Annotated in this window: 48 protein-coding genes, 1 rRNA gene and 4 pseudogenes; 36 read left to right on the forward strand and 17 right to left on the reverse strand. The window is 38.3% G+C overall.

Annotation, left to right across the window (positions count from 1 at the left end):
* Positions 1–187: 187 nt before the first annotated feature.
* On the reverse strand, positions 188–2,509 hold the full coding sequence (locus AN486_RS11910; RefSeq protein WP_290600830.1) for a transglycosylase domain-containing protein: 2,322 nt from the start codon (positions 2,507–2,509) through the stop codon (positions 188–190).
* Between the two features lie 497 nt (positions 2,510–3,006).
* Between AN486_RS11910 and AN486_RS11915 the strand changes: the two genes are divergently transcribed.
* The 3 genes from AN486_RS11915 to AN486_RS11925 all read left to right on the forward strand — a co-directional run bounded on the left by AN486_RS11915 (position 3,007) and on the right by AN486_RS11925 (position 7,039).
* On the forward strand, positions 3,007–5,517 hold the full coding sequence (locus AN486_RS11915) for a tetratricopeptide repeat protein (protein WP_290600785.1): 2,511 nt from the start codon (positions 3,007–3,009) through the stop codon (positions 5,515–5,517).
* 225 nt (positions 5,518–5,742) lie between these two features.
* Positions 5,743–6,039: a DnaJ domain-containing protein gene (locus tag AN486_RS11920; RefSeq protein WP_053538025.1), complete on the forward strand. Its 297-nt coding sequence runs from the start codon at positions 5,743–5,745 to the stop codon at positions 6,037–6,039.
* Positions 6,040–6,154: 115 nt separating this feature from the next.
* Positions 6,155–7,039 carry a nucleotide exchange factor GrpE gene (locus AN486_RS11925; RefSeq protein ID WP_290600789.1) on the forward strand — a complete coding sequence of 295 codons (885 nt, stop codon included), beginning with the start codon at positions 6,155–6,157 and terminating at the stop codon, positions 7,037–7,039.
* A 234-nt stretch (positions 7,040–7,273) separates the two neighbouring features.
* Here AN486_RS11925 and cysE read toward each other — a convergent pair whose 3' ends face one another.
* Positions 7,274–8,026, reverse strand: a complete 753-nt coding sequence (gene cysE, locus AN486_RS11930; protein WP_027402645.1) for a serine O-acetyltransferase — start codon at positions 8,024–8,026, stop codon at positions 7,274–7,276.
* A 719-nt stretch (positions 8,027–8,745) separates the two neighbouring features.
* Positions 8,746–10,464: a DUF3352 domain-containing protein gene (locus AN486_RS11935; protein ID WP_081424135.1), complete on the reverse strand. Its 1,719-nt coding sequence runs from the start codon at positions 10,462–10,464 to the stop codon at positions 8,746–8,748.
* Between the two features lie 30 nt (positions 10,465–10,494).
* On the opposite strand from AN486_RS11935, the gene AN486_RS11940 reads away from it, so the two are divergent.
* The 3 genes from AN486_RS11940 to AN486_RS11950 all read left to right on the forward strand — a co-directional run bounded on the left by AN486_RS11940 (position 10,495) and on the right by AN486_RS11950 (position 13,066).
* Positions 10,495–10,854: a rhodanese-like domain-containing protein gene (locus AN486_RS11940; protein WP_053538027.1), complete on the forward strand. Its 360-nt coding sequence runs from the start codon at positions 10,495–10,497 to the stop codon at positions 10,852–10,854.
* Positions 10,855–11,310: 456 nt separating this feature from the next.
* Positions 11,311–12,387 carry a heat-inducible transcriptional repressor HrcA gene (gene hrcA, locus AN486_RS11945; RefSeq protein WP_027402642.1) on the forward strand — a complete coding sequence of 359 codons (1,077 nt, stop codon included), beginning with the start codon at positions 11,311–11,313 and terminating at the stop codon, positions 12,385–12,387.
* 13 nt (positions 12,388–12,400) lie between these two features.
* Positions 12,401–13,066: a hypothetical protein gene (locus tag AN486_RS11950; RefSeq protein WP_027402641.1), complete on the forward strand. Its 666-nt coding sequence runs from the start codon at positions 12,401–12,403 to the stop codon at positions 13,064–13,066.
* Between the two features lie 16 nt (positions 13,067–13,082).
* Here the strand turns inward: AN486_RS11950 and AN486_RS11955 are convergent, their stop codons facing one another.
* From AN486_RS11955 to AN486_RS11965, 3 genes and pseudogenes are all read right to left on the reverse strand, one after another.
* Positions 13,083–13,424, reverse strand: a complete 342-nt coding sequence (locus AN486_RS11955) for a hypothetical protein (RefSeq protein ID WP_039202515.1) — start codon at positions 13,422–13,424, stop codon at positions 13,083–13,085.
* Positions 13,425–14,103: 679 nt separating this feature from the next.
* A pseudogene (locus AN486_RS11960) lies at positions 14,104–14,282 on the reverse strand (ISAs1 family transposase); the annotation flags it as partial.
* Between the two features lie 551 nt (positions 14,283–14,833).
* Positions 14,834–15,244 (reverse strand): annotated as a pseudogene (locus tag AN486_RS11965) (transposase); the annotation flags it as partial.
* A 331-nt stretch (positions 15,245–15,575) separates the two neighbouring features.
* Between AN486_RS11965 and AN486_RS11970 the strand changes: the two are divergent.
* The 9 genes and pseudogenes from AN486_RS11970 to AN486_RS12010 all read left to right on the forward strand — a co-directional run bounded on the left by AN486_RS11970 (position 15,576) and on the right by AN486_RS12010 (position 25,231).
* Entirely contained in the window at positions 15,576–16,406 is an 831-nt protein-coding gene (locus AN486_RS11970; protein ID WP_053538030.1) for an inositol monophosphatase family protein, read from the forward strand.
* Positions 16,407–16,538: 132 nt separating this feature from the next.
* A complete protein-coding gene (locus AN486_RS11975) occupies positions 16,539–17,495 on the forward strand; it encodes an alcohol dehydrogenase catalytic domain-containing protein (RefSeq protein ID WP_168635072.1) in 957 nt (318 codons plus the stop codon).
* A gap of 245 nt (positions 17,496–17,740) precedes the next feature.
* A pseudogene (locus AN486_RS11980) lies at positions 17,741–17,989 on the forward strand (four helix bundle protein); the annotation flags it as partial.
* A gap of 329 nt (positions 17,990–18,318) precedes the next feature.
* Positions 18,319–20,007: a TrkA family potassium uptake protein gene (locus tag AN486_RS11985; protein WP_027404849.1), complete on the forward strand. Its 1,689-nt coding sequence runs from the start codon at positions 18,319–18,321 to the stop codon at positions 20,005–20,007.
* 728 nt (positions 20,008–20,735) lie between these two features.
* Positions 20,736–21,452, forward strand: a complete 717-nt coding sequence (gene pgl, locus AN486_RS11990) for a 6-phosphogluconolactonase (protein WP_039203584.1) — start codon at positions 20,736–20,738, stop codon at positions 21,450–21,452.
* A gap of 162 nt (positions 21,453–21,614) precedes the next feature.
* Positions 21,615–22,595 carry an FHA domain-containing protein gene (locus AN486_RS11995; RefSeq protein WP_053538033.1) on the forward strand — a complete coding sequence of 327 codons (981 nt, stop codon included), beginning with the start codon at positions 21,615–21,617 and terminating at the stop codon, positions 22,593–22,595.
* A gap of 144 nt (positions 22,596–22,739) precedes the next feature.
* A complete protein-coding gene (gene argB, locus AN486_RS12000) occupies positions 22,740–23,636 on the forward strand; it encodes an acetylglutamate kinase (RefSeq protein WP_053538034.1) in 897 nt (298 codons plus the stop codon).
* A gap of 236 nt (positions 23,637–23,872) precedes the next feature.
* Positions 23,873–24,394, forward strand: a complete 522-nt coding sequence (locus AN486_RS12005; RefSeq protein ID WP_053538035.1) for a tetratricopeptide repeat protein — start codon at positions 23,873–23,875, stop codon at positions 24,392–24,394.
* A 60-nt stretch (positions 24,395–24,454) separates the two neighbouring features.
* A complete protein-coding gene (locus AN486_RS12010) occupies positions 24,455–25,231 on the forward strand; it encodes a DUF3153 domain-containing protein (protein WP_234413291.1) in 777 nt (258 codons plus the stop codon).
* 113 nt (positions 25,232–25,344) lie between these two features.
* Here the strand turns inward: AN486_RS12010 and AN486_RS12015 are convergent, their stop codons facing one another.
* The 4 genes from AN486_RS12015 to AN486_RS12030 are packed head-to-tail and all read right to left on the reverse strand — an operon-like array spanning position 25,345 to position 27,023.
* Complete coding sequence (locus tag AN486_RS12015; RefSeq protein WP_039204460.1) at positions 25,345–25,716, reverse strand: hypothetical protein; 372 nt, start codon at positions 25,714–25,716, stop codon at positions 25,345–25,347.
* A complete protein-coding gene (locus AN486_RS12020; RefSeq protein ID WP_053538037.1) occupies positions 25,716–25,922 on the reverse strand; it encodes a hypothetical protein in 207 nt (68 codons plus the stop codon). The genes AN486_RS12015 and AN486_RS12020 overlap by 1 nt, the downstream gene beginning before the upstream one ends.
* A gap of 7 nt (positions 25,923–25,929) precedes the next feature.
* Positions 25,930–26,145: a hypothetical protein gene (locus tag AN486_RS12025; protein ID WP_053538038.1), complete on the reverse strand. Its 216-nt coding sequence runs from the start codon at positions 26,143–26,145 to the stop codon at positions 25,930–25,932.
* Positions 26,145–27,023 (reverse strand): ATP-binding protein, encoded by an 879-nt coding sequence (locus AN486_RS12030; RefSeq protein WP_053538039.1) that lies wholly within the window; start codon positions 27,021–27,023, stop codon positions 26,145–26,147. Before AN486_RS12030 ends, AN486_RS12025 begins: the two co-directional genes overlap by 1 nt.
* Before the next feature lie 197 nt (positions 27,024–27,220).
* On the opposite strand from AN486_RS12030, the gene acnB reads away from it, so the two are divergent.
* The 15 genes from acnB (at position 27,221) to AN486_RS12105 (ending at position 35,385) form a co-directional block, all read left to right on the forward strand.
* Positions 27,221–29,851, forward strand: coding sequence for a bifunctional aconitate hydratase 2/2-methylisocitrate dehydratase (gene acnB, locus AN486_RS12035; protein ID WP_053538040.1), 2,631 nt, complete (start codon positions 27,221–27,223; stop codon positions 29,849–29,851).
* A gap of 11 nt (positions 29,852–29,862) precedes the next feature.
* On the forward strand, positions 29,863–30,093 hold the full coding sequence (locus AN486_RS12040; protein WP_290600803.1) for a hypothetical protein: 231 nt from the start codon (positions 29,863–29,865) through the stop codon (positions 30,091–30,093).
* Positions 30,093–30,341, forward strand: coding sequence for a hypothetical protein (locus tag AN486_RS12045; RefSeq protein WP_053538041.1), 249 nt, complete (start codon positions 30,093–30,095; stop codon positions 30,339–30,341). The genes AN486_RS12040 and AN486_RS12045 overlap by 1 nt, the downstream gene beginning before the upstream one ends.
* 35 nt (positions 30,342–30,376) lie before the next feature.
* Complete coding sequence (locus AN486_RS12050; RefSeq protein ID WP_053538042.1) at positions 30,377–30,580, forward strand: hypothetical protein; 204 nt, start codon at positions 30,377–30,379, stop codon at positions 30,578–30,580.
* A 10-nt stretch (positions 30,581–30,590) separates the two neighbouring features.
* On the forward strand, positions 30,591–30,857 hold the full coding sequence (locus AN486_RS12055; RefSeq protein WP_015083084.1) for a type II toxin-antitoxin system HicB family antitoxin: 267 nt from the start codon (positions 30,591–30,593) through the stop codon (positions 30,855–30,857).
* A complete protein-coding gene (locus AN486_RS12060) occupies positions 30,850–31,089 on the forward strand; it encodes a type II toxin-antitoxin system HicA family toxin (RefSeq protein WP_290600807.1) in 240 nt (79 codons plus the stop codon). Before AN486_RS12055 ends, AN486_RS12060 begins: the two co-directional genes overlap by 8 nt.
* A 145-nt stretch (positions 31,090–31,234) precedes the next feature.
* Positions 31,235–31,648 (forward strand): element excision factor XisH family protein, encoded by a 414-nt coding sequence (locus AN486_RS12065; protein ID WP_290600809.1) that lies wholly within the window; start codon positions 31,235–31,237, stop codon positions 31,646–31,648.
* A complete protein-coding gene (locus AN486_RS12070; protein WP_168498341.1) occupies positions 31,636–31,977 on the forward strand; it encodes a XisI protein in 342 nt (113 codons plus the stop codon). The genes AN486_RS12065 and AN486_RS12070 overlap by 13 nt, the downstream gene beginning before the upstream one ends.
* A 226-nt stretch (positions 31,978–32,203) precedes the next feature.
* On the forward strand, positions 32,204–32,608 hold the full coding sequence (locus tag AN486_RS12075) for a hypothetical protein (RefSeq protein ID WP_290600813.1): 405 nt from the start codon (positions 32,204–32,206) through the stop codon (positions 32,606–32,608).
* Between the two features lie 16 nt (positions 32,609–32,624).
* Positions 32,625–32,996 carry a hypothetical protein gene (locus tag AN486_RS12080; RefSeq protein ID WP_290600815.1) on the forward strand — a complete coding sequence of 124 codons (372 nt, stop codon included), beginning with the start codon at positions 32,625–32,627 and terminating at the stop codon, positions 32,994–32,996.
* 159 nt (positions 32,997–33,155) lie between these two features.
* Complete coding sequence (locus AN486_RS12085; RefSeq protein WP_290600817.1) at positions 33,156–33,593, forward strand: hypothetical protein; 438 nt, start codon at positions 33,156–33,158, stop codon at positions 33,591–33,593.
* A gap of 116 nt (positions 33,594–33,709) precedes the next feature.
* Positions 33,710–34,144, forward strand: a complete 435-nt coding sequence (locus AN486_RS12090) for a hypothetical protein (protein WP_290600819.1) — start codon at positions 33,710–33,712, stop codon at positions 34,142–34,144.
* A gap of 184 nt (positions 34,145–34,328) precedes the next feature.
* Positions 34,329–34,733, forward strand: coding sequence for an endonuclease domain-containing protein (locus tag AN486_RS12095; protein ID WP_053538046.1), 405 nt, complete (start codon positions 34,329–34,331; stop codon positions 34,731–34,733).
* 6 nt (positions 34,734–34,739) lie between these two features.
* On the forward strand, positions 34,740–35,009 hold the full coding sequence (locus AN486_RS12100) for a hypothetical protein (RefSeq protein ID WP_053538047.1): 270 nt from the start codon (positions 34,740–34,742) through the stop codon (positions 35,007–35,009).
* Positions 35,010–35,184: 175 nt separating this feature from the next.
* Positions 35,185–35,385: a hypothetical protein gene (locus AN486_RS12105; protein WP_053538048.1), complete on the forward strand. Its 201-nt coding sequence runs from the start codon at positions 35,185–35,187 to the stop codon at positions 35,383–35,385.
* Between the two features lie 142 nt (positions 35,386–35,527).
* Here AN486_RS12105 and AN486_RS12110 read toward each other — a convergent pair whose 3' ends face one another.
* From AN486_RS12110 to AN486_RS12135, 6 genes and pseudogenes are all read right to left on the reverse strand, one after another.
* Positions 35,528–36,658, reverse strand: coding sequence for a transporter substrate-binding domain-containing protein (locus tag AN486_RS12110; protein WP_053538049.1), 1,131 nt, complete (start codon positions 36,656–36,658; stop codon positions 35,528–35,530).
* Between the two features lie 175 nt (positions 36,659–36,833).
* Entirely contained in the window at positions 36,834–37,616 is a 783-nt protein-coding gene (locus AN486_RS12115) for a hypothetical protein (protein ID WP_290600823.1), read from the reverse strand.
* 124 nt (positions 37,617–37,740) lie between these two features.
* Positions 37,741–37,908, reverse strand: a complete 168-nt coding sequence (locus AN486_RS12120; protein ID WP_367142435.1) for a four helix bundle protein — start codon at positions 37,906–37,908, stop codon at positions 37,741–37,743.
* 41 nt (positions 37,909–37,949) lie between these two features.
* Entirely contained in the window at positions 37,950–38,105 is a 156-nt protein-coding gene (locus tag AN486_RS12125) for a four helix bundle protein (protein ID WP_250636666.1), read from the reverse strand.
* A gap of 68 nt (positions 38,106–38,173) precedes the next feature.
* Positions 38,174–38,401 (reverse strand): annotated as a pseudogene (locus tag AN486_RS12130) (transposase); the annotation flags it as partial.
* 911 nt (positions 38,402–39,312) lie between these two features.
* Positions 39,313–39,879 carry a DUF4347 domain-containing protein gene (locus AN486_RS12135; RefSeq protein WP_081424136.1) on the reverse strand — a complete coding sequence of 189 codons (567 nt, stop codon included), beginning with the start codon at positions 39,877–39,879 and terminating at the stop codon, positions 39,313–39,315.
* A gap of 307 nt (positions 39,880–40,186) precedes the next feature.
* On the opposite strand from AN486_RS12135, the gene AN486_RS12140 reads away from it, so the two are divergent.
* A complete protein-coding gene (locus AN486_RS12140; protein ID WP_039202529.1) occupies positions 40,187–40,480 on the forward strand; it encodes a hypothetical protein in 294 nt (97 codons plus the stop codon).
* Positions 40,481–40,529: 49 nt separating this feature from the next.
* Here the strand turns inward: AN486_RS12140 and acs are convergent, their stop codons facing one another.
* On the reverse strand, positions 40,530–42,500 hold the full coding sequence (acs, locus tag AN486_RS12145; RefSeq protein WP_053538054.1) for an acetate--CoA ligase: 1,971 nt from the start codon (positions 42,498–42,500) through the stop codon (positions 40,530–40,532).
* Positions 42,501–42,770: 270 nt separating this feature from the next.
* Here acs and AN486_RS12150 point away from each other — a divergent pair, with 270 nt between their 5' ends.
* From AN486_RS12150 to AN486_RS12170, 5 genes are all read left to right on the forward strand, one after another.
* Complete coding sequence (locus AN486_RS12150; RefSeq protein WP_027402615.1) at positions 42,771–43,463, forward strand: hypothetical protein; 693 nt, start codon at positions 42,771–42,773, stop codon at positions 43,461–43,463.
* 66 nt (positions 43,464–43,529) lie between these two features.
* The gene (locus AN486_RS12155; protein ID WP_053538055.1) at positions 43,530–43,970 is read left to right on the forward strand and encodes a hypothetical protein; all 441 of its coding nucleotides are present in this window, start codon (positions 43,530–43,532) and stop codon (positions 43,968–43,970) included.
* Positions 43,971–44,520: 550 nt separating this feature from the next.
* Positions 44,521–44,715: a heavy-metal-associated domain-containing protein gene (locus tag AN486_RS12160; RefSeq protein ID WP_053538056.1), complete on the forward strand. Its 195-nt coding sequence runs from the start codon at positions 44,521–44,523 to the stop codon at positions 44,713–44,715.
* Positions 44,716–45,885: 1,170 nt separating this feature from the next.
* On the forward strand, positions 45,886–47,364 hold the full coding sequence (locus tag AN486_RS12165) for a S8 family peptidase (protein WP_290600829.1): 1,479 nt from the start codon (positions 45,886–45,888) through the stop codon (positions 47,362–47,364).
* Between the two features lie 445 nt (positions 47,365–47,809).
* A 16S ribosomal RNA gene (locus AN486_RS12170) occupies positions 47,810–48,104 on the forward strand; the annotation flags it as partial.

Consider the following 48,104-nt stretch of genomic DNA (forward strand, 5'->3'; position numbering starts at 1 on the left):
GAGTAGGGGGAGTAGGGGAGAAATTTCTTTCTTCTTTCTTCTTTCTTCTTTCTCCTGAACTCCTGAACTCCTGAACTCCTGAACTCCTGAACTCCTGAACTCCTGAACTCCTGAACTCCTGAACTCCTGAACTCCTGAACTCCTGACTGGGCGCAGGACCTGCGCCCCTACCTCCTGACTCCTGATTTTAATTATTTCCTGAAGAATCGGGTTTAAGTCTTTCTCTCCAGGAAGGTTGTGATGATGAAGATCCTCCAGGACTCTTGTTTTCTGAAGATGATCTAGACGGTGCTGATTCTTGACTGCGGCTGCGTCGGGAACGAGATGATTGAGAAGGGGAATCGCCATTGGATTCTTGACTGCGTCTGCGGCGGCGACGGGTAGAATAAGATGTATCATTATTCTCTTGACTATAGCGTCGTCTTCGTCTTGGCCGATTTTCTTCTGAATTTGATGAATCGTCTGATTGATTATATGTTCTTCTGCTTCTACGTCTGCGTCTAGTTGAGGAATCAGAATTATCGGTGTTGTCCTCATCTGATTTTTGATTATTATCATCAACCGACTTATAGATAAGTTTTCTCGGTTTAAGAGGTTGGGCTTTGATAGTACCTTTACGATTTTCTAAATTAGGTCGTGGGGGAAACTTTTCTACAGGCATTCCCTTGAGAGCTTCTGCCATAAATTCATGCCAAGCATAAGCTGCACTACCACTATTACCATAGGTAGGGGTGTTATCATCATTCCCTAACCACACCCCAGCCACTAACTGAGGAATATAACCAATAAACCATAAATCACGGGATTCATCAGTAGTACCTGTTTTGCCGGCAACTTGTCTATCATCTAATTGAGCCGCAGCACCAGTACCATCGGTGACAACATTTCTTAACATCCAGGTCATGATGGCACTGCTATCAGCATCTAGAACTTGTTTGGGTTTATATTTAGCTGACCAAATGACATCTCCTTCGCGGTTGAGGATGCGACGAATGCCATGAGATTCTACATAATTGCCTTGATTGGCGAATGTACCATAGGCGTTGGTCAATTCTAGTAAGTTGACTTCATTAGAACCAAGCGCCAAGGAATAGTTAGGTTTGAGTTCTGACTTAATTCCCATGTCATGGGCAAGTTTAATGGTGGGTTCAAAACCTATTTCTATTATGACTTTTACCGCAATTGTATTGATGGATTTGGTGAGCGCGTCTCTGATGTTTAACCAACCGGAGAACTTGTTATGGGAGTTCTTTGGCTCATAACCATCTATTGATAAGGGTTCATCTAAATAACTATCATAGGGACTTTTACCAGTAGCGATCGCTGTAGCATAGACGAAACCCTTAAAGGTTGATCCTGGTTGTCGTTGGGCTTGGGTTACACGATTAAACTGGTTTTTACCAAAGTCTTTACCGCCGACCATTGCCTGAATTTCGCCACTCCCAGGCTCTATGGCCACCATAGCCGCTTGTTTAAAGTTTTGCCACCGTCCCTCATTTTTTAATATCTTGCCTACTGCGGCTTCTGCGGCTTTTTGCGAAGTTGGGTTTAAGGTTGTTTCTACTATTAAACCACCACTAGCCAAAACATCAGCGGCAACGTACTTTGGCAATTCCTTGTGAACGTAGGTTGTAAAGTAGGGAAAATCAACTTGTAACCGTTTAGGTAAACTGCTGTTAACTATTAATGCTTCCTCAGTCGCGGCTTGTTTTTGGGCGGGTGTAATGATGCCATCTTCCAGCATCCGCTGTAATACCAGATTACGCCGTTCTGTAGCTGTTTTCGGGTTTTTGTCGGGGGCGTAGACGTTAGGTGCAGGAGCTAAACCCGCCAAGGTAGCCATTTCTGATAAAGTCAGTTGATCAACGGATTTACTGAAGTATACCCAAGCGGCATCTCCCACGCCATAAGCCCCAGAACCTAAGTATACGAGATTGAGATAACGTTCGAGAATTTGGTCTTTAGTCAATTCTCGCTCTATTTTTTGGGATAGTCGGACTTCTTTAAGTTTACGCCAGAAGGTTTTTTCTGGTTTGAGGAAGAGAATTCGCGCTACCTGTTGAGTGATGGTACTACCACCTTCTACCACATTTTGCGATCGCAAGTTATTGATAACTGCTCTGGCAATTCCCTGGAGATCAAATCCATTGTGTTGATTAAATCTTCTATCTTCTGAAGCAATAAAAGCTTTCTTTAAAGTATCTGGTATTTGCTCTATTTTCAGTTGCTCTCTTGTAGCTTCTCCCTGCTGTTGTAGCACACTACCATCAGCAGCTTTAATCGTCAGTGTTTGCTCTCGTACCAATGCTCTGAGTGCGGACTGATCTGGTAAATTTTTATCTATTTCTAAGATTGTGTAATGGAAAGCAATGATCCCACTACTAAGACCTAATCCTGCCCAAAACCAAAAACGACGATAAAAAGGTTTATCGCTGCTGGCTATTCTGGTCAAGATTCCAGATGATACCGTTGTCACCTGAGTTATTAACTGCTTTGCATTCACCTGCATTTTCGGTAGTAATTTTTCATTTGTGGACTTGTGATTTTGTTGATGATTACTCAATGGCAATAGCAGTTTCTCCTGTTTGGTTTGAGTGCAATATATTGGTGTTAATATAATATCCCATATAATACCCCATAAAATATTAACTTAATTCAGTGTAAATATATGTTTTCTGCAAAGCCATATTATTGGTATTCATATTATTAATGACAATTAATTCATGCAATTCTCGCATGAGAAAAGTCTGAGAGTTCTTCAGGAGGCAGGAGGAACCCACCCTTAAGGGACTTTTTATTCATACTTCTTTCCTCCTGCCTTTTTTGTAAAAAATCTCTCTCAGTGTATACTGTCAACAAACTTTGCAAATACACTCTAAAAGGAAAATGTTACAAATCCCTGTAACATTAATGCGAACTGCCTACTAATATAGAAATTAAGAAAGTAGTTGGAGCCACCCTTAACTATAAGGGTAAAAATCAAACAACAATTAGGAAGAAAGCCCAGTGGCTAAACATCAGTCTAAACAGCACTCACAACCACAGGTCTCTAGTACAGAGACAAAAGTTGCGGAAAACTCCTTCCAGAAGCAACTGCAAGAATTGCTGAACCAAAAAAAATATCGGCAAGCATTAGAAGAAATCAAGAAAAATCAGCGATTACACCCTAATATTGAATTTACACCCCCAGAATCAGAAATTTGGTTGCTACGGGGTCAGCAAGAATTTCAGAAACAAGATTTTAAACAGGCAGAAAAATCCTTTGCTCGCGCTCTAGAATTCGGTTTGGTGGGAGAAGTTCATTACTGGCAAGCTAAATGTTTACTGGAATTGAAGCAATTAGATGCGGCATTAAAATTACTCAGAAATGCTTTTGAGGCAGGTACTCTACCAAAAGACTACAGCATCTCCTACCTAAAACTCTTGTTCCTCAAAGGAGATACCGCTACAGTTGAGCAATTAATTCAGGAACAATCTAAACGCTTTAGTGCTAATCAACTCCACTGGGTACGAGGTGTTCTGGCACTCAAAAATGGTCAACCAGAAACAGCTTTAACATCTTTTCAGAAAATTAAGCGAGCCGTCACCGATGGAGATTTGCCCATAGCTTGGATCGTTTATACTCAACAAGTCATAGGTAATTGGGATGCTGCGGCCAGTCTTTTGGGGCTGAAATCACTTTCATATGGTCAACCAAAGTATTTGGAGCATCCAATTTTAGAGCGATTGGCGATTTTTCAACATGGAAGAACAGAACAAAAACCCTTCCAATTTATAAATTCACGAACAACAGTAGATAAAAATAGCCAACAGGCATTAGCGATATTGCGAATGTTGCAACTGATTGACCAAGGTAATCACCATGATGCCGCTCATCTGCTATTGAAGATGGAGCGACGTTCCCCACGCTTTCCAGAACTAGAAAGTCTCCGTCCACTGCTGCTTACCCTAGCCGGACAACAAGCACTAAATCAAGGAGAACCAAGTTGTGCTGAACTATTCTGGCAGCCTTTGTTGACAGAGCAACCCTTTAACCCCCAATTGGCAATCAATCTCTTAGAAGTTTTCGATGCTAATGATCATGATCAAGAACGTTCACGCCTGTTAACACGGTTTTTGAAGTGGTTAGAACAGGAAGCAAAACGAAACCCTCAAGAATGGCCTGCACAAAGATTGAAACTGACCCAAGCACATCTCCACTGCTGGATGGCAGATGCTTACATAGCAATAGATCGTGATCGGGCTGCTTTGGGATCTGTGCAACAAGCAGAACGAATTTGTCCCACATCACCAGAAGTGCTGGGACGTAAGGGATTAATTGAAGCAGTAGACGAAAATTATGATGAAGCGATCGCACTACTTACCCAAGCATTAGAAAATGGATGTCGGTATGGAGAAGTTTATAAGACGCTGCTGCACTGTTGGAAGAAACTAGATCACAAACAGGCATTCAATGAAGCTAGGCGCAAATTTGGTAAGCATTTTGGCGACTTGAATCTTGAACCTGAAGTAGAAACATTGCCTTGGATAGATGCGCTCTCTACGTTAAGTTATCCCTTATTTAGCCGTTTTGTGGAGACAGAAGATCCCACAGATCCGCCTATCCGTGCCTGTCAAATATTCGTGAATGCAGTTCAAAGTCCGCCCAATTCCGGAGGTCGGGTGTCATTAGACCAAAAAGCCGCAGCCCAAGTATGGGACAATCTCCTCCAAAGATTAGCAGGTGAAGAACAAATTTCCGTATTGCAAGCGATCGCCCTTTCGATTCAACTCTTTGCCAAACGGGAAAAAGGAATCGCTGCTTTACTAAGTCAGTATCAGCAAAAGTTAATCAACCTATCCATAGAATACCCAGAAGCTAGAGTTGCCAATTTAGTTATCTTAGCCGTCAAAGAAAATAGTTCCAAAAAACTAGACACTCCCGTGCGTTTCTATCTCGACACCATGCCCCAGCCGGGCAATGCTGTGGCAAATATTCAACTTCAAGCCCGCCGTTTTGGCGAAATTAAAACCCTTGTTCCGTTCCTCGATGAAGCACTCCGTCGAGAACCCCAAAACCCCTTATTGCTATTAGCTAAAGCCACTACCTACGATGTGGATCATCCAAACTATGAACAATTAAAACAACAGGGATTTGAATTAGCCCGTCGCCTACAAGATGCCAAAGCCTTACAAGCATTTCGAGAAGAACAGGCATTTGTTAATGATAGAGAAACTCAGAGTGCTATGCCAGATGCAGATGAATTTGACAATCTCGATATGTCAGATATGAATGACTTATTAGAAGGGATGATTAAAAAATTATTTGGCAATAAAATGTCTCCAGCGGAGTTTGAACGGATGCTTCCAGAACTCAAAAAAATGATGTTAAACAATATGCCTGATTTCTCAGATGATGATGATGAAGATGAAGAAGACGAAGAAGATGGAATAGATTTAGACTTTATCTTTAGAAATTCATCTCCATCTAAAAAACGCAAGGGTAGAAAAAAAGCGGGTTTTCAGGAATTGTTGTAAAAGTAAAATATCAAGAGTAATGAACCGCATATAAACACAGATAAGTAGGTGAACACAATAAAACCAAACTGTGTAAAGAAATGTAAAATCGCCTAAACCCTCTTCACTCTTGCCTTTTGCCTCTTGCCTTTTGCCTTGCCATAACGACAATTTTCAACGCCAACCTACTTAAACACAGATGAAGACTGATAGTTTAATTGATGTCATCTTAATGGGAAATTATTTATGGCTGACTACTACGAACGTTTAGGAATTTCACCAGGAGCAACCAGCGCCCAAATTAAAGCGGCTTATCATGCCAAATTACGTGAATTCCCCGCGCATACTTATCCAGAAGAGTTTAAGGCAATTCGAGGAGCTTACGAGGCACTTCGCAAAGGAGAGACAAGTCAATCGGAGGAGTTCTTGAAATTGCGTCCCCTAGAAGCAGAATTGAATCCAGAGATATTAAAACAGTTGCGAGAAAAAGCCCTGGCGCAACTAGAAGTTAGCTTAGATGATCTAATTCGTGCCACATTTTAAATAATTCATATAACAGGGAACAGGGAACAGGGAACAGGGAACAGGGAACAGGGAACAGGTAGGAAGAGAGATTTTTACCAATGACCAATTACCAATTACCAATGACCAATGACCAATGACCAATTACCAATTACCAATGACCAATTACCAATTACCAATTACCAATGACCAATTACCAATGACCAATTACCAATTACCAATTACCAATTACCAATTACCAATTACCAATTACCAATTACCAATGACAACTGACAAAGAAGCTTTATTTGCCAATTTTCTAGATTATTTACAATCAGAACAACTACCCCCTGAATATTTAGGTGAACCACCATCATCTGCTCATGCCTTTGATCCTTATCAAATGGTGTCCGAGTGGACTGCTCTCCGCCATGAAGTTAAGCAACAGGGTAAATTATTGCATTCTACCCAAGATGCTCTGGTACAAGCATTGGCGGTAATTCGGACAGAGCAAGAACAGATGCCAATACGTTTGGAAGAAATTCAAAAACAGGCATCGGGAAAATTTGAACAGCAGCAGGAGAAACTCCTCAAAGATTTGCTGGGTATTGTGGATGCTTTAGATCAGGCTTGTACTTACTGGCAAGAAGAACTAGAAGCATTATCTACTACCTCAAACTCAAAACCACTAATACAAAAAGGCTTTTGGGAAAAGTTATTAGATTGGATTAATGGTAATTATACTCAACCTAGTGAGCCGGAAAAATTACCAATGTCAGAATCATTAACGGAAATTTTCACCAGCAATCAACAGGGAGTGGAGTTAATTAGGCGATCGCTTTTAGAAATACTCAAACAACGCCGTATTGTTCCTATTGTCGCCCAGGGTAAACCTTTTGACTCCCAGACAATGTATGCTGTAGGACGTAAATCAAGGGCAGATGTCGCAGAAAATACGGTGATTCAGGAAGTAATCCGGGGTTATTTATGGGGCGATAGAGTCTTAAGAGAAGCACAGGTGATTGTAGCAACACAAAAATAGAGGAGTACCCGGTTAAGCGATCGCCTTTAGGGGATAGATTGTTGATGCGATCGCCTAACTCCCCTGCCACCCTGCCTCTCTTCTCCCCCTGCTTGCCTTCACCCGTCATTTTCGGGTTGACAGACTACTAGTACAAAACGGCGTAAATAAACCAACCATTCTAAATCCTCCAAAAGCCTATGCTGTCTTCATTTTGACTTTTGACTTTTGACTTTTGACTTCCGCCTTGCGGTACTAGATTCCTGCACCATCAAAGAATTCTTGAATCTGTTTATCTCTGATATTACAAAAATTGTGTTCTTTTGGTAATTCATCTTCTGGAAGGAATTTACCAACTAAAACCGGAGTTTTTGCGGGAGTTTGCAAAGCTTGAATTTGTTCTTCTAATGCTTCAATGCGGTCAACTAAGGTGCGAATTACTTGGGCTTCTGAATCTGGTAAATTGCTGTGTTCTAATGGTGCAACCCGGACTCCAGAACGATAAATAATCCGTCCAGGGACACCGACAACGGTACAACTAGATGGTACGTCTCTCAATACCACTGAACCGGCACCAATGCGGACATTATCACCAATTTCAATATTTCCTAAAACCTTTGCACCTGCACCAACCACGACATTTTCCCCTAATGTGGGGTGACGTTTACCGCTTTCTTTACCTGTTCCCCCCAAGGTAACACCTTGATAAATCAGCGCGTAGTTGCCGATAATTGCTGTTTCCCCAATTACTACTCCCATTCCGTGATCAATAAATACGCCTTTACCAATTGTAGCCCCTGGATGAATTTCTACACCTGTTAAAAACCGGGCAATGTGAGAAATCAAGCGGGGGAAAAAGGGAAGACCAAGACGACGCAACCAGTGTGCAAAGCGGTGAAACACTAGGGCTTGCAAACCTGGATAACAAAACAAAACCTCCAACCAATTCCGGGCTGCGGGGTCACGTTCAAAGATGATGCGAAAATCGGCACGGAGTCTAGAGAACATTGAGATAGTACCCTTGATAGCACAACAAGCTACTCTCCCATATTATCGTGACTTGGTAATTAAGTAGGTTGGCGTTGAAAATTGTCGTTATGGCAAGGCAAAAGGCAAGAGGCAAGAGGCAAGAGTGAAGAGGGTTTGGGCGATTTTACGTTTCTTTATACAGTTTGGTTTTATTGTGTTCACCTACTTAGGGTTTGCTGAATAAGTTTTCTATTAGACTTCCCCGGTAAAGATTGTAGAGACGTTCCATGGAACGTCTCTACAAGGGTTTCAAACGACGCACATTTAATTTTCGGAGATGTCTATTGAAGGGAGGCGACAGCAGATCCCCCTAAATCCCCCTTGGAAAGGGGGACTTTGAGGAATTTAGCCCCCTTTTGTAAGGGGGGTTGGGGGGATCTCGATTAACTCTGATACTTTTCAAACATCCTCTCAAAAACCTTGCACCTATTTTGAGACACCATTAGCCAAAACCTGGCACTTTTTTGTGGTAAAAATCCGCGAAACCCTTTGTTATTAGATGGTTTTAGGTTTATATGGCTAACGCCACGCTACGCTATCAGCAAGCCCTAATTAGGGCTTGCTGATTGGTCATAAAATCCTTATTTTCATAAGAATTACGCAAAATATCGCTCAACCCAACCTATGTTTTCTTAACTGAACTGTATTGCTATTCATTCTGTCTATCCTTTAATCGGTGGATATCCTGATTCTGACATTTAATGCAGTTGCCAGAATACTCCGCCTTTAAGTGTTCCTGGTTCGCTGCTATAACTGCTAACTGTCAGGGATTTTAAATTATCAAAAAGTGGCTTACCTAACACTTCTGCAAGTTTAAGCAAAGGTAGTTGACGTTTGAGAATATCTTGACTATTTTCCCAGTCTAAATAAATATACCCTTGGTTGGGTTGGGGAATTGTCGCAATACTGTTTTGAAATTGGGGATTTTCTAGGAGAGATTTTTGCTTTTGACTCAAAACAGTTTTCAGGGTTTTTAAGTCGGAACTGAAAATTTCATAATTATCTAAGGTTGTATGCACTCCTTTAACTTTCGTGTCAACATTAATAGATGTGTTATTTTTACTTGTGGCTGTAATTTTTGTCCAAGCTGATATTTTTTGTTGATCTAAAGTTAGGGAACTAACATTAAAGCCACTTCTACTGGCAATATTATTTAAATGTGTGATTCCTGCTGCTAACCCTGGGGTTTTTTCGCTGACAAATAACCAATTAAGGGTTGTATTTTCCGAATTGGGTAATAAAGCTAAAGCGTATTCTCCCGTTACCCAATTGAAAATATCTGCGCTAAAGTTTAAATTCCAATGGTCTTGGATTGTTGCTAGGGGCTGTAGTAATCGAGCCGTACCATCTTTACTAGAACCGTAAATGCTTGCTGTCAGTTGCTTCCACAGTTTTGCTACATCGCTATTATCTAATTTACTCAAATTTGTGCCGGCGATCGCTAAAGCTGTTGATTCTGGAATATACTGTAATGCTCCCACAGGTTGAGATAGTGGTAAATATGAAGGTAAAATCTGGGAATTTGTGAAAAATGTACTTTCTGTGAGCAACCCTTGGGAGTTGAGAACGAAAGATAGAATTTGGCTATTATAAGTTGATTCTGCTAATTCTAACCCTTGCCATTTACCAACTTCCGGTAAATTTAAGAAAGTTATAGCTACAGCATTTTTAGAGATTTTTTGAGTAGCTTTTTGATATTCTAGAGAACTAATTAAGTTTAAATCTGGAGCTTGTAAATTATTAATTGCTTCCTTGATCACTTGAGGATGATTAGCCAGTAAAACAAAATTATTAACAACTGCACCAGCTAAATTATTTTGGATATTGGATATTGGATTTTGGATATTTACGCCTGATGAATATTCGGTATTATCATAAATAACCTTGACACCTTTGTAACGTTCAATTCCTAAATTAGTCCCACTAAAAGCCCGTTTAGAAAATAACAACTCCAAAAAATCACGGCTTTTCCCTGGTTTTGCAGTGGCAAGTGCCATTAAATACCCAGTCTGTAGTCCGTTCTCTGGATCACGGTCTATATCTATGGTAGTTACAGCTAGGGTAATTTCATCACCCAACCAGGGTTTAATATCATCTTGATAATCTATATTACTTTTTGCCAGTAGACGATTTTTGAGTTGAGAAAATTCTCCTTTTGGTGCTATTTTCTGTAACCCGTCGGGATTGATCAATAATGAAACCATTGCTGGTGAGGACTTGGAGACAAATATAGCCGCAGCGGGTTGAGAGTTGCGAACTACAAGACTAACTGGACTTTTTTCCGAAAACCAGGAGAATTTAGCTAAACAAACTAGTATAAGCGTAATTATGCCAGCTATAAGGAAACCAAGTTTAATATTTTTTGTTAAGTGTTGACTGTTCACATTCTTTATATTTTCTAGCTTTTCTGCAAACATGAATAGTATAGGATTTTTTAGAAAAACTGCATGACAAATACATCATTTGATCAACCCTTTTCCGAAATTACTGTTGAGGAACTAGCCAAACGGCTTGAAAATCATGAAGAACCCCTTCAGTTAATAGATGTGCGTGAACCCCAGGAAATTGCCATATCACGGCTAGATGGTTTTGTCAATCTTCCTTTAAGTGAATATGAGCAATGGAATCAACAAGTCCCTGTTCGCTTTGATGTCCACGCAGAAACTCTGGTTCTCTGTCATCATGGTATGCGTTCCGCTCAGATGTGCCAGTGGTTAGTTACTCAAGGATTCACAAATGTTAAAAATATTACGGGTGGCATTTCCGCTTATTCGATTTTAGTTGATCCTTCTGTGCCGCAATATTAGGGAACAGTAGGGGCGCAGGCCCTGCGCCCAGAATTCAGAAGGAATCAACAAGATATTTCATCATCGTATCCCTTCTCCGTAGGGGCGCAGGGCCTGCGCCCAGAATTCAGAAGGAATCAACAAGATATTTCCACCCCTACCCTCTACTGGCGCGGTCAAAATTTTGATCAATAGAAAATAATATTTTGTGACTAAAACCACAACTTAGGTTGATAGACTATGAGATAATACTGAAACAGAGAGAAATTCATCTTCTTTTTGGATTTCAGCTATGTAGTAATAACAAATGCAGCAAATAAATGCTGAAAGTAAATTTTGTGTTCAATTAATACAATATAAGTATATAATTTGCTATCTTACTTTAATTAATAATTAATTCTTTTTTCCATTTTTGCGGTAAAAACCACATTTTTTTCCAATTTTGATTAAGATTTGCCTTCAGTAAAAAAATCACTTATGCAAGTTCATCTGACTAATCGGCAACAGAATATACTTTATGCAACTGTACGTCATTATATTACCACAGCAGAGCCTGTTGGCTCTAAAGCTTTAATTGAAGGATTTGATTTAGGTGTTAGCTCGGCTACGATTCGCAGTGTGATGGGTGTTTTGGAAAAATCAGGGTTACTTTATCAACCACATACTTCTGCGGGTAGAATTCCTTCTGATTCTGGTTATCGTATTTACGTTGATCAATTAATTAAACCATCAGAAACTTTAGCAAAAGAGGTAGAAACCGTATTACAAAAACATCTGCATTGGGAAGATTGCAGTTTGGAGGCCTTATTACAAGGCGCTGCCCAAATTTTAGCAACATTGAGCGGCTGTATTACTTTAATTACTATGCCGCAACCCACAACCGCAAAGTTACGACATTTGCAACTGGTGCAAATTGAATCAGAGCGAATTATGTTAATTGTGGTGACAGATAGTTATGAAACCCATTCTAAGGTGATGGATTTATTTTTACATAATCCAGAAAGTAAACCAGAAGCGGAGGTAATTGATCATCAATTGCAGATTGTCTCTAACTTTTTGAATACTCATTTAAGAGGACAGAGTTTATTAGAAATAGGCTATCTTGATTGGAGTAAATTGGATCAGGAGTTTAGAGTTTATGGTGAATTATTAAAAAGTTCTTTGGTAGAATTGACTCATCGCGCTCTAGCACCAACAACTACACAAATTATGGTGCGGGGGATTGGAGAGGTTTTACGACAACCTGAGTTTTCTCAGGTACAGCAGGTACAGACAATTATGCAATTATTGGAAGAGGAACAAGACCAACTTTGGCATTTAATTTGTGAAGAAGCAGAAATGCACGATATGAATAAGTCTAAGGTAACAGTGCGAATTGGCACAGAAAATCCTCTTGAACCTATTCGGACTTGTACTTTGATTTCTGCTATTTATCGGCGGGGTTCTGTGCCAGTAGGAAGTGTGGGAGTTTTGGGTCCAACTAGGTTAGACTATGAGAGTGCGATCGCTGTAGTTGCAGCAGCAGCAGATTATCTCTCGGAAGCTTTTAGTTAATTTCCATAAATTCATGTTGAGAAAAATCACTTTTGGTCTATTATGGCTAGGATTTGTTTCCTATGCCTTTTTCTTTGCTCCTCCCGAACAACCTGATACTTTTGAGTTAATCAAAAATCTCTCTACAGGCAATTGGCAAGGCATTAATCCTCTGATTATATCTTTATTTAATATCATGGGGATTTGGCCTTTTATATATAGTGCAGTCGTCTTTTTTGATGGTAGAGGTCAAAAAATCCCAGCTTGGCCTTTCGCTAGTGGTGCTTTTGCATTAGGTGCTTTTGCACTTTTACCCTATTTGGCTTTAAGACAACCCAATCAAAAGTTTATTGGTGAAAAAAATTTATTTCTGAAAATCCTAGATTCTCGCATTTTAGGAATTTTATTAACTATAGGAACGGCGGTTTTATTCGCATCTGGTTTACAAGGCGATTGGGGTGATTTTGTCCAACAGTGGCAAAGTAGCCGATTTATTCATGTGATGAGTTTAGATTTTGTGATGTTGAGTCTATTGTTTCCCACATTACTAGGAGATGATATGGCGCGACGAGGTGGGAAAGATAATCAATTATTTTGGTTATTTGTAATGCCTTTATTTGGAGCTTTGATTTATTTGTGTGTCCGTCCACCTGTAGAGATAGAAAATAAAATAGGAGTTGAGAAGCCTATAATCATCTAACTCCTAAACAATAAAATCAAAAAGGTGAGTATCCAGTTGTGAACATTTTATAACCCGATGTAATACAAATTAAGGAGAGAAAAAATTGCCATAAACTGGTAGGACTAAGAATTGCACGACTACTAATAAATACCGCCATAATACCCACAGAAATAGCAATCCATCCCAGATTTTTCATACTTTCTGAGAAAAAAACTAGCATCAATACACCTAATGTTAGTGCTAACACTGAAATATCAGCGGCAATTCCTCGCCACCAGTAAGGATAGACATTGGTTGTAAAAAATATATTTTTCCCAACTAAGTAAATACCTAAAATCAGCAAACCAAAGCCGGCAATTCTCATTAAAAAGCGCATAATTACCCTGATTACACTCAAAACGGTTAGGACATGGACTTTTGTAAAATCACGAAAACCCTAGATTTGTAGGGGTAAAGCAAGAGCTTCATTGGTGTCAACTTAAGCTACAGGTGGCTTATTTGTTGGCTTCCACACCCACCCTGAAATGATAGCGTAGCGTGGCGTTAGCCATATTTCAGGGCTAATACTGCTCGGTCAAGCTTGAAAATTCATTATATGGTAGGTTGAGTTGTTCGCGTCAGCGTTGCGGAGCAATGGAACGAAACCCAACATTATCAAGGATTTTGTTGGGTTTCGCTATCACTCAACCCAACCTTGTATCTTAGAGGTATGTTAGAGGAAGTGGTAGCGACCCAATTAGGTTCTAAAACTAGGGATGACAAAAAAATATTTCCATCTGACAAACAATTAATAAATAACCATCCTGTACATCCTCAAATCCTGGACATCCTGATTCAGACAAAAAATATTTCCATCTAACAAACAATTGATAAATAACCATCCTGTACATCCTCAAATCCTGGACATCCTGATTCAGACAAAAAATATTTCCATCTAACAAACAATTGATAAATAACCATCCTGTACATCCTCAAATCCTGGACATCCTGATTCAGACAAAAAATATTTCCATCTGACAATTACCTATATATTGTCTGTCTACATAATCTGTTGTCTTTCCTTTCTTTTTGCCCCCTGTTTCATCTATTACTAAAATAAATGACTCTCCTGCCAGTCCCTTTAATAATAAATCAAGTCTATATCTATTAATTTATGTCTTTTTGTTCGCTCAACTCTTTGATATTCTAAATCTTTAAAGTGATCTGCAATTGTGATTTTTGGTGGTAACTTCATTTCCAGATTTTGTCTCTTTATTTTCTTTGAGGATACCACTTCAACCTATTTTATTGATTCTTATAGAAACAAATTTACCATGAAATTTTCTCTGTATTTAAATATTAACTTGATATTAAACTATTAATACTGCCCTTTTTCTCTATTTACATAAGTTACATTTTGTCAAAAAAAATTAGATGCGTTTCCCCTGGGGTAACAGGGAACAGAAAAAACTCATGTTTAAAAAATTTGTTAATACCTGTTCTATTTGATAGGATGCTCCTTTCTTTATCCGAGTGATAAAATCAATTTTATGGTCAATTAATTACTGCCAAAATGCAAAATGATAAAAGCCTCTATCCAGCATTAGTAAGGTATTCTCTTTCACTACCTTCAGTAAATCTTGCTCCCAATGAGTATCTGCTTGTTTAGGATTTGTCCAAAACCAAATTTCTATAGTCTACTGGCGATTCCTACGGAGCGCTTCGCTATCGCCTCATTTTCTAGTTGGGGGCGATTCTTCTTCAGGCGATCGCTAATGATGCCCCAGCCTTGTCAAACTCAGGCACTCATAAAAAGTTTTGATAACATTCCTTATGACGCATGGCAACAACAGCACCCATATAAAGAATGGCACGAACGTGGGCGCGACCACCATTAATCATTCGTTTACCTTTATGCTGACCACTATCATGATTAATTGGTGCAACACCAACTAAACGAGAGATTTGCTTGGCAGTTAATTGACCTAATTCTGGTAAGTCAGAAACTAGAGTGGCATCGGTTTTGGCTAACTTACCTGTAGCTTTAGCAAAGTCTCTTCCCTGACGAGGATTGATTAATGCTACTGGTAAAAGAGCCGCTTGCAATTGAATTATTAATTCTGTTTCTAGTCCTCCTGTTGCTTCCAGTACGATTAGGTTTAAATCGTCAGATTGAAGTTGCTTAACTAGATTAGCTATTTCTGTTTCAGTATTAGCAAATTGAAAGGTTGGGTTGTGGAACGTAAACGTATCCCTGCGGGACACTGCGTGAACGCGGAGCAATAGCATGAAACCCAAGATTATCAAGGATTTTGTTGGGTTTTGCGATTCCTACGGAGCGCTTTGCTATCGCTCAAACCAGCCTACATTTCCTTGACCGACAAGTATTGGATTGGGTCGCAGTAGATATTCAAGATACTTTAAAAAAAGCTCATGATAATTACTGCGTTGAATAAATACAGATTTTTACTTTGTACTGAATTTTCTATGAATCCATCTATGATAAAATTATTTAATAATTGACAACTAACAACTGATAATTAATCAAATGAATGATTTTTGGAATACGATTTTAGACTTTGCGGAAACTACTACTACTAGAGTAGGAAAACAATTAATGCAGGATTTTGGCAAAGTTCAAGCTTCACAAAAATCTGATGGTAGCTTAGTCACAAAATCTGATAAATGGGCAGATCAAGAAATTCGAGATGCGATTGTTTCTACCTTTTCCGGTTACGGCATTTTGAGCGAAGAAAGTGATAGTGAAGAGCTGCTGCAAGCAGGTCAAACTTTTCCGAATACAGAATGGTGTTGGGTTATTGATCCTTTGGATGGTACAACAAATTTTACCAGAGGAATTCCGATTTGGTCTATTTCCTTGGGCTTACTTTATCGTGGAACTCCCATTTTTGGTTATGTTTACGTACCACCATTAAATCAAGTCTTTCATGGATTTTGGGCGGGTTCATCGGGCTTAACAACGCCAACGGGAGCATTTTTAAATAATCATCCCATTCATACCAGTAAAGATGCTCCTAGCAAAAACCACTTTTTTAACCTTTGTTCTCGCAGTACCGACATTATTCAACCAGGTTTTCCCTGTAAAATTCGGATGTTAGGAGTTGCTAGTTATAATTTTCTTTCAGTCGCCACTGGTGCGGTTTTGGGAGGAATTGAAGCCACACCAAAGGTATGGGATATTGCAGGTGCTTGGGTAATTGTGCAAGCTGCGGGTGGGACGTGGGTATCGCTCAATTCTGAGTCTTTTCCATTATCGCCGGGAATAGATTATAGCGATCGCTCTTTTCCTACGATGGTTGTGAGTAATTCCGATATAGTTCCGATATTTACACCATTTCTAGAAAATGTAAAATTTTAATAACTAATAATTAAAACCGAATAATTATACTCCGCAGGGGAATAAATTGAGCCTTTGCGTAAAGGGGATATATGGATGTAAAAACGCAAGTTATTACCTTCTCAAGTATAACAACTGACAACTGACAAAATTATGAAAGGACTTTGGTTAGAAAATAATCAACTAGAATTACGCACCAATATTCCTATCCCTGAACCACCACCAGGAGAGGCTTTGGTGCGGGTTTTGCGAGCAGGAATTTGTAATACTGACTTAGAATTAATTAAAGGTTATTACCCCTATACTGGCATTATCGGTCATGAATTTGTTGGTATTGTCGAACAAGCTCCCAAACAGTTAATTAATCAAAGAGTCGTTGGTGAAATTAACGCCGCTTGTGGTAATTGTCGTTTTTGTCGTCGCGGACAACCAACACATTGTGAAAATCGCACGGTTTTAGGAATTGTTAACCGTAATGGTGCATTTGCAGAATATCTATCTCTACCTATTGAGAATTTGCATCTTGTCCCCGAAAATGTATCTACAGCAGCAGCAACTTTTACTGAACCCATAGCCGCAGCATTGGAAATTCAACAACAAATACAAATATCTAAGGATGACCGAGTATTAGTGGTTGGAGATGGTAAGCTAGGACAACTAATAGCCCAAACTTTAGCCTTAACTGGTTGTGAATTATTGGTAGTCGGAAGACACGAAGACAAATTAATAAATTTAGCAGGAAAAGGAATTAAAACAGGTTTAGCTGATAGTGTCACCGATAGATATTTTGATATCTCCGTTGATTGTACCGGAAATCCTGAAGGCTTTAATATTGCTCGTCGGGCTTTACGTCCTCGTGGGACATTAATCTTAAAAAGCACTTATGCGGGAAATCTTAGTTTAGATGCTTCCTCGTTAGTAGTAGATGAAATTACCCTGATTGGTTCTCGTTGTGGTCCCTTTGTTCCGGCGTTAGAATTGTTGGCGACGGGAAAGGTAGATGTCCAATATTTAATTGATAGTTCTTATCCTCTTTCTCAAGGTTTAGAAGCTTTTGAAAAAGCCAAAACTAAGGGGGTTTTAAAAGTGTTACTGGAAATGAGTTCTTAATCAGGGTTAATAGAATTAAGATATCAACAGAGGGTGTTTGAAAAGTCATATTGCTGTATAAAATGTTTTACCCCTCCCTAACCCTCCCCTTGCAAATTATCGTGTACACACAAGTTAAATTACCCTCCTTAATCGGGAGGTGGGGGAGAGTAGGGGAGTGGGGGAGGTGGGGGAGGTAGGGGGGAGTAGGGGAGTGAAGAGTAAAAGAGTAAAAGAGTAAAAGAGTAAAGGAGGTGAGAAAGAAGATGATTGGTAACTCAGAAGAATCAAACTCAATATCAATGGTTAAATCTCATAGAGATTTGGGAATTTATCAAATTGCTGTTGAAGCAGCAATGAAAATTTTTGGGTTATCAAAAAATTTTCCTGTTGAAGAAAGATATTCTCTAACAGATCAAATTCGTCGTTCTTCTCGTTCTGTTTGTGCGAATATGGCAGAAGCTTGGCGTAAACGTCGTTATGAGGCTGCTTTTGTTGCTAAATTAAATGATTGTGTTCGGGGAGCGTGGCGAAGCCATAACCAAACAAATGCGTCGGGTTGCGCTGTCGCTTAACCCGACCTACAAAAAATGGACAAAGTATTGCCTAAATATACATTTTTGTAGTTTTTAACCTTTTTTTTATTTCTTTGTGAGAAATCCGGGTTAACCTCGTAATATTTTTTAATTTTTAATTTCCTGGAGATAAATATCGTGTGTTCAGTTACAGTTATTTTGCCACAAATTAAGCAACAATAAGGATTCTTGAATTCAATTCTGAGTCGGTGATGCTTTTCTTGATAACTGATATGTAGCCCTTTATATAAATTTTATGTTGCGGTTTTATGAAACCTCGAATTATTGTTTGTGGCTTAGGACGTACCGGATATAAAATCTTTCGCTTACTCAGACAACAGGGGGCTTTGGTGGTAGGTATTCATCGCAAACCTGTTTCTGGTGAACCTGCTGCTAATATAATTGTTGGTGAGTTACACGCAGCTTCTACTTTACAAGCGGCAGGAATTACAGAAGCACATACTTTGGTAATTGCAACTTCTGATGATGCTTTGAATTTATCAATTATGATGCAAGCACGGGTTCTTAATCCCCAAATTCGGATTATTAATCGGTTTTATAATACGAATTTAGGTGAACGTCTTGATCAAACTCTGTCGAATCATTTAAGTATGAGTGTTGTGGGTTTGGCAGCACCTGTATTTACCTTTGCGGCTTTGGGGAATAAGGCTATTGGTCAAATTAAGTTACTTGAGCAAATTTGGCCAATTCAAGAGGAATATATCCACGAAAATCATCCCTGGAAAGGCAGAAAAATTAGTGATTTATGGGAAGATCCCACAAGGATGCTGATTTATTATGTGGCTGTGGAAGGAAAGCTAAATTTAGTATCTGCGGTGCTGTTGGAACAACAATTAAGAGTAGGCGATCGCTTAATTATTGGTACTCAACCTCGCATTCGTCCCCAACGTAAGTCATTAGTCAGAAAATTAGTTAAAGTTTTTGCCAATATTCGGGAGTTTCAGAAACACGCCCAATCAGTTGTGGGTATGGCAATTGCTTTATTCGTAATTATTTTAATATCCACTTTTACCTATTTTGCTAGTAAACATAGTATCTCTTTTATTGATGCTTTATATTTTGCTGTTGGCATGATTACGGGGGCTGGTGGTAATGATAAGGTTGTCGAAAATGCACCAGACAGCATTAAGTTATTTACTATTGTGATTATGCTAATTGGGGCTGCGGTAATTGGGATTTGGTACGCGATGCTGACGGATTTTATCCTGGGTAGTCGCTTAAAACAATTTTTGGATGCGGCAAGAATTCCTCAACATCATCATTATATTGTTTGTGGTTTAAGTGGTATTGGCATTAGAATTGTTCAACAATTGCACCTGAGTGGACATGAGGTAGTAGTTATTGAAACGGATGCTAATAATAGATATGTGACTACTGCTAGAGGAATGAGTATTCCGGTTATTCTTGCTGATGCGAGTTTTCGGGCTACTTTACAAGCAAGTAATATTAACACTGCTACCGCAGTTTTAGCTGTTACTAATAATGATGCGACTAATTTGGAAATTGCCCTCAAGGCTAAGTCTTTAGCGCCAAAGATTCCTGTAATTGTCAACTATGCTGATCCTGATTTTGCTGGTATAGCACAACAGGTATTTGATTTTGAGGCTGTATTTAGTCCTGCTGAACTCGCTGCTCCTGCTTTTGCTGCGGCTGCTCTCGGTGGTAGGATTATTGGTAATGGGATTATTGCTGATAATTTATGGGTAGCTTTTGCAACCACTATTACACCGATACACCCTTTTTGTGATGAGTGGGTGAAGGATGTGGCTAAGTTTGCGGATTTTGTGCCTTTGTATGTGGAAATCAACCATGAAACTGTACAAGGCTGGGATTTGCTAGAAACAATTCTTGCTCCCGGAGATGTGCTGTATTTAACTATGCCCGCTAATAGGTTAAATCAGTTATGGCGAGAAGAAGGAAAGGGGATCGGGGTTTAGTTGATTTTTATTTTATGATAGTTCTTCCTTATCAATGTCAATGATATCAAATTCTCAGCCGGAAGTCAAGACTTGATTGAGAGATTTTGGGCAACATGAAAAAATTAGGCAGTTAGGACATCAATTGACGGTTAAACTCTTGCTAATAAAGGGTTTTGCTCCTAACTCTTGACTGGGCGCAGGGACTGGGCGCAGGACATGGGCGCAAGACATGGGCGCAGGCCCTGCGCCCCTACTTCCTGATTCTTGCTAGGGAACACCAAAAAATAAATTACCCAATTTTGTGGGATGGGCATCCTGCCCGTCCTTGATGATTAGCGGGCAATTCGTCCCGCACCACAAGAAATTTTTGGGTATTTTTTTAATTGGAAGTCCGCTATAACAATTCTCTGGGGTGATTATTAGCGATTAGTACAACTGACTACTGACAACTAACTGAAAATGATGGTAAAGAAGGTAGAGGACGATATTTCATGGCTAGGCTAGTAGTTCGTCAAATTTATTTTGACGGGTAATGATCGGAAAAAACTTCTGTTCTTCCCTCCCCTACCCCTCCCTGCCTCTCTTCTCCCCCTGCTTGCCTTCACCCGTCATTTTCGGGTTGACAGATTACTAGGCATTAGCTTGGGCTTAACCTGATGATATTAAAAGTTTCTAGGGTTAAACCGGAAAATTGTCAGAAGTTCGCTATGGTATTGCAAAGAAACAGGCTATGTGTTGATAATGCCATGAACAAAACTGTTGAAGTCCATTCCAGTGTATCGGCACTCGTTCAACGGGCGCTAGAATTGATACTGTCGAAAGCGGAAACTGCTATTAGCGAACGGGGGCAATTTACAATTGCTTTGTCAGGGGGTAGTACACCAAAACCTTTGTATGAGGCGATAGCTAATCAAAAGTTGCCCTGGGATAAAATTCATGTATTCTGGGGAGATGAGCGTTATGTACCAGCAGATCATCCTGATAGTAATGAACTGATGGCGAGACGTGCATGGTTAGATCAGGTGGCACTTCCCAAGGCGAATATTCATGCTATCCCTACTTTATCTGCTAACCCAGAGGTAGATGCAGCTAAGTATAACCAGCATCTGCAAACATTTTTTAATTCGGCATCGGGAGAGTTCCCAGCATTGGATGTAGTTTTACTGGGAATGGGTGATGATGCCCATACTGCATCTTTGTTTCCCTACACGGAAGCTCTCAAGGTGAGCGATCGCCTAGTTACTGTTGGTAATAAAGATGATAATCTCCGCATCACTTTTACTTACCCATTTATTAACGCGGCTCGCAGTGTGATTTTTATGGCTGCTGGTGCTAATAAAAGACCGGCTTTAGCCCAAGTTTTTGCACCGGTAGCGGATGATTTCGCCTATCCATCACGGTTAATTCGTCCCCAAGGAGAACTCTACTGGTTGCTAGACGCAGCGGCTGGTTTGGAACTCTAGCATTGACTATGATTTTTGAGATTTGGTTGATTGAGATGATGAAGAATCATCACCAATGATCAACCTGTTCTCACTGTAAGTAATTTTTAGCATCACTAGCTAAAGTTACTTATGTGCTTGTCAGTAATATTTTTACAACGACCTTCACTAAGGCTTAAATCCATGATCGTCTGCCCTAATTGCAATCATCCTAACCCAGACGGCGCTGTTCAATGTGAAGCTTGCTATACGCCGTTACCAGCTACAGCTAGTTGTCCTAATTGTGGAGCAACTGTACAGTCAGATGCCGCTTTCTGTGGTCAGTGCGGTTACAATCTCCATTTTGGCGCTACTCTTGCAGTCGCCTCAACTGGTGCTGTTAATCCTGTGCCAGCACCAGTGGTCGCTCCTGACTTAATGATGCAACTGCTACAGCCTGATGTGTTGGAAGTTGCGCCCCGATCTAATCCGACCGTATCTGCACCTGTAGCACCTGAACCAGAAGTTTATATTCCGCCTGTACTGACTCCTACACCTGCACCTATGGCTGTAGTTCAGGAACAAGCTGTTTATGTTCCTTCTGTACCTGCACCTGTAGCACCTGAACCAGAAGTTTATATTCCGCCTGTATTGACTCCTCCACCTGCACCTGTAGCACCTGAACCGGAAGTTTATATTCCGTCTGTATTGACTCCTGAACCTGTGGCTATGGATACAGTACCAGGATCTGAGCCTTATATTCCCCCTGCTTATGTACCCCAGATAGATCCTATATCTATTCCTGAAGTTGCTCCAGTCGCACCATCAGGAAAGGTGGCAAATACTCAATTACAACAGATAGTAGCGCGATTATTCCATGTTCAAGCTAATCAGGAAATAGAATTACCACAAAATCTCTCGGTTGTGCATATTGGTAAGCCTAATGATCGTGTTCCTCCAGATATAGATGTTTCGGGATTCCCAAATTCGGAGATTGTTTCGCGGATTCATGCAGATATTCGGATTGAGGGAGATGCTTGTTATATAGAGGATGCAGGTAGTTCTAATGGTACTTACATTAATAACTTACCTCTGTTACCTGGTAACAGACATCGCCTCCGTCCAGGCGATCGCATTAGCTTGGGTAAGGGAGATTTAGTTACTTTCTTGTTTCAACTTTCTTAGGAATAGGTAATGGGTAATGGGTAAGGGTAATAAATATTTCCCCATGACCCCTGACCTCCTGCCCCCTGCTATGATCACAACAGCTTATTAACTCTTGTTGCTAGTTATCCCATAAACTATATAACTAGCAACTTGGGTAATAACATGATTAATGATACAGAATATATCAGGCAAGCTGAAGCTAATCGCGTAGAAATTCTCAGCGAAGCACTACCTTACATTCAACAATTCGCTGGTCGTACCGTTGTGGTTAAATACGGTGGCGCAGCGATGAAGGATAGCTCCCTTAAGGATAAAGTGATCCGTGATGTGGTGTTTTTATCTTGCGTCGGCTTGCGACCTATTTTAGTGCATGGTGGTGGACCAGAAATTAATAGTTGGTTAGGTAAATTAGGAATTGAAGCACAGTTTAAAAATGGTTTGCGCGTAACTGATGCACCAACGATGGATGTGGTAGAAATGGTGTTGGTTGGGCGGGTGAATAAGGAAATTGTGGCTTTGATTAACCAAGCTGGGGGAATGGCTGTAGGACTTTGCGGTAAGGATGGTAACTTAATTACGGCTCGTCCTCAAGGTGATGAAGGGATTGGCTTTGTGGGGGAAGTGAGTAATGTCAATATCAAAATTTTAGAAACACTTGCGAGTAATGGCTATATTCCGGTGGTTTCCAGCGTGGCGGCGGATGAAACTGGACAGGCTTATAATATTAATGCGGATACGGTAGCGGGGGAAATAGCCGCTGCTTTGGGGGCGGAAAAGCTAATTTTGCTGACTGATACGAGAGGAATTTTAAGAGATTATAAAGACCCTTCTACCTTAATTCCCAAGGTGGATATTCGGGAGGCGCGACAATTAATTGCTGATGGTATAGTCAGTGGGGGGATGATTCCGAAAGTGAATTGTTGTGTGCGATCGCTTGCCCAAGGAGTCAAAGCTTCACATATAATTGATGGACGCATTCCTCATGCCTTATTGTTAGAAGTATTTACAGATGTGGGGATTGGAACAATGATTCTGGGTTCTCATCAGTCGAGACAATAATCGGAATGGGGGACAAGTAAAACCCATACCCCGCCAGCCAGGGAATCAATTCCCTGTCTAATAGCTTAAGTCATCTAAAGATGACTAAATTTAGCCCCAAAATTTTAAAATCGTTTAGTAAACTTTCGTTTACTTTGGCTATTAGCCCGGAAATTAAGTTCCGGGCGGGTGTGGAAGCCAACAAATAAGCCATTTCTAGCTTAATTTGACAACAATTAACAACTGACTAATGACCAATGACTACAGAAAATTTAGAACTCGCTAAATCGTGTTTCCAAATTGGGACAACTGCTTTTGAAAATGGTCAATATCGAGAATCTGTGGAAAGTTTAGAAAAAGCCAGCACTCTATTAGGAAAAAATACCCGGTTTGCTGGTGAAGTAGAAATTTGGTTGGTGAATGCTTATGAAGCTGCGGGACGTTCCGAAGAAGCAATAAATCTTTGTCAACAACTCAGCCGTCATCCCCATTATGAAATTCGTCAACAAGCAAAACGCCTAGTTTATATTTTAAAAGCACCCAAACTGAACAGACCAAAAGAGTGGATGACAGAAATTCCCGATTTTGGTATAGTTTCTGATAACAAATCCAAAATACTTGTTACTTCCCAATCTCAAAAATCTACATCTAAACCAAAACCTGTAGAACGAGAATACATTGACTTGAGTACAGTTAATACTAAAGACAATAATTTTGTTTGGGTAGGTTTAATTTCTGTAGGTTTGACAATTTTCTATTTAGTTTGGTTAAGTTTTTAGCAAATAAGGAGAAATTTAGTCATGAATGTATTAACTTTTATTAAGATTATATCACATTCAATGAAATCTGTATTTTTTTCTATTAACAAAATTAGAAAAATTACTAAAATCAAACCAATTGTCTTGATGGTAATCCTTTCTTCATTACTATTATCAGGTTGTGTGAAGTATGATTTAGGAGTGAATTTTAATAGCACAAATAATGGTGAATTAGTACAGCATATTCAGTTATCAGAAAAAATTACTATTTTTAGTGGTGATTATCTCTCTGAATGGTTAAAAACTTTAGAAAATCGAGCGCGAACATTAGCAGGTTCAACAGAAAGAGTTTCCGCATCAGAAATTATTGTCAAAATTCCCTTTACCAGTGCGAAGGAATTACAAGAAAAATTTACTGGCTTTTTCAATACTCGCACATCTGAAGATCGTGATGGTTCGGAACTGGCAAATATTACCTCTACTTTAGTTGCAGAAGATAGGAATTTTTTCCTATTCTCCAGAAATCATTTAGTTTATGATTTAGATTTACGTTCTTTGGCTATGCTGACGACTAAAGGTGATAGTTCTCTTGTCAATCTGGACTTTAGCTTACAAACACCTTGGGGAATCAAGAATATTGAAAATGATGAAAATGCTATCCAACCAGAAAAGCATGGTAATCAACTAATATGGAAGCTTAAAGCAGGGGATATAAATCATGTAGAGGTAGTATTTTGGTTGCCGAATTTTCTGGGAATTGGGACTTTGTTGATTATCGGTTTTGTGTGGTTGGGATTATATCTGAGATATACGTTATTACCAAGTCCGGGTATTCAGTTAACAGCGGAAGAATTGTAAAATATCAGAATTTAAGAATTTTTAGGATGTGTTTATTTCCTATTATCACTATGAAATAGTAAGCTATCACATCCTAAATTCTCAAAACTAGAAGCAACTCTCAAACATCTCAATTAGTATGTAAGATAACAATATTCTCTGTTTTTTAAACATTTGAGAATTTCTTGAAAAATTCTTAGTGTTGAAGTTGTCTCTTTATATTCCTGTTTTGAAGGAGAATCTCCTAATTTTTCTAGCATATTTAAACTTTCCTGAACAATTGATTCTTTTAGGAAATCAATTAATCTTTGTCTATTAGTTATTGTTCCTTTTTCTAGATCAATTGCTTCAATTTTACTCTTTTCTTCATCAATTACTATTTCTAATTCACGAACTTTACCAATTTCTGCAAAGTCTGATTTAATCAATGTTTCATAAAATTTATTAGAAAATTCTATGGTAGCCGGTGATACACCATTTTTTCCGTAAAACGTAATATCTAACATTATTCTACCTCCTGTGCCTCAGATTCTAAAAATTGTCTTTCTTCGATATATTCAGCCCAAGCTATATCAGCTTGATCAAATGCTACCTTTGCTTGTTTGGTAATATGTCCAGTGGTTAAAACTGCAATTATATCACCCTTAGTTATGATTTTTTTAGCTAATGTAGAATCAATTATTTTTCTACTTTTTACTTCTATGTAAGGCATAATCAAATTATGAATTGTAGTCTTTTTGAATTTGACGAACTATTTCCTTGACTCTGGGAACATCTTCTGAATTAAGTAATAGTATATCGCCATCAGGATCATCACCAGTAGTTCGTTGACATTCAATTCCTTCTTTCTGAAGTTTATTGATTAACCATCCAATTAAATTTTTATGAATTATTAATCTTTCTATCTTTTTATCTTCATCAGTTTTATCAGACATTATCTAAGCAATTCCTTTTTTGCTGTTAAAAGATGTTCCCAAGTTGAAAAACCTTTTTCAAAAAGTTCTAAAACTTTTTTTTGAATCAAACTTTCTTCCATTCTCTGACATAAATAATCAATGTAAATTTCCTTGTAAAAAGTCTTTACATCTCCCGCAGTTAAATTTCTTTCTTGATAAAAATTATATAGTTTATTTATAATTTCTACAGAAGGAAAATATTTAATTGTACTACCTAAATCCTTTAGATATTTTTCAAAAGAATATAAATCTAATTTAGGTTGCATCTCTTTTTTTAAAGAGAATCTTCTGAAAACTGCGGTATCAATTAACTCTGGAACATTGGTAATTCCAAAGATCAAAAGTTTGTTATCTTTACTAGGATGAAGTTGGTCTAATTCAAGCATGAATGTTGTCATAGCCCTTCTAATAGCATCATGTTCTTGAGTTCTACTTCTACTCATACAGAAAGTGTCTAACTCATCTAATAACAAAAATACAGAAGAACCATTTTTGCATTTACTTTTTAGATCATCAAAAATATCCTCCAAATTACGCGAAGATTGACCTAAAGATGGATCAAGCATTCTCCCTACATCAAGAGAATAGAAGTTAATTTCATTGGTAACTTCTTGTTTTAATTTATAAAACAATGAATAACATAGTGTTGTTTTACCAGTATTAGGAACACCATAAAGCAATACTGATGGAGTTAAATCATAATGACTAAAATCGTCAATTTGACTTTCATCTGCTGTTAAACATATTTTACAAAATTTAAAAAGATACTCAAATAAATCATCTATTCCAAAGAGTTTCTGATGATTTATTCTTTGTTCAATTTCGGCAGATGTTAATTGCTTTAATCCGTTACTCATTAGAGAGAAAGCTTCAAAACTTAACTAGAAACATTATACATAATTACAATACATCCAATTTTGAAATTAATTAAATTTTAATATTTCTTATATTACTCAAAAAACTGATGATAGATCAAATTCGTTTATCAGTAACTCCTGTAACATATCCTTTACAATAAAATAAAGAAAGACATTACAGGAGAAAAATTTAAACCATGCTACAAGAATATCGTCAACAGGTTGCAGAACGCGCTCAACTGGGTATTCCTCCCTTACCGTTAGATGCAGTACAAACATCAGCATTGTGTGAATTACTGAAAAATCCCCCGACAGGCGAAGAAGAGTTATTATTAAATTTATTACGCGATCGCATTCCCCCCGGAGTAGATCAAGCTGCTTATGTAAAAGCTGGATTTCTGACTGCGATCGCTAAAAAAGAAATTACCAGTCCTTTGGTTTCACCAGTTGACGCAGTAGAATTACTGGGAACAATGATTGGTGGTTACAATGTCCAATCCTTAATTGATTTACTCCAAGTTTCCAGTACCTCTGTATCAACAGCTTCAGAAACACCCTTGGTAATGGGAGGAGAAGGAAGAGAACAAATCGCCGCTTATGCAGCTAACGCCCTCAGCAAAATTATGTTGGTGTATGATGCTTTCCATGATGTTTTGGAATTGTCAAAAACCAACCCCTACGCCAAACAAGTGATAAACTCTTGGGCAGAAGCAGAATGGTTTACTTCCCGTCCCACATTACCAGAATTTATCACCGTTACCGTTTTCAAAGTTCCTGGGGAAACCAACACCGACGACTTATCACCCGCAACCCACGCTACAACCAGACCAGATATTCCATTACACGCATTGGCGATGTTAGAAACCCGTCAACCGGGAAGTTTAGAAACCATTGCAGAGTTAAAGAAAAAAGGACATCCTGTAGCTTACGTTGGTGATGTCGTGGGTACAGGTTCTTCTCGCAAGTCTGCAATCAATTCCGTATTATGGCATTTGGGTAATGATATTCCCTTTGTACCAAACAAACGGGCTGGGGGTTATATTTTAGGAAGTGCGATCGCGCCTATCTTTTTTAACACAGCCGAAGATGCCGGTGCATTACCCATTCAATGCGATGTCAGCAAAATGGAAACCGGTGACGTAATTACCATTTATCCCTATAAAGGAACTATTCTCAATGCCGCAGGAGAAGTAATTTCCACCTTCAGCCTCAAACCTGACACCATTCTAGACGAAGTTCGCGCCGGTGGACGCATTCCCCTACTAATTGGACGGACTCTCACCGACAAAACCCGTCAAGCATTAGGTTTAAAACCCAGCGATTTATTTATCCGCCCCCAATCCCCCACCGACACCGGCAAAGGCTTCACATTGGCTCAGAAAATGGTCGGTAAAGCCGCTGGTTTGCCAGGAGTACGTCCGGGGACATCTTGCGAACCAATCATGACTACAGTGGGTTCTCAGGACACTACAGGACCAATGACCAGAGATGAATTGAAAGAACTGGCTTGTTTAGGCTTCAGTGCAGACTTGGTAATGCAGAGTTTCTGTCACACAGCCGCATATCCCAAACCTGTGGATATTAAAACCCATCAGGAATTACCAGACTTCATTTCCTCCCGTGGTGGTGTAGCTTTGCGTCCTGGTGATGGTATCATTCACTCCTGGTTAAACCGGATGTTGTTACCCGACACAGTGGGAACAGGTGGAGATTCCCATACTCGCTTCCCCTTGGGTATATCTTTCCCTGCTGGTTCTGGGTTAGTTGCGTTTGCTGGTGCTTTGGGTGTAATGCCTTTAGATATGCCAGAATCAGTATTAGTCCGGTTTACAGGAGAATTGCAACCAGGAATAACGCTGAGGGATGTTGTGAATGCAATTCCTTATGTGGCTATGCAAAAAGGTTTGTTAACTGTGGAGAAGCAGAACAAGAAAAATGTTTTCTCTGGCAAGATTTTGGAAATTGAAGGTTTACCAAATTTGAAAGTTGAACAAGCTTTTGAATTAACCGACGCTTCCGCAGAACGTTCTTGTGCTGGTTGTACAATTAAATTAAGCGAAGAAACAATTGCGGAATATTTACGTTCCAATATTGCCCTTTTAACTAATATGGTAGCACGGGGTTATAGTGATGCCAGAACTATTATGCGCCGGGTGGCAAAAATGCAAGAATGGTTAGATCATCCAGTATTATTATCTGCTGACCCTGATGCTGAATATGCAGAAATAATTGAGATTGATTTAAGCCAAATCACAGAACCAATTGTTGCTGCTCCTAATGACCCTGATAATGTTAAGTTATTATCGGCAGTTGCCAATGATCCTGTACAAGAAGTTTTTGTGGGTTCTTGTATGACAAATATCGGACATTATCGAGCAACAGCCAAGGTTTTAGAAGGTGCTGGTGAGGTGAAAGCGCGGTTATGGATTGCACCACCTACAAGAATGGATGAACATCAATTAAAAGTAGAAGGTGTGTATGATGTTTTTGTAGGTGCGAATGCGAGAACTGAGATTCCTGGATGCAGTTTATGTATGGGAAATCAGGCGCGAGTTGATGATAATACAACGGTGTTTTCTACCTCGACTCGTAACTTCAATAATCGCATGGGTAAAGGCGCTCAAGTGTATTTAGGTTCGGCGGAATTAGCAGCGGTTTGTGCATTATTGGGAAGGCTTCCTAATGTGCAGGAATATTTGGATATTGTCGCTGAAAGAATTCATCCTTTTGCTGATGATTTGTATCGCTATTTGAACTTTGATCAAATTGTTGGTTTTGAGAATGAAGGGAGGGTGATTAGTAAGGAGGAACAGGCGGCTTTGGTATAATTTAGGTTAGGGTGAGTCTTGATGGCTCACCTGAATGTTATAATTTATATTTTATGGGGAAGAGTCATTTTAAGAAAGCAATATCATCTTTGGAATCTCGTATTGCTGAACACAAAGAAAAAATCAGGCTAGAATTAGAGAAGGATTTTCCAGATCCGGGTTTGATTAATCATTGGGAAAAGGAAATCATAGCTTTTGAACAAGGGATAAAACAAGCGTTAAAAAGATTGGGGAAAAACTAATGACACTCGCAAAACTAAAAATTACCAGTGAAAACTCAACGCTTAATCAGTTACTAATGGAATTACAGGAAGAATGCCAAAATGTGATTTCTCTGGTTAATCAATTACAACTTTCTGAGTTAAGCGATCGCCAAAAGGGTAAAATTCTCTCAGAATTGCTGGTAGCTTCTATTCATTTGCATTCCCATTGTGATGAAGATTGGCAAAATTTAATTTCCGATGAGTTGGAAACTTTAGCAGATGATTAATGGAGAAAATCTTATGAATATAAAGAGGTGTAAAAATGATTGAATTACATCCTGAGTTTTTAACAAAAAATGGTCAAAAACAATTTGCAGTTTTACCTTATGAGGAATTTTTGAAGATTACGGAATTGTTAGAAGATTTGGAAGATTTAAGAGATTTACGGGATGCTAAGGAAGAAGAGAAAGATAGTCTTTCCGTATCTTTAGCTGATGTTAAGAAAATGCTTATACATAATCCATAGGTAAACAAAAATGAACTTTTACACAGTTGTTCTCAGACAAAGTTCCGGTTATTGGGTGGGTTTGTGTTTAGAAAATGGGATTGTTGGACAGGGAGATACTCAAGAAGATGCAGTTAATAAATTAAAGGAAGCAATAGAATCTTTTGAAGATGTTTATGAATCAGAAGATAATATTTATAAATCTCCTATTTCTATAGATGAATTACATGAATTTTTATTAGTTGAGGAAAAAGAAAAACAATCAGAAATCTATGAATTGAGGAAGGTTTATGCCTAAAAATATACCTTCTTTAAGACCCAAGGAATTAATTAAATTATTAGAAAAAGCAGGTTGTACTTTTCATAGAGAGGGAAAAGGTGATCATTGTTTATATACTCGTGAAGTTGAAGGTAAAAGGAGAGTAGTTCCTATAGATATGGGTGTAAGGGAAATGTCTCCAGGTTATGTTTTACGGATTTTTCGGCAATTTGGTTTTAGTGATGAGGAGATTGAAGGTTTGTTGAGGTAAATCAAGGATATTTTTGATCAAATTGTTGGTTTTGAGGATGAAGGGAGGGTGATTAGTAAGGAGAAGCGGCTTTGGTATAATTTAGGTGAGGGTGGGCTGGATGGACTCACCTGAATGTTATAATAGTTTATTATCGGGGTCAACAATGCCAGCAAAGGATACTTGCCATGATGCGGTCAAAAATGCTTTAATTAAGGATGGTTGGACAATTACGGCTGATCCTTATTATATAATCTATGGAAAATTAAGACTTGTTGCTGATCTAGGTGCTGAACGTCCATTATCTGCTCAAAGAGGTGATGAGAAAATAGTGATCGAAGTTAAAAGTTTTCTAAATTCATCATTTATTTATGATTTAGAAAGGGCTGTGGGTCAGTATATCATTTACCGTAATTATCTTAAAAGAACAGCACCAGACCATCAGATTTACTTAGCACTTGGTCAACTTGTTTATAAAGCTAATTTTGATGAAACTATCCAAGTTGTTGTTGATGAAAACCAACTTAAATTAATCATTGTAGATACAGATAAGGAGGTTATTACCAAATGGATAAGTTAGAAAATTACCGATTTTTAATCAAAAAAATCTTAACAGAATATCATCAACTTTTTTCCTCTGCATCTCCTGATAATATAGAAATGCTCTTAGCTTTTGATGAGCAAAGAGATCAATATTTATGGTTTCAAGTTGGTTGGACAACTGAGGAAAGAATTAAGGGAATTTCTGTCCATATTCGCATTAAAAATGAGAAGATTTACATTGAGGAAGATTGGACTGAGGAAGGAATTGCAACGGAGTTATTAAGGGAAGGTGTACCAAAAGAGGATATTGTTTTGGCTTTTCATGATCCTGAGACTCGGAAGTTGACGGAGTTTGCTGTGGCTTGATTAATTTATAAACAGAATAAAATTAATCCTGTTGCTGATAATTTGTATCGTTATTTGAATTTTGATCAAATTTTTGGTTTTGAGGATGAGGGGAAAGTGATTTCTCAGGAGGAGGAACGGGCTTTGTTGACAGTAGTTTAGTATCGTAGTACACTGTTTACTGGGGGTGAGCTATAAAAAGCCCACCTCTATTCAATTCAGTTAAATTTGTTGATATATACAAACCATGGAAAAATATCCAATTAATAAAGCAAAACAAGCTTTTACTAAAGCTTTAACTGAAATTCCTGATTTTGCTCTTTTAAGTCCATCAGAAAAAGGAAATATAGTTGATAGATCAATTAAATGTTTATTTGAAGAATTGATGCAATTTTTTGGACTGAATCCTAATCAGGATTATATTCCATTAGATCAACTACCAGGAAATAAATCAGCAACAGATTTTTTAGTTTCTCATGATGCTCAAGAGCTTCTAGAAGGTTTATTTGAAGGAAAATTGGAAATTGTTAAACCATATACCATAAAATTAGAAAATGGTACGTTTATTTCAGGTTTTTCTGATGTTAGGAAAGTAGTTAAATCTCCATTAATACAATCATCAGAAAAACCAAAATCTATAAATAGGCAGTAGTTATAGGAAAACTGTAATGAATAACCAACAGTCATTAGAGTGTGAAGAGTGTGTTTGGGAAATAATGACAACTCCTACAAATATAGGTCATAATCTAGATACACAAAATCTTAATAAAAAAATCCGAAAAGCTAAGAACAAAATCGAAAAAGGAGGAATATCAAAATATACCTTTGTTTTTCCTATAAATACAATAGGTAAAGATGCTGAAGAAAAACTAAAAAATTTTCAACAAGAATATAGAGGATCTGTAGATATCAAATATTATGATTGTGAAAATACCCAATTGTTTTTACAGCAAGTATCAAAAATAACTAATTTTGTCAACATTCATGATTTGGTTATATATATTCAAGATATACGCCGTCAATACTTAGGTGATAAGTAGCTAGGTGGAGAATAATCAAAATATATTTCGTTTTGTGAAATGGCTAAAACTCAACCAAGATAACTCATTAAGGCAAATTTACATATTGTTACACATTTTAGTTATCTCACGTCCAACGACTTAATTAATATTCAATTTATTCTTTATTACAATATAGCTATGGTGCAGACACTATTATTTTACAAAATCAAGCTTCTTTCTGAAAACGCAACAGACTTTAGTAGAGAAAATATTTATGAATCTATCAAAAATTTATTAAAGGGCAGTGATAGAGTCGCTTCTGACATGATACATAAATATTTTGAAGAAATTATTATAGACAGTGTTGATATTAGTTATGAGAAAATTATTAAAATAGATCCAAATTTTGAAATCGAAATTAAACGAATTTTTGACAAAACAAAATCAAATTTTTTTCTTGTAGATGAAAATATGTGGTATCTTATGCAAGAAGTTATTGATGGAGAAATTGCAAATATATATCAAAAAGAATTAAAATTTGCTGAAAGATTAAATGAAATTGCTAATGTATGTCAAGATTATAGTCATCTAAAAGAAGTCTATGAAAAAAAGCTATTAATGGCAGATATTATTTAGGATCGCTATAATTAGATTTAATGTTTTTAATCTTTCTGCCGATCTTATACAAGTAGATATAGGTTGAAAAAAAAGCAATTTGCATTTTTATTTTTGTAAAAAATGAGGAAAAATAAATGAGTATTCACTTTATTATTGAGTCTAATTTACGATTTGTTCTTAGTAATTTTTGCGATGTTTCCGAAGAATATTTTAGAAGTGAAAAGGAATATTTTCAAATCGAATACTTCCAGATAGGAAAAGGCAAGAATGGTGAAGAACCTTATGAATTGCATTGTAGCAATTATCAGACAAATAAAATGTCTGTAATCTTAACATTTCCCATTTATATTAGTCCGAAAACAAGCGAAGATGCAATTACTTTAATACAAAATAAGCTGTATGATATGATAGATAATGAAATAATTAATTGGAGTCAACACCAAGAACTATTGAAGCGACCTTTAAAGCATCAAGATATTAATGGTGATCCTCCAAAAAAAGTACAGATAGGAAAAGCACCAGTATTTAAGTTAAAGAAAAATCGTAAATTTGATTTGATTTTGAATTAGTTAAACTATTAGGGATGAATTTTTGTTAATAAATAAAAGCGATCGCATTCCTCCAACATCCCAAACCCACCTAACCCCCCAACCCCCTTCCCTGCAAGGGAAGAGGGAGAAATCTTGCTCCCCTCTCCTCGCAGGAGAGGGGCTGGGGGAGAGGTCAAACACAATATAAAAGCACACCCCACAAATGAACAACCAACCACCGAAAAAAGACGGACTTCGTAACATAGTCATTGGACAAAAAATAGAACCCGTAAAACTCGAACGCGCCAAAGAAATGCGTCGCCAAATGACACCAGCAGAAAAAATTCTTTGGGAACATCTTCGCGCCAACCGCTTGCATGGTTTACATTTTCGCCGACAACAAGTTATAGATGGTTTTATAGTAGATTTTTATTGTCATGCTGCTAGTTTAGTCATAGAAGTAGATGGAAAAATTCATGAACAACAAATAGAATATGATCTAGAAAGAGATAAAATTTTATCAGCTAGAGGTTTGCGTTTATTGAGATTTGAAAACGAAGAAATAACAGAGAAAATTGATCAAGTTTTGATGCAAATTTATCAAACTTGTTGTGAAAAGATTGGGTAAAAACTAATGACACTCGCAAAACAAAAAATTAGCAGTGAAAACTCAACGCTTAATCAGTTACTAATAGAATTACAAGAAGAATGCCAAAATGTGATTTCTTTGGTTAACCAATTACAACTTTCTGAATTGAGCGATGCCTCCGGCGAGCGCAGCTATCGCCAAAAAGATAAAATTCTCTCAGAATTGCTGGTAGCTTCTATTCATTTGCATTCCCATTGTGATGAAGATTGGCAAAATTTGATTTCTGATGAGTTGGAAACTTTAGCAGATGATTAATGGAGAAAATCTTATGAATATGAAGAGGTGCAAAAATGATAAAATTACATCCTGATTTTTTAACTAAAAATGGTCAAAACCAATTTGCTATATTACCTTATGAGGAATTTTTGAAGATTAAGGAATTGTTAGTATATTTCACCTGAATGTCAATTATTAATAGGTGAACAAAATCATGTTAAAAACATTTAACGCTATTTTGAAAAACAATTCTATTGAATGGATTGATAAAGCTCCCGAAATGAACTTAGATGGTTCATTTCAAGTGCAGGTTACTTTTTTAGAACAAACATCAACCACCGCAACTAAATCTAATGGACAAAAAATGGCGGAAGCATTAAGAAAAATCTCAATTGAGATGAGGTATTGCTCTTAATATTCCAAAACTGGTATATGCTAACCATATTCATCAATTTTTTGAAAAATTGGTTTTCAGCAAAGGCTAAAAGTTCAGCATGGCAATACTTTTAGCTTTTTTACAATTTCCTCAGCGTACGATTCTCCCGTTTTGGCACAGTCTAGCCTATTACAGAGAACTTAGCGTGAACAACAATATCATTGAAATCCAAATCACCACCATTAGGTAAATCTTCAAAGCCCCACATATTATCACCCAAAGAAAGAACATGATCTTTCTTGTCGGGATTAGCGCCCAAGAAAGCAAAGTAAACAGGTACGCCCGTATTACCTAAAGCACCATCCACTTGTTTGCTGTCGTAAGCAGCATACATCTCACTGCTGCTGCTATAAATGACGGGATTGATCTTGACATCAAAGACCTTGAGGGCATCTTCTAGGTTTTGTAAGGCTGTAGTTCCTGCAACTACACCAATTGTGCGACCGTTGAGCAGAGGTAAAGCAGTAATACCACTATCTAATCGTGTCAAAAGTCCCTGTTCGGTGTAGAGATAAATGGGACTGTAGTCAACACCCAATTTGGCATCACGCATCAGGTTTTGGGTATATGCACCAGCAGAAACATCGACTTTACCATTAGCAGTATTAGCAAAACCATCGTTAAATTGCTGAGACACAAATTCAATCTTGCTGGCATCGCCAAATACTGCTACTGCGATCGCTCGACCTAAGTCAATATCAAAACCTTGGTAAGTACCATCATTGTTCTTCTCAACAAAACCTGGGAATGTAGAGCTTTCTGGGATACCAAATTTGAGAACTCCGCGCTGTTGAATCTTTGCAAGCAGATTGTGTTGATCATTATTAATTAATTGGATATCTTGGGTGACACCGGAGAAGGGTGGAGAATACATTAAGCCATCGTCTGTCCACAGGAGATTGAGATCGCGCTCTAAGTTGGAGAAATGACGGTCATAGATTTCCCCATAGTTACCAACTTGCTTGATAATTTGCACCACAAAATCATTGCGGATACCTAATGCTTTTCCTAGTTCATCTTGCAAACCTAAGAAGCGACGAATCGCCGGTGAAGCATCATTCTTGGTATCAGTATCAGTATTCTCGGCAATAATTTGGTCAATGTTTTCGGAAGTAATACCAAATTCTTCTGCTTGAATGGTGGCATAAGTCACCCAACGCACCACATCAGCCCATTCTGATTCATTTTCTGGCAATACCAAAGAAATTGGTTCTTGAGAAAATTCTACGTCGAGGATTGGCTTGAGGTGCATCAACAATCTGAATAATTTCACTCAGGTTCGGGAAGAATGAGTAAGTTGCCCCATTATTTTGGATCAGTGCCAGATTCTTGCCTTGGAAATCTAAGATGCCACTGAGGAAAGTAAAATCATTGAGGTTATCAACACCGTGGTAGGGAATTTCCGGCTTTGGTAATTAACCAATTTTTTAAATCGGTAATAGGTAGTTTATCTGCATCGCACTCAAGCTACCGATAATTTTTGCTACATCTGCGGGCAGTAATTCTGTAGCTTTTTCTTTTGCCCACTTTGCTAATTCTTCTTTGGGTAAGCGATCGCTCTTTAATAGATACTGTGTCTTGAGTCCTGTACCTGGTTTGGGATTAATAATGGTAATGCTGGGATTGGTGACAGGTAAGTTCAACCCTTTGAAGAAACTAACATCTTGCAGTCCAGGAATTAAACCAATTACTTGGGCAATATCCAAATTACCGTTATAGGCAATTTGCATTTGTCCATTACCCAAAGTGAAGTTAACATCCTTGGCTATATTCAGTAATTTATCCAGAACACCTTTCACCTCAGCAGGTAAGATATCGGCTGCGGTATTTTTCGCCCAGTTAATTAAATCTTGAGTTGGTAGTTTGTCAGCCGCAAATACATAATCAAATGTGGCCAGAGTTGCACCTGCGGCTTTACCTTTATTAATCAAAGTAAAGCTGGGATTAGTAACATTGAGTTTTAATCCATTCAGAGGTAATTCTTTCACTCCTGGGATCAAACTCGCTATCTTCATTAAATCCACATCACCCCGGTAGTTAACTTGGATGATACCCTGACCAAAGATCACATCTAAATTTTCTGACAGATTATTAAAGACTGACTTAACTTCTGTCGGTATTTGACTGCTGATTAAATCGAGTAATTCCTGTTTTGGTAACTTGTCAGCCGCAAAGCTAAAGCTGGCATTTTTCCCAGGGTTATTGTTCATTTAAAGAATCTTCGTTTTTTATTAAGCTATATTTGCTTTTATGGCTCTTCGGTACTTGTTATGCTAAACCGAGAAATTGAGAGAAGGGAACAGGGAACTCTTAACTGGGAACAGGGGAAAAATTTTAATTTTCTAGTTTTTTAATAAGACTAATAATCATTCTGCTTTCTTCTTTTAATAAATTAAGAATTATTTCTACATCTTTTTCTGAACATAATCCTACTCGGTGAGATAAAATTAGATGAGTTTCTAATTCATTAACTGACCCTTGAGCTATGTTTAAAAATCTTATATATTCTCCTCTATATCTTCGTCCATATCATAAGAGATATATTAGCACCGAATAGATACAGCACTTCTTCTAATTTGTTGAACCATACCATATAACTCATCTTTGGGAAAAAGTTTAGTGAGGAAATAGCATCTTTGAGCAATATCCATTCCTTTTTGCCAAATTATTAAGTCTTTAAAGTCATTAATATCTGACATTCTTCCTGTTCCCAGTTAAGAGTTCCCTGTTCCCTCCAGTTTAGCATACTAAGTCCGGTAGAGCCGCTTTTATTTAATCCTGCTAATATTCGGTCTCGCTCTGATTTATTATCTAAAGACGTGGCGGCTCTTTTTTCAGATTTACGCATAGCATCTAATTCATCATTTACTTGTTTCATTACGTGAAATCTATCAGCAGTTATATTTGCATTTGGCATTAATTCTTCTACTAAACTTTTATAAGGAGACCAGAGATCCATGCTCACTTCAACTATTTGTTCAATGTTAACTAATTGGTCATTTTGGTCAACAATGAATACTTGCGATTGATAAAGACCACTATCTTCTATAGTGATATCGGCAGTAATGTTGTTAACAATCTGACCATTTTGTTTTAACCGGAAATTGGAAATATCTTTATTATTAGTGACATCCAGATCAAAATAATAGGGTTGAATGTCTATTCTTAAATTTTCCGCGTTTTCTTTAATGGCATCTGGTAATGCCATAAAGTAAATTCTAATTTTATTTTGGTCAACTACTGTATTACCGGGAATCTTTAACTCTTCAATTTGGGGGATGATAATCCCATTTTGTTGGGTATCGGGTTTAAAGGAAACTTTGCGATATTGGGAATTGAGATAATCAACTCCTTGAATTACATTTTCTCCAGCTGTAATAGTGTATTTTACCCACAGTCCCAAAGAGTTGAGAATGGATTTATCTGATTTTAATTCAATATAACCAATGGAGTAAGCATCTTCTTGGTCGGATAACAATGCCCCATATTCTTTAGCGTTTCTAACTGTTACCAGTTCTAAAGTGGGTTCATTATCTTCTATAGAGACTGTCGCAGACTGTTTTTGAGTATCTACCTGATAAAACTGATTGTTCTCAGTACCACTCCCGTTTGTCGGTTGTACCAGCCGAACAGTGACAGATTCGGTATTTTCTGCAACATCATCATCAATAGGTTCTACACCAATAATAATGGCTTTATCACTTTGCCCAGTATTAGCCTGAACAGTAATTTCGTTTCCAGTAAAGTATTCTTTCTTGCTATGGTCTGCATAACGCCAATAAAAGAGATAATCTGCACCTTTAGTGGTATTAATATGATTACTACGTATAGTGTTTGTTCCAGTTGTTTTGACGTATTTATTAGGATCTGAAGCATTTTTGTCAGTAACAGGATCTAAATTCAGTTTTAAGGTAAACTCCTTTCGTCTTTGTCGGTCAAAAATAAGTTTAAATTCGGCATTCTTGCCTCTGTCTTCTGAGGCAAAATGCCTGCATAAGCTTGTTGTCCTTCCGAGGAAATAGCAATCCCAGATTCAATATTTCCAGTGGCAAATTCTAAATCCCAATCTCCGCCTAACAGTGCATTACCTGTAATATCTACGGAGGCGGCAACATCTGTTCCTGTGAATATACTTAAATCCCTTAAAAACTCCTGACCCTGACCAAAACCGACACTACAGCCAAACAGTAAAATATCTGCTTCTGCTGTTAATGCCTTACGCCATTGTTGTAATTGCTCACGATAGGCTTGGATACTGTCGCGGTTTAGCCGAGTTGTTCCCATCTGAATTTGTCCCTCACTACCGTGAGAGATAATTTGCACACTAGTAATATTTTGTCGCTCCTTAAGAGTATTGGTGATTTGCTCTATTCCGTCTTGGTCTGAGTTGATGATCAAGATTTCTGTATCGGGCCGAACTTGTTTGAGCAGGTCTTGATAGTTAGCAACAACCTGAGCATCAACAAAAACAATGGTGGTGGTGGGTGTGTTTGTTAATTTAGTGGAAAATCCTGAAGATTATCCTTTTTTATGGGAAGAATTTTAGTTAAAATAATTTAACTCTGAATTGTGGAACAGGCATCCTGCCTGTTATCTTCTGAAAGTAATTCACACTAATCATTTGATATAATTAATTTTTCAAACTTTCACAGGTTGATTTTAGCAGGTTCACAGGCTAGAAGCCTGTGCCACTTAAACCTCATGCTACTGAAGAACTGTACCTTTATGACCCCAATGGGTTTATGATTAGAATTCGTTGTAATCCTAATTAACTCCAAATATGGAAAAAGTTTTAAAAGTCATTGCAGACGTAATTACTAACCCCCCAATTCCCCATGAACCCCATAAACAATCCTTAAAAAATTGGGCGATGTATTGCTTACGGGATAGAGGTTTTATAGTTGTTTTTGCCCAAAATGCTGACTTTGCAGTGCAGTTTAAAAACGGTGACAAATTCTATTTTAAAGTTACCAATCAAGCTGATGATTTAGCTAATGATATCAACTGGATAGTTTGGGATGGTGTGAATAAAACCACCAGTTTGATTCCTCAATTATCCAGTTATCATCAATAACTGTAGGGTGGGCAAAATTGCCCACCCCATACAGATTTTACACAGTTACTTAATTTTCTTCCCGTAACTTATCCAAAACACCGCGATCCTCCAAAGTTGAAGTATCGCCCGACACCTCCTGACCCGCTACCAGATTCCGCAACAACCGCCGCATAATCTTCCCAGACCGGGTCTTTGGTAAAGCATCAGTAAACCTGATTTCACCAGGACGAGCGATCGCCCCAATCTCATTAACAACGTGCTTCTTCAGTTCCTTACTCAACTCCTCACTGGCTTGGTAAGTCCCCTCTAAAGTCACAAAAGCCACAACTTCCTCACCCTTCAATTCATCCGGTTTACCCACCACAGCAGCCTCAGCTACCGCCGGATGAGACACCAGCGCAGATTCTACTTCCATCGTTCCTAAACGGTGTCCAGACACATTCAGGACATCATCCACGCGCCCCATTACCCAGAAATAGCCGTCCTCATCCTTTCTTGCACCATCGCCGGCAAAATACGTATAATTACCATCAATGGGCGGAATATGTTCCCAGTAAGTCCGGCGGAAGCGATCAGGATCACCGTACACAGTCCGCATCATTCCCGGCCAAGGATGACGAATTGCTAAATAACCACCTTCGTTATCAGGGACAGTATTTCCTTCTAAATCTACCACATCCGCAATAATACCGGGGAAGGGGAGAGTAGCTGAACCTGGTTTAGTGGCAATTGCCCCAGGTAGAGGTGTAATCATAATCCCACCTGTCTCCGTTTGCCACCAAGTATCCACAATTGGACAGCGTTCACCACCAATGATTTTGTGATACCACATCCAAGCTTCGGGGTTAATGGGTTCACCCACACTTCCCAGTAATCGTAGGGAAGAAAGATTACGTTTGTTAGGATGGTGTTCACCCATTTTGATAAAGGCGCGAATTGCGGTTGGTGCGGTATAAAAAATATTAACGCCGTATTTCTCAATTACATCCCAGAAACATCCAGGATTAGAAGCACGGGGCGCACCTTCATACATGAGAGTAGTTGCACCGTTGGAAAGAGGTCCATAAACAATATAGCTGTGTCCAGTAATCCAACCGACATCGGCAGTACACCAATATACATCTGTATCTTGGAGATCAAAAATCCATTTGGTGGTGATATGGCTGTATAAGTTATAACCACCTGTGGTATGAACTACCCCCTTCGGTTTGCCTGTACTACCGGAAGTGTAGAGAACAAACAGCATATCTTCACTGTCCATTGGTTCTGCGGGACAATCAGCGGAAACGCCTTTTTGTAAATCGTGCCACCAATGGTCACGCCCTGCTGTCATGTGAGTTGTTTGATTTGTGCGCTTGACAACTAGCACATCTGTAATGCTGGGAACTGCATTATTTTCTAAAGCTTTGTCTACCTGTTCTTTGAGGGGGACAATCGCATCCTTGCGCCAACCACCATCGGCTGTGATCACTAACTTAGCTTCGGCATCATTTAAGCGATCGCGCAAAGCTTCAGCACTAAAACCACCAAAAATAACGCTATGAGGTGCGCCAATTCTCGCACAGGCTAACATGGCAATGGCAGCTTCGGGAATCATTGGCATATAAATACCAATGCGATCGCCTTTTTTTGCCCCCAACTGCTTCAACACATTCGCAAACTGGCATACTTCCCGATGCAATTGAGCATAAGTCAGCGTCCGTGAATCTCCCGGTTCACCTTCCCAAATCAACGCCGCCTTATTTTTCCGCCAAGTAGTGAGATGTCTGTCAAGACAGTTGTAAGAAATATTAATCTTACCGTTGACAAACCACTTAGCAAAAGGTGGTTGCCAATCTAGGACGGTATCCCATTTTTGAAACCAATCTAACTCAGTTTCTGCTAATTCTGCCCAAAATTGCTGAGGATCAGCCTTAGCTTGATCATAAAGACGCTGATAATCTGCTAAACTTTTGATTTGGGCGTTTTCTGAAAAATCACTGGTAGGCGGAAATAGCCGCTTTTCCTGTAAAATGGATTCTATAGTTGGTTGAGACATAGTGATGGATGTAAACGATATTGTCACTGAAAACTATTTTTAACGAAGTTGTGCCAAAAAACTTGAGATTTTCATAAAATTGCCTCAAGTGTAAAGATTATTTACTGATATGCTAATCTAGTCCTACTCTAATACGACAATTAACTAATGCTGAATTGTTCAGTACGCCGTAAGATAAAATAATTATAATGTTTTTAACAACCTTATTTACCGATTTAGTAGGATATAAATCCTTAGATGTCATGTTAGTATTTTACAACAGGGTATAGTTTGGAAGCCAAGGAAATTAAAGATAGACTCAATTTATTAATCGAGCAAGCCGCTGAAATAGATCCGAATCTCACGGCAAAACTAAGAGATATCAACCGTTGGATTAAACATATCAAGCTTGGTTCGCTGATATCCAAACCCATCGTTGTCGCTTTTTTATTAGAAGTAATTACGGACTCTAGGGTTTGGTTAGCAATTAAATCTTTACCTTCGGAGGAAGACAAAAGATTACAGTTTGAGCAAATGACCGCCAATGAAAGGTATTGGTACGGTTATCTGTTCCCTAAATGGATTAATGCCACAGACACCAAATTTTATATTTGGAAGAAAAAAATGATGGCGGGGGAGTTTAATCAGGCTGATAGTGATATCATTAAATATATAGCTCAGGATGTTGTTCACCGGGAAGGTGATTTTTGGCGGCGTTATATAGCTGACCTTTCCATGGCGACAGACCTGATTGTTAGCAATCATCAAAATAAACCACTCTGTATTCAAGTTACCAGTGTCAGTGAAGAATTTCATAACACAAAGTATCAAAAGTGGCAAAATTCACTGCAATTGTGGGAAATAGAAAGAGGATTATTCTTGAGTTACAATCCCCAAGATAATGATTTTATCCATCAGTTAGTCAATGTTGCACTGTATAACAGTGATCATCTTGCGGAAGGGAAGTATGTGAATTTTTCCTGATTCCCGAATATTGAAATCGAAATCTGTGTCCTAGCTAACATCATTAATCCGCTGAAAACACCATTTATGGTTAACCAACAACAGACTAATAATAGCGCTCAACTCGAAAACCTAACGGAAGCGTTAGCAGCAGCCCGGAGTATGCAGCAAGATTGGTTAAATTATGGACTAAATTTTGTTCATATTTATGTAGAAGATGTGGAAGGTGATTGGCTAGAAACTTGGGGTGATGATGAAATATCTAATCCTTTATTTGATGGGATTAAAGACTTTTTAGTTAGTGATGATGATGTCGCCATCAAAATAAGAAAGTATGTAGGAGACACATCCTTGTTTGATTTAGCAGTAGATTTAGAAGAATGTTTGAGAATTTCTCGAGACAATGACAAAACATCAGCTGTAAAAGATATATTAGTAAGTAATATTGATCTGAATATTGATGATCTGGAATTATTGGATTTAGCGAATGATTTTGTAGATAAGTGTTGTTGTCGCTTGCCAGATTAAATGGCCACTTGAAAAATTAATGTCCACAAATATATTAAGCCCTAAACCCTTGCTATATAAGGGTTTTGACAAAATAACTGTCCGAGTTTAAAAACTTCACAAATTAGTTGTCCTATCTTGAAAATCTCTATTTCTCCAACCTTGACTTTATACTCAAAACGGCTAGAAGCTGGACTTTTTTATCATACAAAGAACAAGTTCAAAGCCTCTCTTCTCCCCCTGCTTGCCTTCACCCGTCATTTTCGGGTTGACAGACTACTAGCAACGCCCTAGTAGTTCGTCAAATTTATTTTGACGGGTAAATGATCGGAAAAAACTTCTGTTCTTCCCTCCCCTGCCCCCCTGCCTCTCTTCTCCCCCTGCTTGCCTTCACCTGTCATTTTCGGGTTGACAGACTACTAGCTTTGTTAGCACAAACAATCAACGTAACTGTTCTATCTTGACTAATTAATTTAGAAAATTTAGGATATACTATTTTTTCAAGCATAATGCAGTCAGTTAAGACGCATATTTTTGTGACTTCTAATTGAGTTTTCACTCCTTTTTACTTATGACAATTAAACTCACTATTCCTGGAATGGCTTGTTCTGCTTGTGCTAGTAATATAACCAAGGCAGTTATAACCATTGACGCTAATGCTATTGTGGAAGCTGATACTAAAACCAAGTTTGTCAATGTAGAAACTCAAGCTTCAGAATCTGTTATTAGAGAAGCTTTAATTGCTGCTGGTTATCCACCTTCTTAGCAAGATATTCTCAAATTAATAAACATTTCCTAACCACCGTTTAGAGAATGTTTTAAAAGTGGTATCCCGTAATTTCCATCACATTTTTACCCCCCCCCTTGCAAAGGGGGGAAACAATAAAAATCCAGTTCCCTCCCCTTTATAAGGGGATGGTTAGGGAGGGGTAAAATATTTGATACAGCAATCATGACTTTTAAAACACCTTCTCAGATGATTTTGTACATTAACACATCACTCCTGCTATCATAAGGCACAGTTTTTATCCCCAAGCCTGTATGCATTGAAAAACCCACTAAGTAGGTGAACACAATAAAACTAAAGTGTGTAAAGAAAAGTAAAATCGCCCAAAGCTTCTTCACTCTTGCATGATTGTCTTTTGCTTTTTGCCTTCCCATAACGACAATTGTCGATGCTAACCTACTTATTGATTGTCTTTTATCTCCCCAGCTTATTCACAAAGTTGGGGATTTTTGTATTTACAGCACTTCCTGATGTTATCAAGTCCAGTTTTTTATCGCCAAACAAGTAGGGGCGCAGGGTCTGCGCCCTCTATTGTATTTCATGGGATCGGGAATTGTTGTATAACCGATCAGTAGGTGAACACAATAAAACCAAACTGTGTAAAGAAACGTAAAATCGCTGAAAACTTCTTTACTCTTGCCTTGCTATAACGACAATTTTCAACGCCAACCTACTTAATAAATCATTATTTTTCAGAGGGAACAGGGAACGGGCAACAGGGAACAGGAAAAACTCATGTTTAAAAACATGAGATTGAAATAATGGCACTGTTTTTTTCGTGCTACGCATCTTTTAAAAACATCCTTTTTTTGACTGAGCTTTAAACTCAGAACTAAAGTTTCTTATTTGCTCCCTGTTCCCTGTTCCCTGTTCCCTTCTTTTGTAATATCGAAGAATCATGATTTTGTCATGAAATTATATTTTTGCTATGTACAATTAATCGTTATGTCATCAAATATTAATTTATTTTTTTCTGGAATCATTTATTAAATATTAGTTTATTCGTGATTAAAATATCTTTTCGTGTTACCGATTAATAGTAATAATTAAAAAGAAGAAATAACCAACAATTTCAAATTATTGTATTTGCAGATTTTGACAAAATCACCTTGTCAAAAAAATATTGCTATTCTTGAGGCTTAAATACTTATGTCATTTGTTGATATTTATCAAAACATCCCGTCTCGAAAAGAAATCAATTACACTGCTATTTCCCAAACAAATCCCCTTCAAAATCCCACCGACAATAGTATAAGTTGGGGTAATCATAGTAACTCTTCTCAACATAATCTAGAAACAAACTCCCCTATAGCTAGTAATAGCAGCTATAACTCTAACAATGGCTATGGCCTAGTTAACGCCGGATTAGCAGTCAGTAAAGCCGCAGGCGTTAGTCCCTATACAGATGCTCCTAACTTGGGTGGCAATAATTGGGGAGCGGATCTGATCAAAGCTCCCACAGCCTGGAATAATGGATATACAGGACAAGGAACTATTGTTGCCGTACTAGATACAGGCGTAGACTACAACCATCAAGACTTAAAAAATAATATTTGGAGTAACGCCAAAGAAATAACTGGTAATGGAATAGACGATGATGGTAACGGCTATGTTGACGATGTTCAAGGTTGGAACTTTGTAGATAACAACAATAATATTTTAGACAATAATGATCATGGCACTCATGTTGCTGGAACCATAGCCGCAGAAAATAACGGCATTGGTGTTACTGGCATTGCCTATAATTCCAAAATTATGCCAGTCAAAGTCCTAGATGCCAATGGCTCAGGTTCTTACTCGAATATCGCTAAAGGTATTTATTACGCAGTTGATAATGGCGCAAATGTAATTAACCTTAGTCTAGGAGGTAATTCCTCTAACGATACGCTCAAATCAGCCATTGAATATGCCGGCAGCAAAAACGTAATCGTTGTCATGGCAGCAGGTAATAATGGTGATCCAGTGCCATCCTATCCCGCCCGCTACGCCTATAATTCAGGAATTGCCGTAGGCGCAGTGGATAAAAATAATAACCTTGCGGATTTTTCCAACCGGTCTGGTCCTCAAGAAATCACCTATGTCACCGCCCCCGGAGTTAATGTTTACTCCACAATACCTAATAATCAATATGCCAGTTACAATGGCACTTCTATGGCAGCCCCTCACATTGCTGGGGTCGTCGCTCTTATGCTTAGTGCTAACCATAACCTAACCGAAAGCCAAGTCCTCCAAATTATTAGAAGCACATCTGCGAATAGCACTAATCCTCCAGAGCCGACAACACCTTCACAGCCAGGACCGAAAATGCCATCTCTTTTCCCCCCTCTAGACTCTTTTTTCCCTTTGCAACTAATTAATATAATTTCACAATTGCCTTTTAAGCTGCAATCTCCAACACCAACCTCTACTCCCTTTCCTCCTATAGTTGTCTCCAAGAGCGAAAATCAGTTGGAGTTGCATTTCGGCAATATAGCAACAGTAACAGTACAGCAGTTTAACTACTACGGTCAAAGTCTGGCACAACCCGTTACCCAATTCACACTAAATTTCTACGACAACACCCCACCAAACAGCAACAGTGAAGATAGTTTTGATAAACAGTATTATAAAGACAGCTATTGGCATTGATCTAAGGGAACACCAAAAAATAAATTACCAATTTTGTGGGATGGGCATCCTGCCCGTCCTTGATGATTAGCAGGCAATTCGTCCCGCACCACGAGAAATTTTTGGGTATTTTTTTAATTGGAAGTCCCTAATCCACTACAAAAAAAAACAATCTGAACCAGTGAAAACAAACGCCACTAGGGAAAAATCCTCTCCCCCTCAACGTTTCCAGCTTTTCAGTCCCTGAAATCACCCTTGCCTAAAAAATATTTCTCAACCCCCTTGACAGAAAAAGGAAGGATTGCTATATTAAATAAGTGCCGAGAGAAAGAAACGACTCCCGGACAACTGAACCGAGAAAAAATAATACTTTGAAAGAATAAATTAAACCAATCCTCGTCGTCAAGATAATTGAAAGAGGATTCGAGATTTTAACTAATTTCGGAGCCGACAAACTCGAAAAAACAAAATGGAGAGTTTGATCCTGGCTCAGGATGAACGCTGGCGGTATGCTTAACACATGCAAGTCGAACGGTCTTTTCGGAGATAGTGGCGGACGGGTGAGTAACGCGTAAGAATCTACCTTCAGGTTGGGGACAACCACTGGAAACGGTGGCTAATACCCAATGTGCCGAGAGGTGAAAGGCTTGCTGCCTGAAGAAGAGCTTGCGTCTGATTAGCTAGTTGGTGGGGTAAGAGCCTACCAAGGCGACGATCAGTAGCTGGTCTGAGAGGATGATCAGCCACACTGGGACTGAGAC

It is taken from the genome of Anabaena sp. AL93, assembly GCF_001672085.1.
In the GTDB taxonomy this organism is placed as follows: Bacteria; Cyanobacteriota; Cyanobacteriia; order Cyanobacteriales; family Nostocaceae; genus Dolichospermum; species Dolichospermum heterosporum.

What these genes read in the sequence shown, in the direction of transcription:
- AN486_RS11910 (WP_290600830.1), bottom strand. Translation starts at nt 2,509, where the DNA reads ATGCAGGTGAATGCAAAGCAGTTAATAACTCAGGTGACAACGGTATCA.
- AN486_RS11920 (WP_053538025.1), top strand. Translation starts at nt 5,743, where the DNA reads ATGGCTGACTACTACGAACGTTTAGGAATTTCACCAGGAGCAACCAGC.
- AN486_RS11925 (WP_290600789.1), top strand. Translation starts at nt 6,155, where the DNA reads ATGACCAATTACCAATTACCAATGACCAATTACCAATTACCAATTACC.
- cysE (WP_027402645.1), bottom strand. Translation starts at nt 8,026, where the DNA reads ATGTTCTCTAGACTCCGTGCCGATTTTCGCATCATCTTTGAACGTGAC.
- AN486_RS11935 (WP_081424135.1), bottom strand. Translation starts at nt 10,464, where the DNA reads ATGTTTGCAGAAAAGCTAGAAAATATAAAGAATGTGAACAGTCAACAC.
- AN486_RS11940 (WP_053538027.1), top strand. Translation starts at nt 10,495, where the DNA reads ATGACAAATACATCATTTGATCAACCCTTTTCCGAAATTACTGTTGAG.
- hrcA (WP_027402642.1), top strand. Translation starts at nt 11,311, where the DNA reads ATGCAAGTTCATCTGACTAATCGGCAACAGAATATACTTTATGCAACT.
- AN486_RS11950 (WP_027402641.1), top strand. Translation starts at nt 12,401, where the DNA reads ATGTTGAGAAAAATCACTTTTGGTCTATTATGGCTAGGATTTGTTTCC.
- AN486_RS11955 (WP_039202515.1), bottom strand. Translation starts at nt 13,424, where the DNA reads ATGCGCTTTTTAATGAGAATTGCCGGCTTTGGTTTGCTGATTTTAGGT.
- AN486_RS11970 (WP_053538030.1), top strand. Translation starts at nt 15,576, where the DNA reads ATGAATGATTTTTGGAATACGATTTTAGACTTTGCGGAAACTACTACT.
- AN486_RS11975 (WP_168635072.1), top strand. Translation starts at nt 16,539, where the DNA reads ATGAAAGGACTTTGGTTAGAAAATAATCAACTAGAATTACGCACCAAT.
- AN486_RS11985 (WP_027404849.1), top strand. Translation starts at nt 18,319, where the DNA reads ATGAAACCTCGAATTATTGTTTGTGGCTTAGGACGTACCGGATATAAA.
- pgl (WP_039203584.1), top strand. Translation starts at nt 20,736, where the DNA reads ATGAACAAAACTGTTGAAGTCCATTCCAGTGTATCGGCACTCGTTCAA.
- AN486_RS11995 (WP_053538033.1), top strand. Translation starts at nt 21,615, where the DNA reads ATGATCGTCTGCCCTAATTGCAATCATCCTAACCCAGACGGCGCTGTT.
- argB (WP_053538034.1), top strand. Translation starts at nt 22,740, where the DNA reads ATGATTAATGATACAGAATATATCAGGCAAGCTGAAGCTAATCGCGTA.
- AN486_RS12005 (WP_053538035.1), top strand. Translation starts at nt 23,873, where the DNA reads ATGACTACAGAAAATTTAGAACTCGCTAAATCGTGTTTCCAAATTGGG.
- AN486_RS12010 (WP_234413291.1), top strand. Translation starts at nt 24,455, where the DNA reads ATGAAATCTGTATTTTTTTCTATTAACAAAATTAGAAAAATTACTAAA.
- AN486_RS12015 (WP_039204460.1), bottom strand. Translation starts at nt 25,716, where the DNA reads ATGTTAGATATTACGTTTTACGGAAAAAATGGTGTATCACCGGCTACC.
- AN486_RS12020 (WP_053538037.1), bottom strand. Translation starts at nt 25,922, where the DNA reads ATGCCTTACATAGAAGTAAAAAGTAGAAAAATAATTGATTCTACATTA.
- AN486_RS12025 (WP_053538038.1), bottom strand. Translation starts at nt 26,145, where the DNA reads ATGTCTGATAAAACTGATGAAGATAAAAAGATAGAAAGATTAATAATT.
- AN486_RS12030 (WP_053538039.1), bottom strand. Translation starts at nt 27,023, where the DNA reads ATGAGTAACGGATTAAAGCAATTAACATCTGCCGAAATTGAACAAAGA.
- acnB (WP_053538040.1), top strand. Translation starts at nt 27,221, where the DNA reads ATGCTACAAGAATATCGTCAACAGGTTGCAGAACGCGCTCAACTGGGT.
- AN486_RS12045 (WP_053538041.1), top strand. Translation starts at nt 30,093, where the DNA reads ATGACACTCGCAAAACTAAAAATTACCAGTGAAAACTCAACGCTTAAT.
- AN486_RS12050 (WP_053538042.1), top strand. Translation starts at nt 30,377, where the DNA reads ATGATTGAATTACATCCTGAGTTTTTAACAAAAAATGGTCAAAAACAA.
- AN486_RS12055 (WP_015083084.1), top strand. Translation starts at nt 30,591, where the DNA reads ATGAACTTTTACACAGTTGTTCTCAGACAAAGTTCCGGTTATTGGGTG.
- AN486_RS12060 (WP_290600807.1), top strand. Translation starts at nt 30,850, where the DNA reads ATGCCTAAAAATATACCTTCTTTAAGACCCAAGGAATTAATTAAATTA.
- AN486_RS12065 (WP_290600809.1), top strand. Translation starts at nt 31,235, where the DNA reads ATGCCAGCAAAGGATACTTGCCATGATGCGGTCAAAAATGCTTTAATT.
- AN486_RS12070 (WP_168498341.1), top strand. Translation starts at nt 31,636, where the DNA reads ATGGATAAGTTAGAAAATTACCGATTTTTAATCAAAAAAATCTTAACA.
- AN486_RS12075 (WP_290600813.1), top strand. Translation starts at nt 32,204, where the DNA reads ATGGAAAAATATCCAATTAATAAAGCAAAACAAGCTTTTACTAAAGCT.
- AN486_RS12080 (WP_290600815.1), top strand. Translation starts at nt 32,625, where the DNA reads ATGAATAACCAACAGTCATTAGAGTGTGAAGAGTGTGTTTGGGAAATA.
- AN486_RS12085 (WP_290600817.1), top strand. Translation starts at nt 33,156, where the DNA reads ATGGTGCAGACACTATTATTTTACAAAATCAAGCTTCTTTCTGAAAAC.
- AN486_RS12090 (WP_290600819.1), top strand. Translation starts at nt 33,710, where the DNA reads ATGAGTATTCACTTTATTATTGAGTCTAATTTACGATTTGTTCTTAGT.
- AN486_RS12095 (WP_053538046.1), top strand. Translation starts at nt 34,329, where the DNA reads ATGAACAACCAACCACCGAAAAAAGACGGACTTCGTAACATAGTCATT.
- AN486_RS12100 (WP_053538047.1), top strand. Translation starts at nt 34,740, where the DNA reads ATGACACTCGCAAAACAAAAAATTAGCAGTGAAAACTCAACGCTTAAT.
- AN486_RS12105 (WP_053538048.1), top strand. Translation starts at nt 35,185, where the DNA reads ATGTTAAAAACATTTAACGCTATTTTGAAAAACAATTCTATTGAATGG.
- AN486_RS12110 (WP_053538049.1), bottom strand. Translation starts at nt 36,658, where the DNA reads ATGCACCTCAAGCCAATCCTCGACGTAGAATTTTCTCAAGAACCAATT.
- AN486_RS12115 (WP_290600823.1), bottom strand. Translation starts at nt 37,616, where the DNA reads ATGAACAATAACCCTGGGAAAAATGCCAGCTTTAGCTTTGCGGCTGAC.
- AN486_RS12125 (WP_250636666.1), bottom strand. Translation starts at nt 38,105, where the DNA reads ATGTCAGATATTAATGACTTTAAAGACTTAATAATTTGGCAAAAAGGA.
- AN486_RS12140 (WP_039202529.1), top strand. Translation starts at nt 40,187, where the DNA reads ATGGAAAAAGTTTTAAAAGTCATTGCAGACGTAATTACTAACCCCCCA.
- acs (WP_053538054.1), bottom strand. Translation starts at nt 42,500, where the DNA reads ATGTCTCAACCAACTATAGAATCCATTTTACAGGAAAAGCGGCTATTT.
- AN486_RS12155 (WP_053538055.1), top strand. Translation starts at nt 43,530, where the DNA reads ATGGTTAACCAACAACAGACTAATAATAGCGCTCAACTCGAAAACCTA.
- AN486_RS12160 (WP_053538056.1), top strand. Translation starts at nt 44,521, where the DNA reads ATGACAATTAAACTCACTATTCCTGGAATGGCTTGTTCTGCTTGTGCT.
- AN486_RS12165 (WP_290600829.1), top strand. Translation starts at nt 45,886, where the DNA reads ATGTCATTTGTTGATATTTATCAAAACATCCCGTCTCGAAAAGAAATC.